The sequence below is a fragment of the Chitinophaga sp. 22308 genome, from assembly GCF_052045305.1.
Taxonomy (GTDB): Bacteria; Bacteroidota; Bacteroidia; order Chitinophagales; family Chitinophagaceae; genus Chitinophaga; species Chitinophaga varians_A.
Genome location: NZ_JBQEOP010000003.1, coordinates 754,202 through 811,872 on the forward strand (window position 1 = coordinate 754,202; position 57,671 = coordinate 811,872).

Genomic DNA, 57,671 nt, shown 5'->3' on the forward strand with positions numbered 1-57,671 from the left:
TAGCTGTCATATGCCGGCTCGAATATGATCACTTCATCTCCCGGATGAATGTAGGTGGCAATAGCCGTATAAATGGCATAGGTGCCGCCTGGGGTGATGGTGATGTCGGTGTCCGGGTTGATGGTTTGCTGGTACAGCGATCTGATTTTGGCAGCGATAGCCGTGCGGAGCTGCAAGAGGCCGGGCATGGGCGCGTATTGATTGTGCCCCTGTTGCATGGCCTGGTTGACCATTTCCTTTAGTTCATCGCTGCAATCGTAGTCGGGGAAGCCTTGTGACAGGTTGATGGCTTTGTGTTCCGCTGCCAGGGCTGACATAACGGAAAAAATGGTGGTTCCTGTGTGTGGTAATTTGGACATACATAAATCAATTACGAATTACAAATTACGAATTACGAATTAGGAAGTCCCTCTTCCTTTGTATTAATTCGTAATTCGTAATTTGTAATTCGTAATTGACTAGAGATATTTTTCGCCTTTGTTGCGCTTGATTTCCGCCACATATTCCTTGATCTGCTGCTCATTGTCTTTCCGGCAAATCAGGAGCACGTCGTTCGTATCAATCACGATAAATTCATCGAGGCCCTGCAGCAGTACCAGTTTCTCATTTGGCACTTTCACCATGCACTTGGTAGCGTCTATTACTACCACGTTTTTTCCCTGTACAGCGTTGCCCAGGTAGTCTTTTTCCAGGTTTTCGTAAGCGGAGGCCCAGGTGCCCAGGTCGCTCCAGCCGAAGTTGGAAGGGATTACATACACGTTATCAGCTTTCTCCATGATACCATAGTCGATGGAGATATTGGTACATTGCGGATATACTTTTTCGATAGCTTCCTTTTCTTCCGGTGTGTTCAGGGCTGATGTGCTTTGTTCAAACAGCTCATCTATTTCGGGGAGGTATTCCCGGAAAGCAGCGAGGATGGTTTTCACATTCCATACGAAAATGCCGGCATTCCAGAGGAAGTCGCCGCTTTGCAGGAAGGTTTTGGCCAGTTCCAGGTTGGGCTTTTCGGTAAATGTTTTGACTTTATAAACGTTGTCAGCCACCTGTTGCGGTTCATACTGGATGTAGCCGTACCCGGTATCAGGGCGGGTGGGTTTGATGCCAAGCGTTAACAGGGCGCTGTGTTTCTGTACAAACAGCAGGGCGTTCAGGCAGGCAGAGGTAAATGCCGGTCCGTCCATGATCAGGTGATCAGCCGGAGCACAGATGATATTGGCCAGCGGGTCCTGTTTATGTATTTTATGGGAGATATAGGCAACGCAGGGGGCCGTGTTTTTGCGGGAAGGTTCGCTGACAATATTTGCTTCCGCCACTTCCGGCAGTTGTTCCGCCACTTTGCCGGTATACTGATGATGCGTCACCACGAAGATGTTTTCCTTTGGAATGAAGGTCGCAAACCGTTCATATGTCCATTGGAGCAATGTTTTTCCCGTGTTCAGGATGTCCAGGAACTGCTTGGGATTATCTGTCCGGCTATGGGGCCAAAAACGGCTGCCAATGCCTCCGGCCATGATGGCCACATAAAAATGGCTGTTCAGTTGTGTCATTATATAATTCCTTCTCTGATTAAATCATGTAAGTGAATCACGCCGCAGTACCGGTCACCGTCCATGGCCAGCAATTGTGTGATATCGTGCTGGCGCATCATCTCCAATGCGTTGATCGCCAATTCGCTTTGCTGGATATTTTTCGGGTTGACCGACATGATATCTTTGGCTGTTACGCCGGCGGTAGCAACATTTTTTTCCAGCATGCGCCGCAGGTCACCATCGGTGATAATTCCCTGAAGAGCACCTTTTTCGTCCAGAACGGCGGTGACACCCAGCATTTTGGAGGATATCTCCACGATTACCTCCCTTAATGTGCTGGTTAACAATACGCTGGGGGCCTGATGTAATTTGCAGAGGTCTGCCACCTTCAGGTATAATTTTTTGCCTAATGCACCACCGGGATGGAACTTGGCAAAATCAGCAGCCGTAAATCCGTGCCATTCGATAAGGCAAACGGCCAGGGCATCCCCCATGGCCAGTTGGGCAGTCGTGCTGGTAGTGGGTGCAAGGTTATTGGGACAGGCTTCCTGGCTCACCGTAGTATTGAGCACATAGTCCGCTTCCTGTGCCAGAAATGAGCTGGTATTCCCCACCATGGCGACTAAAGTGTTGCCAAAATTCTTCACCAGGGGCACCAGCACCTTCACTTCAGCGGAGGTACCGCTTTTGGAGATACACATCACGATATCTTCCGGTGTTATCATGCCCAGGTCACCATGGATGGCGTCTGCCGCGTGCATAAACAGCGCCGGGGTGCCTGTGGAGTTTAAGGTGGCCACTATTTTCTGGGCGATAATGGCGCTTTTACCGATGCCAGTTACCACCAGTCGCCCTTTGCATTGGGCGACCAATTCCACCACTTTCTCAAAATCTGCATCTATAAAGTGCTGCAAATCATTAATAGCCGCTGCTTCCAAAGCAATTGTGCGTTTGGCTACTGTTCCAATGTTAATGGTTCCATTCCTTTTCATGACGAATTACAAATTTATCATTTTTTAGTCAGCAGCAGAGCGATCACGGAATTTATATTGATACTACGCGCTTTTTTAAGTAACTTCGTGTCCCCTAAAAAACATATAGAACTATTTCATCATTTGTTGATTCTTTAGAGTTTGAGTTTACCATTCTTTTTAAATTTTGAATGCAATGGCTGTTGTAAAGGTAAGTTTGATGGATGCATTACGCGAACATTTCGGGTTCGATTCCTTTAAAGGAAATCAGGAAATCATTATAAATAGCATCCTATCTGGAAAAGATACCTTCGTTATCATGCCAACAGGCGGAGGAAAATCCCTGTGTTATCAATTACCGGCGCTCATGAGCCCGGGTTGTGCACTGATCGTATCTCCCCTCATAGCACTGATGAAAAACCAGGTTGACCTGGTCCGGGGTTATAGTAGTAAAGACAATGTGGCACACTTTCTGAACTCCACGCTCTCCAAGGCGCAGATCAAAAAAGTACGCACAGACCTGCAAACCGGTAAAACAAAGCTGCTGTATGTAGCGCCGGAAACACTGACAAAACAGGAAAACCTGGATTTCTTCCGGGAACTGGAAATCTCGTTCATTGCTGTAGATGAGGCACACTGTATCTCCGAATGGGGCCACGACTTCCGTCCGGAGTACCGCCGGCTGAAAGAGATGATCGACCAGATCAACGATAAACTGCCGATCATCGCACTTACCGCCACCGCTACGCCTAAAGTACAAAGCGACATCGTTAAGAACCTGGGATTAAACAATCCCAATATCTATATCTCTTCTTTCAACCGTTCCAACCTGTACTACGAAATCAGGCCAAAACGCAAGAAAGACCTGACTATCAAGGATATCGTCAAATATATCCATCAGCACAAAGGCAAAAGCGGTATTATCTACACGCTCAACCGGAAAACCACCGAGGAGCTGGCCGATATGCTGTCTGCCAACAATATCAAGGCCGTAGCTTATCATGCAGGCCTGGACCCTACCACCCGTGCACAACGTCAGGATATGTTCCTGCACGAAGACGTAGAGGTAATTGTGGCCACCATTGCCTTCGGTATGGGCATCGACAAACCGGACGTGCGGTTCGTGATCCACTACAACATTCCCAAAAGCCTTGAAAACTATTACCAGGAAACCGGCCGTGCCGGTCGTGACGGACTGGAAGGCAACTGTATCTGTTACTATTCCCACAAGGACGTACAGAAATTGGAACACCTGATGCGCGACAAGCCCCTCAGTGAAAGGGAAATGGGCGCTCAGCTGATTAATGAAACCGTAGCTTACGCCGAAAGCGCCGTATGCCGCCGTAAAGTTATCCTGCACTATTTCGGGGAAAAATATGAAACAGAAGATTGTGGCCAGTGCGACAACTGCCGCAATCCGAAAGAAAAAATAGAAGTCAAAAACAGGGTGGTGATCGTTCTCAAAGCCATCAAAGCCCTGGAAGAACGTTTTGGCAGCGAATACGTAGTAAATGTGATCACCGGCAAAACCAGCCCGCAGATATCTACCTATCGCCATGACCAACTGGACATCTTCGGAGAAGGCAAAGAATTTGATGCACACTTCTGGAATTCCCTTATCCGGCAAATGATGCTGGAAGGCCTTATCGAGAAAGACATCGAAGAATACGGCCTGCTGAAGGTAACGGACAAAGGCAAAAAGTTCCTCAAAAAGCCGTACTCCATCATGGTGGCCCTCAATCACCAGTTTGACGAAGACGGCGTGGAAGAGGAAGAAGAAGCCAATGCAGAAGCCAACGCCTCTGCCGACCCGGCGCTGTTTGAAATGCTGAAGGAACTGCGTAAGAAAGTAGCCAAAGAAAAAAACCTGCCTCCTTTCGTGATCTTCCTGGAAACATCCCTCGAAGACATGGCCACCCAATATCCCACTACCGTACAGGAACTGGAAAAAATACAGGGTGTCAGCAAAGGCAAAGCAGTGCGCTACGGTAAACAGTTTATCGACGTTATCGCCAAATACGTGGATGAAAACAACATCACCAAGCCAGATGACTTTGTGATGAAGAGCGTTGTCAACAAAAGCGGTATGAAGGTGTTCATCATTCAGAACATCGACAAAAAAATCCCGTTGGAAACCATCGCCAAAAACAAGGAGCTCACTATCTCCCAGCTGCTGGACGAAATGGAGACCATTGTTGCCAGCGGCACCAAACTCAACCTTGATTATTGCATTGATGAAGAACTGGACGACTACGCTCAGGATGAAATCATGGAATACTTCAAGGGTTGTGAAACATCCAGCCTGGCGCTGGCCCGGGAAGAACTGATCGAAAACGATTACACACTGGAACAACTTAAACTGGTCCGCATCAAGTTCCTGGTGGAATACGGCAACTAGTGAAGACAGCAGTCATGTGATACCAGTGAACAAACAGTCATAGAATGAATATCGAGAAAATACAGGAAACCATTTCCGCCAACAGGGGAAAAGTTATTTCCCATCCCTTATACGCTTCCCTCGAAACCCTCGACGATATCCGCCTTTTCATGGAATACCACGTGTATGCCGTGTGGGATTTTATGTCGTTGCTGAAAGGCCTGCAGCAGCAGCTTACCTGCGTCAACGTGCCCTGGGTGCCCGTAGGTAATGCCGCTACCCGCTACCTTATCAATGAAATCGTTACCGGCGAAGAAAGCGACATTGACATGGACGGTAACCGCTGCAGCCATTTTGAGCTCTATGAAAGAGCTATGGAACAGGCAGGCGCTGACACAAGCAAAATAAAGGCCCTTATTGCCGCAATCACTGCCGGCACGCCCATACACACCATCCTGGCGGCATCTTCGCTTCCTGAGGCTGTAAAAGGGTTTCTTGGCTTCACTTTCGATGTGATCGCTACCGGTAAGGCACATGTAATGGCAGCCGTCTTTACCTTTGGCCGTGAAGACCTCATCCCTGATATGTTTCATGCCCTGGTAAAAGACCTCGACCGTAAATTCCCCGGAAAACTCGGCACCTTCATCTATTACCTCGAAAGACATATCGAAGTAGATGGCGATCATCATAGTCAACTGGCCATGCAGATGGTACAGGAACTTTGTGGCAACGATTCCCAAAAATGGGAAGAAGCCGCTGAATACGCCGCCCAGTCACTGTTCTGGCGTACTCAATTATGGAGCGGCATCGTTCAGCAAAAAGTTTTTTAGAAATTTCTGAAGAAAAATTTTGCAATTATAAATTTTGTCTTACTTTTGCAATCCCCTCACGAGAGGGACACACAAAAAAAGACATGGTGCGGTAGCTCAGTCGGTAGAGCAAAGGACTGAAAATCCTTGTGTCGGCGGTTCGATCCCGCCCCACACCACAGAAACGGAATAATCGGTATTGCACTGGTTGTTCCGTTTTGCTTTTAAAGCCGTGTGTTAACATCTTTGATTTTAACACCAATCAAAAGTTTCTTTCTACAAGGCAAGTACCGGCAGCATGCCACCGGCCTTAGTAATTCCATGTAATATTCCTTTTCACCAGTTTAATGGGATTTCCCACATACACCCCCTTTTCCTCTTCTAACTCACGGGAGAGAACAGAATTAGCTCCTATAACACAATTATCAGGAATATTCGCCCCTTTTAAAATCACGGACCGACACCCGATCCAAACCTTATCTCCAATAACAATAGGCATCGGTGAATTAAGGACTTTTCCTGACTCGTCCTCTATTAAATGGAAATCAGTATCCATCACCAGAATATCCCACGACAACAGGTTATTATTTCCAAACGCAACGTTTGTCGTGACAACAATAGATGTCTCTGCAGAAATTACAAAGTTATCTCCCAGGGAAAGGATACCTCCTTTCCTTACAGAAATCTTTGAGCCATGGCCAATTACGGCTTTTCCCTTAAAAACAACCTCTCCGCTTACTTCCCAGATGCTTCTTGATTTTTTATGATCAAAAATCCCAACTCCCTCATACCCAATTTGCACCATAGCTGTCCTGACAGGACATTCAAACGATGTTTTACCATTAGTAACCTTTAGGTAGACCCTTCGGGAAATTAGAAAGGGAAGTCTGATTGCCTGAGAGAAAGGGAGATATTTGAAATTAAAATAAAGGGTTTTCAGGTTCAGCCGACGAAAAAAAGTAATGTATCTTTTCATTAACGACATTCACGCTAAATTTATTAGTGAGATGATTGCTAAATTCCTACGAGCTGCGCAGAAATACGTGAGCCTTTCGAGATAAAATATGAGAAGCAATATTTTCTAAACCTTATCCTGTAATGCTCTCCTCTCGACATAACAAATACTCACCCTTTGCGGTTCATTTTTAACGCACTATTTTTAAAAATTTCCCTGTTAAAGTTTTAACTCTCTCTCAGTAAGGCGTACTGCGCTCCCGGTCGATATTATACATGATGTTTTACGGCTGCCCCTCCGGCAGCTTTTGCACCACATCAAATGAGTGCAGTATATCATACCCGAAAAATCCTCTGCTGTAATCAATCACCACATATTCAGCCTGTATCACCTGTGGATAACGGGCGAAATCAAATACCAGCTCCTTGTCCACCCCCTGATGATGAATAATCACAGAAGGCTTTTCCATGGCTGTAATACGGCCGGTACTGTCTATCGCCAGATGCTTTCGTTTTACCGGCAGCACCAGTCCCTCATCCACGCTGCTGGCCCCGTAATAGTTGATCAGCAGAAACAGGAACGATACCATGCCGCCATAGGCCAACAGACTGTTGGACAAGGCATAAAAAAAGCCTCTGATGCCATATATCCGGTTATAGTGTTTTCGGACCACCACAAAGGCGATTAGTCCGGTTACCAATACAATCCCTATCGGGACCATCAGGGGTATAAAAGTATGGCGGTAAAGGAGATAGGCAAACACCATCAGTATAATCCCCGTTACTAACAGGAATATATATACGTTTTGGTAGAAGCTCTTGCCGGAAAAACGCTTTGTCATGCGAAATGATATTTCATGATGGATAGGAACCTGTAATTTACAACTCCCGGCGATTAAATGTTGCTCTCACTGCAAACCTGTTACAGTAGCGGTTTTTGGGGCTTTTATTGCGCATATCCAGTACGCAGCCCCCTCCTACCTTTGAATTGTTATCCCAAACGTCATTTTTTAACTCATTTATCTCTTTAGTTATGAATGAAGCCAACTTCTGGCAGCTGATAGAAACTGCCTGGTCCGTTTCTCCTGAACTCAATGCGGCCCGCCGGCTTGCTTTAAGGACCAACGATCCCTTTCTTCTCGAATCCCTTAGCTACGAACTGACCGATGTAATCGGCGAAAACCTTCGCCAGGTATTGCAAACACTGGACAAAGCATCGTTGGCATCGTTCCTGCTCACTATGGAGCAAAAACTTTATCATATTGACAGACAGGAAGTTCAACAATACACCGACGGCTCAGACGACGGTTTTCTCTACTGCCGCTGTTTTATCGTAGGCATGGGTGAAGCCTATTACAACGGCATCGACAGTAATCCTGCACTGGCCACCATGGACGTGGAAGCAGACAGTATCGGCTTTATCGGCTATGAGGTGTATCTCGAAAAGTTCAATGAGTCCTTTCCGCGTAACAGCATCTACTGTATAGAAAGTGGTTCCAACAGAAAAGGCTGGTAGCAGTCATTCCTCATATATGATCCGGATCATGTTGTTCCGCTTCATATCTGTGCTCAGGTCTACCCGGCGGCTCATCTTATCAAACAATATACGCAGCGATGCGGTATTGGGCGGAATTCGCCCCAGATTGTCTGCCATAAACTGCAATCTGTTTTCGCCGGGCTGCAGCGTGATTTTCAGCTCCTGGATCTGTTTCTTTACCGGGAAACCGCTTACGATCCATTTCTCATTGAGACGAAGGGAAATACTGTCGCCGTCCTCTGTCTGGGCGTCCCACAGCTCCAGCGTGATTTCTTGTTGCTTTACCTTGATAGTGGTCACCCATTGGTCTTTCCGGCTGATGACGGTGCGGGTGAGCGCGGCCGTATCTCCGCCTGGCGGCAACGAAGCCACGGGCGGCGCAGGCGGTGTAACCGTTGCCGGCGACGGCTTTTCCGGCACCGGCCGGCGGTATAACTGCGCCACCAGGAAGGTGGCATAAGCATTAGAACGGTCGCTGAAATCAAAGCTGTATTTTTTTCCATCGATGGCCACCCTCATGTCGCCGGTATTGGGCGGCAGGCGGCCGTAGTTGTCCGCAAAGAAAGCCAGCAGGTTCATGCCGGTATCCAGCCGTAACCGTTGCGATTGCGTCTGCTCGTTGATTTCCTGCGACCGGAGCAGCGTACGGCCGTTATGCACCAGCGTTACCGTGTCTTTATCCAACTGGTCCTCATCCACGATCGTCAGTTGCCCGGTACTATCGTCAACGTCTATACGATCATACAGGCCCAGATAGATGGAATCTCTTTCGGGGTATATTATTCTCTGCGCCTCCGCCCCTGTCCATGGCCGATTATCGATCTTTTTCATTTGAATGGGATTGCTGTACAGCATGTCACGCAGGGTGACTTTGGTGCTGACATAAATCTCATCATCATCATAGAGGCCTTTCATGAAAATGCCGAAGTCCTTTATCCACATACGCTGGATGTCCATTACAGGTGGTTCGTTCCCTTTCCGGGAATAGTTGAACGTACCGTTGAGGTACATCATCCAGATGCCCAGTTTGAACGGGGTTTCCCGGATGGGGTATTTACCCCTTCCGATGCCCAGTTGCTGCTCATTTTTCCTGACCAGCAACAGGTAATACGCCCCGTGGAACTCTCCATAGTCAAGCGATAACAATGCAGGGTACAGCATATGCTGCCTTGGCATGCCTATCTGCAATTGCATGGTCACCGCAGGGATATGCGGCCAGGGTTTGTAATCCACTTTCCAGGTGCCGGCCCACTGGTCATTTGATGTTATCACCGGCATACGGTTACGTGTTACCGTAGTGCCGCTACTGTTAGACACGGCCCCAGAGCGCCCAGCGGGGTTGTTCCTGTTGGGGGAAACACGCTGTGTAGAGGTGCCGGTCCGCCGGCCGGTTTGCGCCGAAGCATACTGTACAGTCAGGCAAAAAAGGAATATAACAAGGCTTCTCATGTATGGCTCATTCGTTAACAACAACTTAGTGCAACATACGCGATCTGTTCTTAATCATCGTCGTTTTTTTTTATTTTCCGGGTGATATTTCCGTGGTTTTCGACACTACTCTTTAAACGACGATTGTATGACCTTGCATAACGATCCCATTTTTGAGTCTGTATACCGGGACACCCTTCCGAAAGTGGCGAGGATGGTACACCGTATGGGGGGTGATCTGGACACCGCCAAAGACATATTTCATGATGCGGTGATCATCTACCTGGAGAAAAAACAACAAAACGTTGTCAACATAGGCTCTGATCAGGCTTATATCCTGGGCATTACCCGGATACTGTGCCTGCGCAGGCTGAAAGATGACCGTCAGTACGTGACTATTCATGCGCACGAAGACGACTACGGCATTCCATCCGACTTTTATGATCCGCCGCCTGTCGCCCAACCGGTCATCAGTTTCCTCAAAAATGCCGGCAAAAGATGCCTGCAGCTGTTACAGGCATTTTATTACGACAAACTGCCCATGGCGGAGATAGCCCGTCACCTGCAGTACAAAACACAGCACGTGGCCACGGTCCAGAAATACAAATGCCTCGAAAAAATCAGAGAACAGGTAAAACAAACACAACATGAGGAAGCAGCTTTGTGAAATCAGGGACATCGAACAATATCTTGAACAACAGCAGGATACCGCTGATCAACGTGTGTTCGAAGCCAGGATGCTTACCTCTCCCGACCTGGCAGAAAAAATGAGCTATCAGCAGAAAATAGTACAGCTCGTCCGCTGGCTCTCCCGCCGGAATAAGCGGCAGCAGCTGGATACACTGTATCATCAACTCATGACGGATGAAACTTACCGTCAGAAAATTACTTCCATCTTCCGATAAAATCACCTTACATATGGCTTTTCTGATTCCTACCGTCATTGACGGCGATGGCCGCAACGCCTTTGACATATACAGCCTGCTGCTCAAAGAGCGCATCATTTTCCTGGGCACCTCCATAGACGACCAGGTGGCCAACCTCATTGTGGCGCAACTGCTTTACCTGGACAGCATGGGGCACCAGCCCATCAGCATGTACATCAACAGTCCCGGTGGCGTTGTTTATTCCGGCCTGGCCATTTACGATACCATGAAAATGCTGAAATCGCCCGTGTCCACCATGTCAATGGGCTTCACCGGCAGCATGGCTACCGTCATCCTCACTGCCGGCGCCAAAGGGCAACGGTATGCCCTTCCACACGCCACTGTGCATATGCATCCTACCGGCGGTGGTGCCAAAGGCTATACAGAAGATGTACGCATAGCGTACCGGGAACAGGAACGCCTGCAAAGCCAGATCTTCTACCTCATCGCACAACATGCCGGCAGGCGCACGGAAGAGATAGAAGCCGCCTTTGAAAACGACCACTTCATGAACGCCGTGGAAGCGCAGTCGTTCGGCCTTATAGACCAGGTGCTGGGCAGCACGGAAGACCTGATTGCACTGGAACATTCACCGTTCCGGGTGGCCCTCATGCAACAGCAGCTCAACGCCGGAAAAGCACTCACCGGTGGCCCCCGGCCAGCACTTCCCTGATCACCGTCACCACCTCCTCCGTTCGCTGCGAAAAGCGCAACGGAGAGCGGGTCACCAGCCGGTCGAAATAATGAATGCGCCCATGCCTGATCTTTGCCCGTAAACGTTCCACCTCTTCTTCCGGCACCATGCGCTTATCTTCCCAGCTCCCGGCCAGCACCAGGTAGTGTACCAGAAAACCGGAAGCTTCCAGGTACTGCACCACACTCCTGGCATCATGCCTGCCTCCTTCCGGAATGAGACTCAGCATCAGCATAAAAGCCGCGGAAGAAAAAGCATGCCGTCGCATGATCTGACTGATATGCGTACAGAAAACATCCGGCAAATAATCGTGATTACTTTTGTTGATCACCACAAACTTTGTACGCGGAAACACCGCCGGCGTAAAAGGGTCTTTTAGCGGAAAAAAATTCTTACGGGCAAAGATCTCCTGTATCACCTTGCGCTTTCCCGAGTTAGGATAACCAACAATAACAAATAGCGGTTGAGGGTTAAAAAACATGTTTCAAAAGAAAGCGTTTTTTCTCATTGAAATGTTAATCAGTTCTAAACGCTCAAAGAAAAATTTTACACCTGTCCGGCCAGCCACGCAATGAAGGACGCGCCAGGCAATAGTAACAGCTGCGCCAGCAAAGTGCCGGCCACACGGGCAATGACCATATACGTGATATACTGCCGGAAGTAGCTCACACTGACCTTCCCCAACACCACATCATCGGTCAGCACCGAAGAATGCGGATCTATAAAAAGCACCATCAATAAAGTAGCTACCCCGTTGATAACGCCCGATAAATTACTGGCGGTGGTCCTGTAGGCCGGATTAATATAAGCAGCATATACACAACAAAGCACACTGATCGTCATGATTGCAGTAGCGACCAGGTTAGCCAAAAATATTCTTTTAGGAAACCCTTTCGTGGGGTCTAATCCGGTAATGCTTTCTTTGGAGGGCATCTTCAGGTTTTCTTTGATAAACTGTCTACCTGAACCGGAAAAGCCAAGGTATAGCAACCGCGGCACAGAACGATGCTCACTAAAATGCTCGACCGCTTTCGATAATACCCGCTGAAAAGACGGGATCAACACCGCGCCAATAACAGAACCAATAGTACACGATAATATAATCAACCGGAAAATACCTTCGTTGCCGGCAGCCTCCTGTTTTAACTGGTCCTCCACCGTCTTAGCCAGCAATGGCGCCTGAAAAGTATTGGCCGTACGGGACACCAGCACCAGAATGTTAAAAAGGGAAAAAGTAATGGCTATCCTCCCGGTCCTAACCCCTACAATCCTCACAGCCAAAGACAGGGTAACGATCAGGTTGATAACGGCTGTCAGTACCAGCACAATGATAATCTGCGGCGTCATAGGCATTCTTTTGAAATCTGTTCCCCAAGCTACGGATTATTCTCTTTGACCCAAACGCCCCTGGTGCATAAAACAATAGCTTTCCGGTAAATTACCATTAGCTTCTTTCCTCAATATTTGTATTTTGTACACTTATTCTCCGCGTTAAACAACAAAACATGAAAAGATTGCTCTGTATAAGCCTCTTGCTGCTTTCCCAGTACACATGGGCACAACGTCAGCAAATCCGGCTTTCTACCCGGAACATCAGCCTGGTTTACAACATCAATGCCCAGGGGCGACTGGTACAGCAGTATTTTGGACGGGCCTTACAACCTGCCAATGCCGACACCGCCGCCAAAAGCGGACAGGAAGCCTATGTCACCGCCGGCATGGAAAGCCTCCTGGACCCCGCTGTACGGATCGTACACAACGATGGTAACCCTTCGCTGGAACTGAAATATGTTTCCTCCCGGTCAGACAAAAAAGACGATAACGTATCCTCAACAGCAATTACGCTCCAGGACCCCGTATACCCGGTAAGCGTTATCCTGCATTTCGAAACTTATTTTCAGGAAGACATTATCAAAGCCTGGACGGAAATCAAACACACCGAAAAACAACCGGTGCAACTGACAGCTTACGCTTCCTCCATGCTGCATTTTAATGCTGCACGTTACTGGCTGACCCAGTTCCATGGCGATTGGGCCAAAGAAGCCACTATGGTCGAAGAAAAACTGACGAAAGGCAGCAAAATACTGGACAGCAAGCTGGGCGTACGCGCCAACATGTACCAGTCGCCCATGTTCCTGGTCTCCCTCAACGGAGCTCCCGATGAAAATACTGGTGAGGTGCTCGCAGGCACCCTGGCCTGGACGGGCAATTTCCGCTTCGGCTTTGAAGTGGACGAAAAAAATGCGCTGCATGTGAGCGCAGGTATCAATCCTTACGCCAGCGAATACACGCTGCAGCCCAATGAAGTATTTACCACCCCTGCTTTCCTCTTCACCTGGTCGGACCATGGCAAAGGCCAAACCAGCCGTAACTTCCAGCATTGGGCAGTGAACTACGGCATCCTCGACGGACACACGCCCCGTTTGACGTTACTGAACAACTGGGAAGCTACCGGCATGCATTTCGACGAATCAAAACTCACCAGCCTGTTTGGCGGCGCTGCCAAACTCGGCGTAGATCTTTTTCTGCTGGATGACGGATGGTTTGCCAATAAGTACCCCCGCGATGCGGACAACGCCGGTTTGGGTGACTGGGACACCAACAAAGACAAACTGCCACACGGTCTCGGCTATCTCGTGAAAGAAGCTGCCAAACAAGACGTCAAATTTGGTATCTGGCTGGAACCTGAAATGGTGAACCCTAAAAGTGAATTGTATACCAAACATCCCGACTGGATAATGCGTCTTCCCAACCGCGCAGAAAACTACTACCGCAATCAAATGGTGTTAGACCTGATCAATCCCGCTGTTCAGGACTTCGTTTTTGATATTGTGGATAAGACGATGACCGACAATCCGGGCATTGCCTATATCAAATGGGACTGTAACCGGATGCTCACCAACACCTACTCTCCTTATCTGAAAGGCAAACAATCACATCTATTTATTGATTATACCCGTAGCCTTTATAAAGTACTGGAAAGAGTGCGCGCTAAATATCCGCATCTGCCTATTATGCTGTGCTCCGGTGGCGGTGGCCGTACAGACTATGGCGCCATGAAATACTTCACTGAATTCTGGCCCAGCGATAATACTGATCCGCTCGACAGGATTTATATTCAATATGGCTACTCCCATTTCTTCCCTTCCAATACCATGGCTGCTCACATTACCAATATGGGAAAACAATCATTGAAGTTCCGTACAGATGTGGCTATGATGGGCAAGCTGGGATATGATATTAAAGTAGACGATTTTACACCGCAGGAATTACAGTTCAGCCACGATGCCGTTGCTACGTATAACCGTTTACGTGATATCGTTTGGTATGGTGACCTTTACCGGCTTGTTTCGCCTTATAACCAGCCTCGCGCGGTGTTTCAATATACCACTGCCGACAAACAAAAAGCTGTGGTGTTTCATTACCTTATGAATACCCGGCGGGTAGATGTTTTCCCGCTGGTGAAGTTACAGGGACTGGACCCGAAAAAGAACTACCGGGTGAGTGAAGTCAATCTGTTTCCCGGAACAAAATCAGCTTTCAGCAACCAGGTATACAACGGAGATTTTCTGATGAACGTAGGGATTACGCTAACTCCCGGAAAAATAAAATCACTCTCCAGCAACGTACTGGAAGTAGTAGCAGAATAACAGCAAAACGGCCGGAAAATTTCCGGCCGTTTTTTATTTAAGTATTATCGGTAAGGTTGATCCTTCTTTTATCGTATAGTCTATACCGTTAGCTTTCACCAACAGTCTTCCCTTATCTTTTCTTTTTACTTCTAGATCGAACACTTTACCAAAGGCATGTATGTTCCGTAAAGCCATATGGTCCCAGCCTTCCGGCAGACGCGGCGTACAGTCGAAACTATTGAAACCTGTTGGCCTCATACCAAACATTCCTTCTGTAAAAATGCGGCAATACAGACCGCTTTCGGCAGACAGGTGCCGCTGATTTCCCTCCGGATAAGCCTCCACGGGATAAGGCACATGTTCACCCAGCAAACGGCGGCGGGAGTAATATTCCAGTTTGTCCATCGCTTTGGCTGTTTCACCGGCAGCAAATACGCCGCGCAATGCATACAGCGTGGAGCGGTCCCAGAAAGTACGGTCGCCCGATTGGGACGCCAGTCCATCTTCCGTCCACAGCCTGGGGGAAAACAGGGCCGCAATGGTCCCTTCTTTCCTGTCGAACAGGCCCGTCGTCAGCGGCGTGGCGATCCATGCCCTCAGTACTTTATTTTCCTCATAGTAACGGTAGGTATCAAAACCTTCTACTGTGGCGCCAAAGAACCGGTCAATATTTTTCCTGAGCGCGTCCGCCCTTTGCGCATAGTCACGGGCCGGAACATGTAATTGTTTCGCCAGCAATACCGCCGAACGCAGTGCATCGTAATACAACGCGCTGGTATTAAGATTTGCTTTCCCGGCAGGGAAACGACCCTCCAGCTCATCGCTGTCGGAATGTACTACCCCGTTTTCATTGACTTGCCGGCGCAGGTATTCCAGGCTCCATTCTATAAGGGGCCACAACACCCGGGCAGAATCGGCATTACCGGCGGCAAGAGCGTAACGGCTAGCGCCATAGGCGATCATCGCCATATCACCCCGGTCTTTGGCCCCATGCCAGATACCGTCGCCTTCCGCCACAATGGAGCTGGGAATGGGCTTATAATCCTCATTCATATACTTCGCAAACCAGCGATAGGCATTCATAGCGGAATTAAGTGCTATACTGTCGCCCAGGAAGCCGAAGAAAGGGTTTACATATTCCGCCTGGTCATTGGCCCATATAGCGGCATAATAGCGCAATCCGCCCGGCCCGTGGAGATAGCCTCCTTTGGTGAGATAAATACTCTCTGTTGCCCTGATTTTCGCAAAAGCAAAAGCCGTGTTTAGCAGGGTGTCCGGTGTTTCAAGCCGTAACAGCGACAAAATACCAGACACGCGGGCATTACGGCCTGCCAGCTCCGCGTCAGCGTTGATCTGTGGCTGAGCTTCGTTACCACGGCTGGCGCTGTACCCGATCACAAAACGAACGGAATCGCCGGCACCTACCTCCTGCCTTCCCGCCCCGGCTGTTCGTACTGCAAAATGAAGCGGTCCGTTAGTTGTACGGCTTTCAGCAGGGCTCCGTTCCAGCTGCATAGACTCCATCTCAATAAATACCGGCTGCTGCCCGTGATTGATGAATACCAACTGCTCCAGCGCCAGCGGCAGGATGTCTGACGGGAAAAAGGTCCGCTTGAGTTCTACCTGTCCATCATTTCCCAGTACACTGTTGATGGTGGTAACACCCATATGACGAATGCTGCGTACCTTCTCCGGCAACGCTTTCACCGGACCACCGTTGTAAACGTCCTGTTTCCACAACTTGTTATTGATAAAAAAGCGGGGCAGCATATCGTCTTTGATACTATACATCATTGCTGTCTCCGTCTTGTTGGGCGACAGGCGATATGTGGGAAATACGATAGTGCGGGTAATAGTACTGGCGCCGCTGCTGTCTACTCCGTATTGCAGCCAGAGCGCCACTTTTTTACCGGCCATTTCGATATGGTCCGCATGAGGAAGATTCCCGGAAATGTTCCAGATAATGCTGCCGTCCGGCGCTATCTGCCAGCGGTCTGACGTTTGGGCATAACCGCCGTACGGGCACAATAGTGCCACGGCCAGCAGCCCTTTGAGTATCGTTTTCATGATGTCGTGGATATCTGAAAAACAAATTAAGTAACCGGCGGGGTAATTCATAGCGGAGCATCCATTCCGGACAGTATTCGGTCAACATCGGATAAAATAATATAAATAGCGGTTTTGTATCTTCATGCTATAAACCTGTTTAACTTTTTAACAGGCATGGCGTTTAATATTTAAACCTTTCAAGAGATTGCATTCGCTCATTAGCTATCTTACCGGATCTGACTGGCACCTGTATGTTAAAATAAGCAGCACAGTGCTGGTAATATTGTCGTTTATCGGTGTGGTATTTACCATCCTGTTGGAAAACAGGAACCCAGTGAAAGCAATGGCTTATATCCTGCTGCTGGTATTTATTCCCCTCGTTGGCCTCATCGTTTATTACTACCTCGGGCGGGACCTGCGCAAAAAAAGGCGGTTTACGCTGAAAGGCAGCAAGGACGAAGTGTTGTTTGCCAAATACTGGCAATCACAACGATCGGAAATAGAGCATATGCAGCTGGAATTGCGGCATGCTGTGGGCACCAAACAGGAACTGTCGGCCATGTTGCTGAATACACGTCAATCTATTCTCACCAAAAACAACCGGGTAAAACTGCTGATCAACGGAGAAGAAAAATTCCCGGAAGTAATGGCGGCGCTACGGGCAGCAAAACACCATATCCACATTGAATACTACATGGTGGCCGCAGACGATGTGGGCAACGAAGTAACACAGATCCTGGTGGAAAAGCTCAACCAGGGTGTACAGGTGCGTTTCGTTTATGATGACATGGGCAGCGACAGGATCAAAAATATTCCTACCAAACTCAAAGACAACGGCGCCAGCGTATACGCCTTCTCACCCGTGCTGGTAGGCCTGTATAGAAACGCCAACTACCGCAATCACCGGAAAATCATTGTGATAGATGGTACTGTAGGATTTGTGGGAGGTATCAACTTAGACGATCGTTATATCAACAACGGTAAACATGATCTCTTTTGGCGCGATACCCACCTTAAAATTGAAGGCGATGCCGTAAACCTGCTACAGCTGCAGTTTCTGATGAGTTACCGCTATTGCAGCAAAGAAGTATTTCCTTTTGAGGCGCCTTTCTTTGGACGCTCCTCCACGCTTACCGGTACCTGCTTTACCGATATCGTGGCCAGCGGGCCCGATTCTGACTGGCCTATGACCATGAGCTCTATCCTGATGGCTATTAATGTCGCCAAACGACGGATCAGGATCACCAATCCATATTTTGTACCCACTGAAGAACTGCTGACAGCCTTGCAGATAGCCGCTTTGGCAGGGAAAGACGTACAGCTGATGCTGCCTCTGAAAGGGGATTCGTTTATTGTGCAGCACGCGGCGTTATCATATATGAAGCCCCTGCTGGCTGCAGGTGTGAAGGTATTTTTTTACACACGGGGCTTTATTCACGCCAAAACCATGGTAATCGACGACAACCTGGCCTGGGTGAGCTCTGTCAACTTTGACAATCGTAGTTTCTTTCTGAATTGCGAAATCGGTGTATTGGTGTATGACAAAGAAGTGGCCGGCAAACTGGACCGCGCCTTTGACGAGGATCTGCTGTATGCCTTGCCTGTACAGGAAACCCGCTGGAATAAAAGAAATATATTCAAGCGGTTTATGGATTCGGTATGCAGGTTGCTGACGCCTTTACTCTAGCTGCTTAGTATTTATCGTCCTCATCCTCTTCTTCGAGGAATTCACCATTGTCTTCTTCCAGGTCACGATGCCGGTCTCCACCGAGGCTGTACAGGTTGTTTTCTTCATCCTCTTCACCAATGGCTTCTTCATCGTCATCCAGTTCGGACCCTGGCACATCAAGATCGTCGCCGGTTTTGTCCTTGCGCCACGTTTCCTCCTGTTCATCGCTGCGTTTCGGGCTTTTTTGCTTTTCTTCAGGCAGCTCACTGTTATGCCGGAACGAACGTGTCAGATCATCTATGTTCAGGTCCACCTCATTGTCCCGGTTTTCCCTGTTCATAATATCTTCACTGGCAGGATATTGCGGATATCCTGGAAATTCCTGGTCTTCCTCTCCTGCTTTTTTCTTCTTTTTGTCGTCATGTTTGTTTGCCATAAAGAGATTTTTTGGTACGATGACACGCAGAAAATGACGTGCCATCTGCTATACAACAAATGGAAGAAACTGATTGTTTTGAGCTGCTATTACGGACAGGAGCGGATTTTCCGATATCAGGGCTTTTTACCGGTGAAGGTCAGATGAATGGTCATTCCGGCGGAATATAATTTCACCTGTCCATATCCCACCCCATTCAGCGGAATTTTGACATAGGGCTGTACCCCCAGCAGCAGGCCACGGCTGACGGGGCGTTGGTAAAGGATACCGGCATTTATAATGGAGAGGTAATGCTGGTTTTCGTTCTTTATGGTTGTTTCCTTAGATGGTCCGTACTCATACAGGTACTCGTATTTTTCCCTGAGCATAAAATAGTTGGAAAAACCGAGTGTAGCACTGACTTTGTTTCTTTTTACCGACAGGAAAGTGTAATTCATATTGATCGGTATGTCCAACACGTCACAGTCGGCATTTATCTTTTCCAGTGTGCCCCAGGGGGTATTTACATTTCCTGAGCGATAGTCGTTCGGCGTGGCGCCGTATATTTTTTTGCTGTATACCGCTCCTGTGTTAACAAAGAGATTTTTGTTGAAATAATAATGTACCAGTACGCCCGCATTGAAACCGACATTGCCGTATTTAAAAGATGGTGCCACGGTCAGATCGGGACCGAGGACAAGACCGATGTACCAGTTTTTGGTCTTTCTTTTTACTAACGTCTTTGTACTGTCTTTGTAAGCCACTGACACGGTTTTATAATCATCTTTACCGTCAGTGGAATCTATTTTCGTATAGTAATTACCGTTATCAACATTAATTTTCGTATATCCGTTATAGTTACTATCTTTTTTTTCGCCTTCCAGCTCTGATGGCGCTATCGTCAGGGATGTTGGGGAAATGTTTGTATCCTGTGACGGAGGAAGCGAGTGATATTCCCTGAAAGTTGCTGTGGTATTTGTTTTAGTAACACCGGTCGTTTCCGGCATTCCTTTTTTCTGTTGATTGAAAGGGAACTGTGTTATCGCTGGCGCTGGCAGTTGATTTACAGGTGAATGATTATTATCTTCTTTCTTTTCCGGGAGATGACCGGCATTTTTTTCAGACAGTTTTTTTCCGGGAATATTTTTTTCCGGTTGATGATCTGCCTGGGCGATGGGTTGCGTTTGCCCGGGCCTGTCTGTATCCTGCATAAACCACCATACGCCCAATACCAGCAACAACGCAGCAGCAGCGGCCCACCACCAGATAAACACAGGCTTGCGGCCCCTGTCTCCATCCAGCAGCGATTCCATTTTTTCCCAAGCTTGTGGGTCAAACGGATGGTCAGCTTCATTCAGCTTGTTACGGATACTATTTTCAAAATCGTCACTCATTTTTATGCACAGCAAAGTTAACGGTGGTATTGACAGTTGTGCCTTTACCAGCGGCGGTAATAATTTTTTCCTGTAGTATTTTTTTTGCTTTAAAAAGATTGGATTTAGAAGTGCCTTGGGAAATCCCCAATAGCAAAGCAATTTCATGATGCTGATAACCTTCCATAACATAGAGATTAAATACGGTCCGATAGGCGGGCGACAGGGATTGCACATGCATCAGCAGCTCATCATAAGACAGTTTTTCCACTATGTTATCCTCTTTTCCCAACTCATGGTAATGTTCTGCCTGGTCGGTAAACACCAGCTTTTTTTTGCTGCGTAGAAAATCGATAGCGGTGTTAACCATAATTTTACTCAGCCACGCTTTAAAGGGACGGCTGCTGTCAAAGGTGGAAATACGCTGAAAAATTTTGAGAAAACCATCATTCATAATTTCAATCGCTTCTTCCCGGTTGGGAGCATAACGCATACAAATACTCAAAGCGTACCCAAAAAATTTACGGTACAGCAATTCCTGGCTGCCGCGATTTTTATCACAGCAGCCTGATATGATTGTATGAATTTGGTTCAGGTCTTCCACAAATGATCGTTACCTGTTCTTTAGCTAAAAAAACCACACGTTGGTCGTTCCATCATTTTTTTAAGAGAGTGCTCACAAAAAATTACCGGTTGACGTTCTATGCATACGAAGCCGACAGAAAAATGGTTGCCTTAAGCCTAAAAAAACCGGACCTTGTTTTTTTACCCATTTTTAAGCCCATTTTCAGCCCGTCTTCTTTTTTGAATACTTCCTATCAATCCCTAAGCGTTTTGCGAAATTTACCCCGTTTCTGAAGGTCGATTTTTCAGGTTTTCGCTCTAAAATTTCATTTTTAACTAAAAACAGCCCAAAAATGATCCTGGGACATTAGAAGCGTTTTTGAAATTTACTGTCTTTGACAAAAGATATTTTTTGCACAAATTATTTTTTTGCGGTTTTTCCAGTCTGAAGTTTTTTCAATAAAGTCAAAGTTCAATTTTCCGCTTTTCCTTGTTTCAATCTTTCACGAAGAAAAATAGTCATTCTTTTGAAAAAAGAAAGGGAGTATCAGTTGGATACTCCCTTTGATATTTTAATAAATCCCTATGGTGATTATCTTCCCATATAAACCATCAGGATCTGTACATCGCTTGGATTAACGCCGCTAATCCTGCTGGCTTGTCCCAATGTATGTGGACGGATTTTAGTGAATTTCTGTTTTGCTTCCGTGGAGAGAGATACCAGTTTACTGTAATCAAAATTCTCCGGGATGATCAGATCTTCGAGCTGGCTCATTTTTTTCACCAGTTCATTTTCCTTTTCAATGTATACATCGTATTTGATCTGGATTTCTGCCTGTTCCAGTACTTCTCTTCCAAAGCCAGCCAGTGCCTGTTCAATTTTTGGAACGGATGTTTTCATGGAGAAAATATCCAGGTTCGGACGGAGCAATATCTGGTGTGCCCGTTGTTTTTGTGTGAGGGCGGCAGATGATTTTGATTCCAGCAAAGCGCCGATTTCTTCCGGTTCGATAGAAAGTTCTTTCAGAATGTTTTTAACCTGTTCCACCTGCTCCTTTTTCTGTTGCACTTTAGCCATCCTGTCTTCCTTCGCGAGGCCCAGTTTAAAGCTTCTTTCTGTCAGCCGCAGGTCGGCATTGTCCTGGCGGAGCAGGGTCCGGAACTCGGCCCGGGAGGTAAACATACGGTAAGGTTCTTCCGTTCCTTTGTTGATCAGATCGTCAATCAGTACCCCTATATAAGCTTCACTTCTTTTCAGGATAAAAGGATCTTGTTCAGTGGCTTTCAGGTGCGCGTTGATGCCGGCCATCAGTCCCTGGCAGGCCGCTTCCTCGTATCCGGTAGTGCCATTGATCTGACCTGCGAAGAAAAGATTCTGCACCTGTTTGGTTTCCAGAGAAAACTGTAGTTGTGTAGGCGGGAAGAAGTCATATTCAATGGCGTATCCCGGGCGGAACATACGGCAATTTTCAAAGCCGGGCACAAGGCGAAGCGCCTTCATTTGCACATCTTCTGGCAGGGAGGTAGAGAAACCGTTCACATATATTTCCACGGTGTCCCAGCCTTCCGGTTCAACGAACAGCTGGTGTCTTTCCCTTTCCGCGAAGCGGTTGATTTTATCTTCGATGCTCGGGCAATAGCGGGGACCGGTACCCTGGATACGTCCCTGGAACATAGGGGACCTGTCGAATCCGGTGCGCAGCATTTCATGTACCGCATCGCTGGTATAAGTAATCCAGCAACTTCTTTGTTTTGCCGGTTGTATTTTTTCTATATCCAGATAAGAGAAGCCAACGATTTCTTCATCGCCCAGTTGTTCTTCCATTTTGGAATAATCCAGGCTTCTGCCATCGATACGTGGAGGAGTGCCCGTTTTCAACCGATCACTTTCAAAGCCGAGTGATACAAGCTGTTCGGTAATACCGGTCGCTGCTTTTTCGGCAACGCGGCCACCGCCAAACTGCTTATCTCCGATATGGATAACGCCATTAAGGAAAGTACCGTTTGTGAGCACCACCGCCTTGGCTTTGATCTCATGCCCCAGTCCGGTTACCACACCATAGCAGCGACCATCTTTCACGAGCAGGCCTTTTACCATGTCCTGGTAGAAGTCCACATTCGGTGTTTTTTCCAGTGCTTCACGCCATTTTGCAGCAAAAAGCATGCGGTCGCTCTGTGCCCGGGGGCTCCACATGGCCGGTCCTTTAGAGCGGTTCAGCATTCTGAACTGGATCATGGACTGGTCTGTTACAATCCCGGAGTATCCTCCGAGTGCATCTATCTCTCTTACAATCTGTCCTTTGGCAATTCCCCCCATAGCAGGGTTGCAACTCATCTGTGCGATGGTTTGCATGTTCATGGTCACCAGTAAAACTTTGGAGCCCATATTGGCAGCAGCAGCGGCAGCTTCACACCCCGCATGACCAGCGCCTACCACAATGATATCGTATGATGGAAACATAATAAATTTAAGAAAGTGCAAAATTACGGAGAAGAAGGCACATTGCAGAGATAAACTCGAATGTTCCACGTGGAACATTCGAGTGATTACGCTTCACTGACAAACCTCCGGGCACATCCTTTTTTAGGAACTTGTGAGTATAGTTCTCTGGTATCCTGGTATTGAAAGGCATTACTGCCCGAGGCGTTTTAGTTGGAATTCCCCTCTTTATTCAACTGATAGAAGAACTGATCAACTTAATAAAAACACGATACCTGGTAGTTGAGGCCGGAAAAACAATCCGTGAAAAGACAACATTCTGAGACGGTGCTGAAAGCATTGGAAAAGACCAGATTCCTTCAGAACCGTTTTATGGACCTTATGGAAAATTGAATGTACTCCATAAGTACCCGGTTCAAAATAGAACGGGGCAACAAGAAGCTGTGTCTCCAATGTTGCTGAAATTTGGGGATAAAGGAGTGAATGAAAATAACCTAAAGTTCCCTGGCAGAAATAAACATACCATGAATTTTTCTCCCAAAAAGGTTTCAGTAATCCCTGGTGCTCGATGATGGAAATCTGGTATCCGACGGTGGAAATATGGAAAAGTACTCACAAGTAGTTCATGATACCCGGGTAGACAAACCAGAGACGTTTTGAATACGGGCCCCTTTGTTCGTATTCCCCCTTTTCTTTGCAGAAGTCTTTACAAGTACATTATCAAACCAGGAACAGTACGTAGTAACCCGGAAACACCGAGAAGCAGGAAATACAAAGGCCGGCACACTGAACGTCGTGAATCACAATGGTTATTTCTTCCTTAGGCAAGGACACGTGGATTTATTCAAACTAACCGATGGAACAAGCTATCAGAGAACAACTCGGGCCAGGCATAGATAAAAATACAAACCCCTACCCCCGGGAGGAACGAAGAAACATAACCTATCTGTATTTCCGGAGATTGGATCCCCCGCTTCTGAAAAGCCTGCTAAGGAAACCTATTTGAGAGTAAAACCACTAAGTGAATGGCGCCGGATCTGAAAACCTCTAAAAGGGAAAAACAGTCGCCTGCATACTCAAAGCTGAAGACGCGAAACTAAAAAGCTCTAAAAGAAAAAATTGTTCGATAGCAATCCCAACATGGACGATGCCTGATCTGAAAACCTGCAAAAAGGGAAAAGCACCTATCTGCATACTCAGTCCTGAAAATGCTTAAATTAAAAACCTCTAAAATAAAAACCTGTTCGTCAGCAATCCCAAAACGGAAGAAACAGAACTGAAAACATGCGAAACAGAAAAAACACCTGCATGCATACTTAAAACTGAAGTCCCGAAACGGACCTCATCCCCTCCGGAAATACCGATTCAAAAAATACCCGCTATCCGTCAAAGTAACATGTTATTAGAGACTCCTCTCTCCAGGGAGAAAGGGCGATGCTAAAAACAGGAGGCGCGGGTTGTCGAAAACACATTCTTGTTAACGTCTCTGTGAATCCTGAATGAATTCAATTTTAGCTCGCAGGAAACAATCTTTCAAAAACATTTTAAACAGGCAACTCTCCGACCGGAACTATCAAAGGCATTTCTATTAAAAAAGCTCCGATTATTCTTAAAACAAGATACTGCATACTACCCTTCCCACTCCCATCGTCTACTAATTCCTGTAAAAAGGCAAAACCGTGTATGATCAAAGTGTGTTCATAGAATTGTGCTTCTTCAGAGACGAGCAGGCAAAAGTGACCTATACCAGGTTACCTCTCTTTTACGGAAAGCCGGCGTTATAAACCCCTATTCAAATCACCTATTGTATTCTGCAGGAAAATTTACCGCAGGAAAACATGGGTGAAAGCACCTGTCACCGCATCTCAAAGGGAGAAAATTACCGGGTCAAAAGGAGAGATTTACCAGACAAATTTTGTCTGATCGCCTTGCCTCAAAACATACACGGTTTTTCACTTTTGTATTCGTTAACACTTCCCTATGCAACAATCACCCAAAGCGCCATTCCCCCCCTCATTTACGCAAAATAGAACCCCTCGCGACCAACCTGTCACAAACCACCTAAAACGCCTTAAAACAGCCTGAAATGGCCCTTTCTGATGGTATTTCATTCTGCGAAGGATACAGGATTGACCATAGATACCTTTACCCGACTAAACACAGGAGCTCTGGTCAAGGAATGAATACTTTCTCCATTTAGGATATATCCAACTGAGGAAGAATTAATCAGGCTCGTGTAAGATCAACATCGTGTAGTAATCAGGAGAAGGATTCCGGGATACTACCTCCGACAGAAAACAATCCGATTGAGAATTGATATGGCATGTGATTCCAGGTGTCAACTTTCAAAACACATATGCAGCTTTAATATCCCTGAGCCGGATATCCGCATAAAATACCCGTGTTTCCCTGCGCAATCCGGTGGATGCCCTGAAGGCCGGGTAATACCGTCCGCATGCAGGAAAAGGTTACACTTTACAGCCGAAACAGGTAAGCCTGAACATTCAGGCAACTGGTTTTTTGGGTGAAAGCAATAAAACCGCAAAAAGTACTTCATTCTTTCGGATCACCGATCCTTATTCCCCGCCCCCTCGGAGGAGCCGATCATAGTATGGCAAACCAGGGTCATACCTCTTTAATTTCTCATTTTAGATATCCCACAATACCTGTTTGAAAAATAGAAATTCGCCTTCAAAAATGCTTTTCTCTCCGTTTTTATGGAATGGACAAAGTTCAACGGAATGGATATGACCATCTTCAGTAAAATATTTGCACCTCGGATTCATTTTAGAACAGATGTGCCTTGGCGCAGACAAGGATGGCTCATGCCCCCTTTCCCATGATGGCACCAGATGTTTCAACATGATTTGGTGGTACATGCCAGGTACGGTATTTCGGGCTTTTCCAGGTAATGGCTTAAACCAGCAGTACAGGTAACATAGATCTTCAGCAATATGGTAAGAAAATAATCCGGGCACTGCCATCTTAGAAACACCTGGATAGTATCCTCTTTTATGAGGCTCTGATTAATCAGATGTCTCCAGGCGAAAATCGGTTTCAGAACAACCATCAAGGTTAGCCAATATGAGCCCTCATTGGGAGGCAAGTTCAGTCAATCTGAACCTGGTAACCTCTAGCAGCCTGTGCAGCCAATACAAGGCGAGTATCTCTGGACAATAAGTCTTGAGGTAAGGGAGGACGGCCCGTAAACCAGACTCTTGAAATAAGACGAGCGCACTGCAGGGCATGCCACTAACAGGTACATCCTTTAAAATAATTTCTTATTGGTTAAGATTCCTAACCGGGAGAGATGAAAATGATGGAGGGGCGACAATTCCTAAAAAGAAGTTTAATGTTCCACGTGGAACATTGAGCAATGTTTAGAATCAAACAAAATGTTCCACGTGAAACATCTTCATTTTATTCCAGTTTTCCGAAATATTTAACAAGATATTCATCTTCCTTTTCACGCATGAGAGTACTCTCTGTTTTACTTTTATCACGAAATCCACATAAATGTAAAGCACCATGAAAAATCACCCTATGCAGTTCCTGATTCACGGAAACATGAAACTTCTGCGCATTTTCCTTTACCCTGTCAATGCTAATGTAAATTTCGCCTTCTGTTACCGCAGGATCCTCTCCCATTTCAAACGTGACAATGTCGGTATATGTATCGTGCTTTAAAAACTGTTGATTGATCTCCAATAAATAGGCATCTGAACAAAAAACATAGTGCAGGTCCTTTAACCCCTGCCCTTCACCAGCAAACAAATCCTTTAAAAATGTCTTTAACTTTCTTTTCTCTTTCAGGTCCACTTTAACCTCGTGCGCTGTAAACTGAATTGCCATTAATGTATTGAATTAAATAAAGTGATGTAAAAGTAAAGTGAAATTTTGGATTGGGTACCGGATTCTTTTTGCATATTCCCTGCCTGGCGGTACCTTTGCCCTGTCATTCATTGAATACTCCCGTTGCCAAACTTAGTTTAAACAGATTAATACGTAGGTATGAAAAAAGGCATTATGAAATTATCTTCCCTGGCAACAGGCAAAAGCGCAGTAATAATAGAATTTGAAAAAGACGATCTACATATTAAGTTAATGGAGATGGGCTGCGTACCAGGTGAAACCGTTAAAATTGAAAAAATTGCCCCGCTCGGTGATCCTATTTCAATTATGGTGGCAGGATATAACCTGTCTCTTAGAAAAACGGAAGCTGATCATATTTGGGTAGAGGAAATATAATTTTCCTCTACTTTTCCTTCTCCTCTCCTTCCCTATTTTCTACTTCCCCCTCCATTCTTCCCCACCTAAGACAAAAAAATTTTTAAAAAATGAGGTTTGGCGTGCAAAACACCATTGAACAGGTGATTTTTCGTCGAAAAACAAGCCTTATATCCTCATAAAAGCAATTCTTTCCTACAGATTCCATTCCCAGGACAAAAAATTCCTGAAAAAAGCAGATTTTTTTAGCATCCAAGTCACAGAAAAACAAAATCTGGCATGTAAATGTGGTTTTACAATAGATTTTACACCCTCAAAAACAAAAAAAAATTTTGAATCCAGGGCTTTTTCTACAAAATAGGCCCTGAAAAAATAATTTTGGGTAGAAAATATCAGACTTCTCCACATTTTGAGAAAAAAACATAGAAAATAGCCCACATATCCACTTTTCTTATGCAAATTCCGTTTGGATTCAGAAAAATCTAAGCATTTCTCCACATTTTTAACCTAAACCAGCGGAATTTTCTGTTTAGTTTGATTCCTTTTTCCACAAAACCGGTTAATAATCACACATTTTGCTTCGAAAAAACAAAAAAAACGTCCTTTATCCACATTCTGTGTATCATTTTAATGAAAAGAAAAATAAAAACCATCTTTTCCACATTTTGAAACCGCTGTAGATAAAAAACAAAAAAAATTTATTGATTTTCCAGACCCTTTCTGAATAAATTGATTTTTTACTCGAATTTTCATAGGACCAACCCCTGAGAATTGGGTTTTTATCATAATCCTGGTATAACCCCGAAAGAAAATCCTCCATTCAATTCTCAGCCATCTGCCAAGCGCCTCAGAATTATGCTTTCCATCATTCGTCCAGCGCTATACAAAGCATGCGATTCTCAGCGTGTTGCCAAACCGCTGAGAACCGCATGAATTATTTCATATGCCGCGCAATCAGCAAAGAAAAAAATATTCAATTCTCAGCGCACTTCTCAGGCTCCCAGACTGGCGTCTTATGCGGCCTTTCTACTCTGCCTCTCTTTCAAAGAAAAATACGCGATTCTCACGGCGTTGGTTACGCGCTGAGGATCGGCCATATATCTTCTTGTCCACAACAATCAATTCCGGTCACGAATATTCAAATCTCAGCGGCTTGCCTATCGTCTGAGAATGCAATCAATTTTCACTTTCCCAATAATTTTACATCATCATCAATTCATGCGATTCTCAGCGCTTTCCCAAGCCGCTGAGAATCGCGCGGATTTTTTATCCCCGGGGATATCCCAATATTGGTCCCATTCTCAGCTCACAGACAATGCGCTGAGCTTTTCATGAAAACTAAAAACCCGGGGTTACCCTTGATACGAACGAAATATTCGATTCTCAGAGCACTCATAAAAATGGTTAGTACCGGGGTCCATAGCGCCTGTCTGCCCGAAAAAAAAGATTTTCATACGTGGCTATCCGCCGGAATAAGGCGGTTGCTAATGTCTCCTAATGCAGAAAACGCAGACCTGTACAAAAAATGAAGGCGCTGAGAATTGAATGGAATTTCAACAGATGGGAAAACCCCGCATATTGATATTTCATTCAATTCTCAGCGTCTTCAAAAACCAAGTCGTCAACCTTATGATAAAAGAAAATACGGAGACAGGTCACGATGATATTTCGAATAAAGCACTCTCGTGAAACTTATAAGGCTTTGAGAATCTCATAAAAAAAATTTTTACGGGATTACCCAAGGCTGTAAAAAAAAATTAAAACCTCAGCGCCTTCAAAATAAAAATTTTAGTCTGTTATACACATCGGGAAGGAGAACCCGGAAGGCCAGGGGTAGATTAATCGGGGAAACAGTGTGAACAATCAGAAATATTGAATTCTCAAAGCCTTCATAACGTCCTGAGAATTAAATGATTCGAACTAAAAAAGGAAAGCCCCGGGGCTGTGCAAACCTCGGGGCTTTTAGCTCACTGCTATGCATTGCTTAAATAAAAAAACGAATTTGAATTTAACTGAAAATCAAATAGTTAAATTAAAGACCAGCACGTGCACTAATCTCCAGCATGCGTTCTATCGGCTTTTTGGCGGCGATTCTCAGACTTTCTTCCATGGTAATTTCCGGCTGTTCGTATTCCATGCACAGATACAGCTTTTCGAGCGTATTCAATTTCATGTGTGGACAGTCATTACAAGCACATGCATTATTGGGAGGCGCCGGGATAAAAGTTTTACCCGGATTTTCTTTCTGCATCTGGTGGAGAATGCCGGTTTCTGTCACCACGATATATTCCTGCGCATCGTCTTTTTTACTGAAGTTCAGCAAACCGGTAGTGGAACCGATATAGTCAGCCACCGCCAGTACCGCCGGCTCACATTCCGGATGTGCTATAATTTTTGCTTTCGGATGTTGTGTTTTCAGTTTAGTGATTTTTTCCAGCGAAAAAATTTCATGTACCATACAGGCCCCGTTCCACAGTACCATGTCCCGACCGGTTTTTTTGATCAGGTAAGATCCCAGGTTTCGGTCCGGTGCAAAAATGATGGGTTGATCTTTCGGAACACTTTCAATAATTTTTTCTGCATTGGAGGAAGTACAGATAATATCACTGAGTGCTTTGATACCAGCAGAGCAGTTTATGTAGGAAATCACAATGTGGTCAGGATACTTATCTCTGAATTTTTTGAACAGTTCGGGAGGAGCACTGTCAGCCAGGGAACATCCCGCTTTCAGATCGGGCAAAAGTACTTTTTTCTGAGGGCTCAGAATTTTTGCCGTTTCAGCCATAAAGTGCACGCCGGCAAAAACGATGATATCGGCATCGGTTTTGGCAGCCTGTTGGCTGAGGCCCAGACTGTCCCCGATGTAATCAGCGACATCCTGAATATCCGGCTCCTGGTAATAGTGCGCCAGAACGATCGCATTTTTTTCCTTTTTCAGATTTTCGATCGCTGCAAACAAATCCAGGGCAGGGTCAACTGGTATATCCAAAAATCCGTTATGCTGCAAATTTTTTTTCGCGACAGCGATTTCTGTAATCATAGCTATATACTTATTTATTTATTTAAAAAGAAAAGCCCACTACTATTAGGGCTGTGAATATGTGGAAATTAATTTTCCAGCACCTGTACAAATGTAGTTGTTATTCCTTTTTTATACGCTTTCCACATCTAATTAACACCCTCTTTCCGCGTCATTGCTGCATTTTACCTATTTCATCCACATACGTGGATATCGTTGTTGGTGAAAATCTTTTCAGGCATGGGGGTATTGGAAAAATGTTAGAAGAACGCTTTTACTATCCACAATTCACATCCCCATTTTCTGAGGTAAACTTTTAGGAGAAAAACAAAATTAGTTTTACCGCAGTCCGAAGGCACCTTTTCCCACCTTATTTTCAGTTTTACAGGTGGTTTTACACAGCAATTGTGGAAAAAAACCGAGCGGACGACAAAAACCGCCAAAAAGTATGTGTATTGAAAATAGACCTGTTTTATTCACATTTTACTGTGGATTATAGAAAATGGCTTTTTCACATTTGTGCATAAACTGTTGGTGTACCGGTTACGGCTGTTTTACGAAAATAGCTGTTCAGGCGGGCATTTTAAAACACTAAAGCATTGAAAAAAAGCATTTTGAAAAAAGGGGATATCTGTGGAAAACCTGTGAATGATAACCAGTCCACAAAAGTGTTAGAAAGGCCTCAAATCCTTTGCTGGATTGGCTTTGGGCGGAAAAAATACTCTTTTGCAGTTACAGTTTATTTATTCTATTTTTGCTATCCTTAAAAATGTAGACTATATAATATATGTCAGTAATTCAGAAAATCAGGGACAAATATGCCGTCGTGATCGTAGTAGTGATTTGCCTGGCTATTGTTAGTTTCCTGTTGCAGGATGCCTTTTTTGGCAAAAGTTCTCTCGCCCGCCGTTCTACTACTGTGGGTAAAGTAAACGGTGAAGAGCTGGATCTCGGAGAATACCAGCGCCGTATTCAGGATGCTGAAGCAGGCGCACGCCAGCAGATGCCCAATGGTAATATTGACGAACAAACCCGCCAATATATCCGTGAGCAGGTTTGGAACCAGTTTCTGAATGAACAGATTATGCAGGCCCAATATGCTAAACTGGGTGTTGCAGTGACTGAAGCGGAAGTGGTTGACCAGATTAAAGGTAAAAACCCGAACCCGATCGTTGTTCAGCAATTTACCCGCGACGGTCAGTTTGACCGCGTGGCATTGCAGCAGACCATCGCCCAGGCTCCTCAGAACCCGCAGATCCGTGCGGCCCTGGCTCAGCTGGAAACCTACATCGCCAAATCACAGGAACAGCTGAAATATATCACCCTGATCAAACAAGGTGTATATTATCCTAAATGGATGGCCGCCCAACAGCAGGAAGACAACAGCAAAACTGCTACTGTCTCTTATGTAAGCGTGCCTTATGCTTCTATCGCTGACTCCACTATTAAAGTAACTGATGCTGAACTGAACCGGTTCATTCAGGACCATAAACAACTTTTTAAAGTAGAAGAATCCCGCAAAGTGGAATATGTGTCTTTTGATGCTATTCCTTCTGCCCAGGACTCTGCTGCTGCCATCCACCAGATTCTTGCCCTGAAAGCTGAACTGGACACCACTCATGATATCGCCGGTTTTATTAACCGTAACTCCGAGATCAAATATTATGATGGCTATGTTTCTAAAAATGCAGCCCAGGTGCCTCAGAAAGATTCTATCGTAAATCTGCCTGTAGGTGCCGTATTCGGCCCGTATTACGATAATAACCTGATCATGTTTGCTAAAATGGTGGACCGCAAAAACATGCCCGACAGCGTGAAAGTGCGTCACATCCTGATTGCTTCCGGTCCTCAGGGCGGTTTACCGGATTCTATCGCTAAAAAACGTGCTGACAGCATCGAAGTGGCTGTGAAAGGTGGCGCTGACTTCAAGGCGCTGGTTACCCAGTACTCCGATGATCCGGGCAGCAAACAAAATGGCGGTGAATATGACATCACACCTGCTACCCAGTTTGTGCCTGAATTTAAAGATTTCGCTTTCGAAGGTTCCAAAGGTCAGATCAAAGTGGTAAAAACCCAGTTCGGTTACCACGTAATTGAAATCATGGACCAGAAAAACGTTGGCCCGGCTATCAAAGTGGCTTACCTCGGTAAATCTGTTGACGCCAGCAAAGAAACCAACAACAATGCTTACGGCGCGGCCAGCGATTTCGCGGGTAAAAGCCGTACCGCTGCTAATTTCGAAAAGAACGTTCAACAGAGTAAACTGAACAAAAGAATTGCTGACAACCTCCGCCCGATGGATTTCGTCATCCCTGGTATCGGACAGTCCCGCGAACTGGTTCGCTGGGCTTACGAAGCTAAAAAAGGCGATGTGAGCACTGTGTTCACTTTTGACGATAAATACGTGGTGGCTGTACTGACCAGCGTTCGTGCTGAAGGCACTGCTCCGCTGGATGACGTTAGACCTCAGGTAGAAGCAGAAGTGAAAAAACACAAAAAAGCTGAACAGATCATCGCTAAACTGCAAACTCCCGCCAGCCTGGACGCAGCTGCTAAATCTACCAATCAGCCAGTGCTGAAAGCTGAAGGTGTAAGCTTTGCTTCTCCGTTTATCGCTTCTCTCGGCTTTGAGCCTCGTGTAGCCGGTGCTGCCTTTAACAAAAGCTGGGGTACTGCCAAAGTATCTGCTCCAATTGAAGGTAATGCTGCAGTATACGTGATCAAAGCTGACAGCTACGAGCCTGTTGCACAACCTGCGCAGGACCTGGCTACTCAGCAGGCTGCTTACGAACAAGGTATCAAATCCCTGCTCGACCAACAATTGTTTGAAGTACTGAAGAAGAAAAGCGATATCAAAGATACCCGCGGTAAGTTCTTCTAGTAGAAAGCATACATTTTTAACTGACATAAGGAAAAGGGAGGCAGCAATGCCTCCCTTTTTACATGCCCATATCTTCGTAAATTTGTGAGGTTAAAAACAGACAGCTATGGATGAAATCGTTAATAAAGTTGCACAGAGTGGCCTGGAAACCATTGACCTGGAACAATTCTACCCCAAGGGAGAGACTGTCATTTTTGATATGAAAGACTATCTTTTTATGGGAATGATCCTGAAAGAGAAAGATTTTCGTACAGCTATGCAGTCGCACGACTGGGAACAATACCGTGGAAAAAATGTGGGTTTGGTATGTACCGCCGACGCGGTAGTGCCTTTGTGGGCTTATATGCTGGTAATGACCAACCTGGAACCAGTGGCGGCCTATGCTGCCTTCGGCGACGCAGAATTCATATATAAAACGCTGTACCTGAAGAATTTATCTACACTGGATGTAGCTGCTTTTGAAGACAAGCGTATAGTGATCAAAGGTTGTGGCGATCAGCGCGTGGGTGAAGTGGCCTATGCAGAAATAACCCGGCTCCTGCGCCCGGTGGCCAAGAGCATTATGTACGGTGAGCCATGTTCTTCTGTGCCTGTGTATAAGAAAAAGGCCTAAAACCAGCCACGTTTCCGGAAAATCAGGATCATCAGTACCAGGAGCAGTCCCATGCCGCCCAGGGTATAGAAATAACCATTGCGGCTTTCCAGCTCCGGCATATTGTGGAAATTCATACCATAAATACCGGCAATGAGTGTTAATGGCGTTAGCAACGTGGTTACTACTGCCAGTACTTTCATGATCTCATTCATTTTGAGATTGAGTTGGGTGTGGTACATCTCCTGTACGTTGAGGATCATGTCGCGGTAGTTGTCTGCCAGGTCATTGCACTGAATGATGTGGTCGTACACGTCTTTATAGTATTTAGTGACATTATCTTCCAGCAGATCGCTTTCGCTTTTGAGGAAACCATTTACCAGCTCACGAACGGGGGCTATCCCCCTCTTGAAGAGAAATACCTGCCGGCGGAGGAAGTTGATCCGCGCGAGTGTGCGGGTATTGGGTTCATGCTGAACAATATCCTCCATGAGCTCTATTCTTTCCCCCAGTTTATCCAGCACCGTGAAATAGCTGTCTACGATCACGTCCAGCAGCGAATAACAGAGAAAATCCATGGAACCGTTACGAATACGGGAACCGGGGATTTTCAGTTTCTCCCGTACGGGGTCAAACACGTCCCTGGTGGGATCTTCCTGAAAAGAGATCACGAAATTTTTTCCCATCACGATGCTCACCTGCTCCTGGTCTATGGTAGACGCTTCACTATTGAAATACATCATCGGCAGAATGCAGAACAGCCGTCCGCCGATATCGTCCATTTTGGCGCGTTGTCCTATACTGAGCACATCTTCCTCCATCAACGGATGGATCATATAATGTTGACAAATAGCGTGTACATCGTCTTTCCGGATACCATCCACATTGATCCAGGTGAAAGTGGGCTTGTCACGATAGGCAAATACTTCTTCCAGCGACACTGATGTTTCCGTACAGGCGTTACCGCTATAATCGAAGACGGTGATTTTACTGGTTTCAGCCGGTTTGCGCGAAGCCACGCTCGTAGCCGGATTAAAGTTCATGATGCGCTGCCGCTTTACCTTGAAGGGGTTAAGCTCATCTAATACGTCCAGCACACCGGGAATGGGCAGTCTCTTTTTCACTGATTTAAGCATAAATACGATATCTGCAAAAGATCATTTTCCATACCGAATTTAAATCAAAATCCGGTAAGGAAGCCCGAAAGTAAATTCGTCCCTTAAGTCCTATGGGACATATAGGATATTGACAAACAAAAAAGCCGCAAAATTTTGCGGCTTTTTAAAGTATAACGATGATGGTTAAACGGAATATTAAAAACGGGGCAGCGTTATCTCCGGATGTTTGCCGGTGGCGGGCCGTTCAAAAAAGTCACCGTATTTGGCGTTGGCAGGTTTAAAGCCACTGGTCCACAGATAGAACCAGCCGTTTTCGGAGCCTCCGCCGAAGTCCAGCCGGTCTTTGGCTTTTGCTGTAGCATCGTTGGTGAATTTAGCTTTGGTCAGCTCTATCCATTCGCCGGTATCTGTTTTTATCCAGTGATTGCCGTAGTAACCTTTTCTGCCGAGGTGGCCGTTTTCAAAAGAGAAATTTTCGAGAAATGAGTACAGATGCCCCATGTACTTACCGTCTTTCGGTGCGCGGAAGCTGGCTATCAGCTTCCATTCATGGTGTTCCGGCACATAAAAATACGCGGTATAGGTGGTAGTGGTGCCAACAGGAACGCTGTGCATCAAAAAGCGATAGGTTTCGCCGGCTTTCCAGTTGTACTCCCAGTGACTGTGGCCACCGGTACCTTCTCCACCAAAGCCGCTGGCATATACACTGTCACCTTTGGCGAGCAACACTACCTGGTCTTCGTATTTTACATTATCGCGTTTGTCTGGTTCACTACCGGCATCCCATACGGAGAAAATAATTCTTCTTTCCACAGCTGAGTTGACCTGCATACCGAAGTATCCGCGGTGAAAGCCGCAAGACATAAAATAGGTACCGATCTTGTCCTCCCCTGCCGGTACTTTTATCTCACCATAGAACCACTCCACATTTTTTCCTTCAGGAACGGGATAGTTAAGATGTACGGAGGCCGAACGCCGCCATGACTTAGGGTTGAACTGGATATCTTTGGTAGCGGCGCCTTCCAGGCTTATGGCCTTCACATCAGCGTATAGCTTGCCGGATTTTTCCAGTCCCCTGAGCGTGATGGTATAGAAGCCTGTTTGTTTGATATTTGTTTCCAGTGCAGGAATGGCAACCATATCATTGTTGGCAGGAATGCTAACTGTTTTGGATATTCCATTTAGGGTGACCTGTATTTTGCTGCCTGCATCGGAGCGTGCCTGCAGGGAGACTTTTAGTTTGCCGGTGGTGGCGGCGTGAAAATAAAAATTAACTGTATTCTCATTGCCGATCCAGTTGATCACGCCCTTGTTTTCATTGATGTCCACGTTTTTTTCCTCCGGATCTGCATAGGCCGTAAACCCTGGGAGCACCACAGGAGATGATTGCGCTGAAATCCGTTGTGTAGCCAGCAGGCTGAACAGGGCGCAGAAAAGCATATATTTTTTCATTGTTCAGGAATTAGTGTCAACAAATAAAACAGTAGGATTCACCAAATGCAACAGCTGGCATCAAAATATTACACTGGAATGAGATTCCTTTCTTTCTACGGTATGGGAAAAAATATATACAACGGCTATACGACCGCGGGCGCTGGAAGCAGGCTACAGGCAATATGTATAAGCAAGGGAACCTTTTTTGTGCAGTTGAAAGGAGAACAACATCTGGAATTTAGCTGTGCCCGTCAGGCGCAGCGGGCGAAATCATCCGGTTTTATTCACGAAAAAACTATGTTTTATGGGAACTCAATTGCAGGACAAAAAGGTGGCGATACTGGTCGCCAACGGATTTGAGGAAGTGGAGCTGACAGCGCCACTGGAAGCGTTAAAAAACGCAGGAGCAAAAGTGGATATCATTTCTCCCGAAAAAGAAAAAGTGAAGGCCTGGGCAGAAAAAGATTGGGGGAAAGATTATCCGGTAGATAAGAACCTGGCCGAAGCCAATGCGCAGGATTACGATGCGCTGGTACTGCCCGGAGGTGTATTAAACCCTGACCAGTTACGTATCAATCAGCAGGCGGTCACTTTTGTAGGCGGTTTTTTTGAAGACGGAAAGCCTATAGCAGCGATTTGCCATGGTCCATGGACGCTGATAGAAACAGGAGAACTCAACGGTCGCAGGGTCACGTCCTATCCTTCCCTGAAAACAGATCTGGAAAATGCCGGTGCTGTTTGGTCTGACGAAGAAGTGGTTACAGACCACGGATTGGTGACCAGCAGGACACCCAAGGACCTGCCTGCATTTTGTAAAAAGATGGTGGAAGAAATAGCAGAGGGTGAGCATGTTGTGTAACAACAACTGTGTTTGGCGCTTGTGGAAGGAGAAATGCCGTGGTGTTTCTCCTTCCCTATTTTTTAGGCTTTTTGTATTTTATTTCCACGTTTGCGACACCGGTATTAAGCATGCCCAGTTTAGACGCTGCTTTTTTAGAAAGATCGATGATCCTGCCTGGAGCAAACGGGCCTCTGTCATTGATGCGCACTTTCACCGAGCGGCCGTTGGCCATATTGACAACTTTTACGCGGGTACCAAAAGGAAGCGATTTATGGGCTGCCGTCAGGTGTCGCTGCCGGAATGTTTCTCCGCTGGCGGTGCGTTTCCCATCGAAGGAATCGGCGTAATACGAAGCCTTCCCATTTTGGGTAACCTTACGGCTACACGCAGTTATACTGATCATCAGTATTGCACTGGCGAGTAACAGGTATGGATGTAACGATAGTCTCATAAACAAGCCGCAGTTTAGTCGTATAAATATAATGATATTTTCTGATGGGTGTACGGGTCCGTTTATTGAAGCAATGGAGGCTTAAACAAAGTACCAGCGCTGTTGTTTTTTAAAAACACATCCTGAAAAAACAAAAACATATTTATGGGAAAATCAGTTGCCGACCAATTAGTGGAGATGCTGGCGGATGCCGGTATCAAGCGTATTTATGCCGTTACGGGAGATAGTTTAAATCATATTAACGATGCAGTGCGCAGAGATGGCCGTATCCAATGGGTACATGTGCGTCATGAAGAGGTAGGCGCCTATGCAGCAGGCGCGGAAGCGCAGCTCAACGGGCTGGCCTGTTGCGCCGGTAGCAGTGGGCCGGGACATGTACACCTGATTAACGGCTTGTACGATGCGCATCGTTCGGGCGCTCCGGTGATAGCCATTGCTTCCACCTGCGCGACCAATGAATTTGGCAGTGATTATTTCCAGGAAACGAATACGATCAAGTTATTTTCGGATTGCAGTCATTACAACCAAGTCGCTAATACGCCCGCACAGGCCCCGCGTATGCTACAGGCAGCCCTGCAACATGCTGTGCATAAAAAAGGCGTGGCTGTACTGGGACTGCCGGGAGATGTGGCGTCGGCTGATGCGGAAAATATCAGCACGGCGTTAAAAGTATACCGGCCGGCAGCGGTGCTGCGGCCGGCGGAAGAAGAGCTGCAACAGCTGGCGTCATTGCTGCAGTCGGCCGAAAAAGTGGCCATTTACTGCGGGTTGGGCGCTACTGCCGCCCATGATGAAGTAGTGACGTTGGCCTCGCTGCTGAAAGCACCTGTGGGGTATTCTTTCCGGGCGAAAATGGGCATAGAATACGACAACCCTCACGAAGTAGGGATGACCGGGCTGTTGGGACTGGCATCCGCCTATAAAAGTATGCACGAGGCGGATGTTGTACTGCTGTTAGGAACAGATTTTCCGTATACGCCGTTTATGCCGGAAAACGCGAAGATCGTGCAGATAGATAGTCAGCCGGAAAGGCTGGGCCGGCGTGCATCCCTGGAAATGGGCCTCTGTGGGGATATCGCTCCTACCCTGCAGGCGCTGTTGCCGATGATACTCGACAAAAAAGACCGCAAATTCCTGGACACCATGGTGGAATTTCATGAAGAGGTAAAACGGAAACTGAACACTTATGTGGAAGACCGTGGCAAAGAAGAAGCCATCAGTCCGGAGTATGTGGCCACGGTGATCAGCCGGCTGGCAGCAAGGGATGCTATTTTCACCGTAGATACCGGCATGACCAATGTTTGGACGGCGCGGTACATTGAGGCAACAGGAAAACGTACCTTGTTAGGGTCGTTCAACCACGGCTCCATGGCCAATGCCATGCCGCAGTCCATTGGTGCTGCTTTGTGCCAGCCGGGACGCGAAGTGTACGCCCTTTGTGGCGATGGAGGGCTTACCATGTTATTAGGCGATCTGATGACCATCCGGCAATATAATTTACCTGTAAAAGTGATCGTTTTTAACAACCGGGCGTTAGGTATGGTAAAGCTGGAAATGGAAGTTGCCGGTTTACCGGACTGGCAAACGGACATGGTTAATCCTGACTTTGCCGGAGTAGCCACCGCGATGGGCTTTACTGCTTTTACCATTCGCACGCCCGATGAAGTGGAGCCGGTACTTACCAGGGTAAGGGATGCATCAGGCCCTGTGCTGGTCAATATTTTCACGAATCCTGCGTCTCTGGCCATGCCGCCGAAAATAGAATTCGAGCAGATGAAAGGATATGCTTTGTGGATGGGGAAACTGATACTGGGAGGAAGACTGGACGATGTGCTGGATGCAGTAAAATCAAACTACAAACATATCAAAGACGTGTTATAGGTAACAAAACAAAACGGATTGCACATGTGCAATCCGTTTTGCTTTATCAGAAGGGGTATCCTATGGCGATATTGAGAATCAGGTTTTTCTTTCGCCAGTCGGGATCTCCGAAATTAATTTTGTCGAACACCCATCGTTCTTTAGGCGGAAGATAAGGTATGCGGAACGGTGTTGCCAGATCGAACCGCACCACTACGATAGAGGCGTCTATTCGCAGGCCGATACCGCCGCCTACTGCTATCTGCCGGTAGAAGGAATCCAGTTTGAACTGGCTGCCTGGTTTGTCCGGCACCTGTTTCTGCAGCCAGACATTACCAGCATCGATAAATGCGGCGAAGTTGAACACGCTGGCAATGTGTATACGCACTTCCGAGTTAAGTTCCAGTTTGATATCGCCGGCTTCATTGGCCAACAAGGCGGCTGTGTCCTGTGCTTTATTGTAGTACGATCCCGGACCGAGGGTACGTGCCCTGAATGCGCGGATGCTGCTGCTACCACCGGTAAAAAACTGTTTGACGAAGGGCAGCGTCTGAGAGTTGCCATATGGCAAACCATAGCCGATAAAGAGCCGGTTCACCCACTGTTTCCCTCTGCCTATCTGCCAGTAGTGGCGGCCTTCCAGCGTAAAACGTTCGTATTGGGCAAATGGATTTTTCAGAATGTTTTTGGTTCCGGAATCACTCTTTGGAACAATCAGGCCTGCTATGTTGCCGGACACGTCAACGTTGCCGCTGAGGTAGAAGCTATGGATACGGTTGGCCGTCTGGTTATTGAATGTGATGGTATAGTTGCCTCCGAGAATAAATTGTTTTTCGATAGAAGCCCGCTGACTGGGATCGTTTTTTAGGATGCTGTCATATGCCGCCGTGGTTTTGGTCGGCAATACGTACGTGACCGCTATCGGTGCGAAGGCGTGGTTCAGGTAAGCCGTCTTCTGCCAGAGGTATTGTAACTGTAGCGTGTATGCGTTTAAGTTATACAGGCTTGACCGGCTGTACAGCTCGTAGCTGGCGCTCATACGGGTGCGTGGCACATATGGCGTACGGATATTGAGGCGGAAAGGCGTGAGGAAGCGGGGGAATGTTACCGCTACTTCAGCGCCGGCGCTGTAGGAGTTGCCGCCACCGGCGGAATTATTGCCGGTTTGCCATTCCATACCGCCATGGAGGCCTATTTCCAGCGCTGTGGCGGAATGCAGCCAGTTACGGTTTTTGGCGGTGATACGGGCTTCCGAGCCGATAAACCCGTTGGACTTGGAGGTGCCCCGTAATTCTGTCTGCAGCGAGCGCCGTTTGTAAGGTGTCAGGTAAAATTTGGCATCGAGCCATCCGCTGTCGAGGGACACTTTGTTATTCACCATGGCGCGGTAGGTGTTTGCCAGCGTGGTATCGCGGCGATAGGCGCTGTCCGCAACGGTGGTACGCTGTACAAAACGCGGGGCAGCGGTATCCCTTACCGGTGCAGGCGCGTTGGGACTACCACCGGTAATATTGTGCCGGGAGGTATCTCTTACCGGCCTGAAAGTACCTTTCACGAATTTGAATACGCCCAGGTTGATCAGGCGTTGCAGCGTGATATTGTGGGAGCTTAAGCGGTAAAGGCTGTCAGGCCGCAGAAACACGGACCGTTCAAATACGATGGGCTTAAAACGTTTGGAAGAATCCACGATGTACATGCCCCTGTAATATACCGGTACGCCCTGGGTGGACTGTGCTTCGTTATCCAGCGAATAGTCCGGGAAGAGGCTGATATCGTGCATCCGGTAAGGGCGAAGCGCCACCAGCGGCGTATTGTCTTTTATCTTCACGAAAAGGTCCACTGTGCCATTGTTGGTGGTATCTGCCTGCACCAGCAGATAATCCGGCGTAAAGTAGTAATATCCCTGCTCTTTTAATGCGGCGTGTATGCGTTCCCGTTCGGCCCTGATAGAATCGAGGGAGTAAGGTTTGCCTACTATCAGTGAGCTTTCATCATAAGTTTGGGTGACGGTTTTTCCTATCGCGCTGCTGTCTGTGAGGTAGGTCACGCTTTTGATGGTATAGCGGTGATTGGGAACAGCTTCGTAACGGATAGAGGCTTTCTTTTTACCGGAGTTTTTTACGGCAGAAGATATTTCTGCCTGGAAGTAGCCGTTATCCACCAGGTAGCCTTCCAGCACTTTGCCGGTATAGTCGGGTTTGGCTTGGCTTAGCAATACCGGTGGTTCTCCCCATTTTTTCCGGAGCAGGTAATTGAGGCCTTTGCCTTTGGGCTCGTGGCCCATATTGTACAGCCACAGTTTGATGGGCATACCGAGGAATTTCCGGTTGGTATTAGGCCGGATTCTTTTTTTCAGCCCTTCACTGAGTGAGCCATAATCTTTTGGTTGTTTACCTTTCCATGCCACGGTGCTGCCGGTATAGAGGCGGTCGCCTTCGGGCACGGTGCGGGTAGTGCTGCAGGAGCTGATAGCCAGGAAGCCCAGGCATAATATGATACAACAGATGATATAGCTATTTCCCTTCTGCATTACTTGTTTTTGTTTGATTCATTTTGCGTAGCCTGCTTTTGGGCCTTTTTATCGCGCAGTCGTTGTGCTCTGGATTCTCTTTTGGACCGTTGCAGTATCTCTCTGAATTCATCATAGTCCATTACCAACATGAAGGCTACGCCTGTTTCCGTGTATTGGCCCTGGATAACGGTCTGGTTATCGTTACGCTGGTATACCCTGAGACGGTACCTGCCATCACGGCTTAATTTGTATTCGATGGAGATGTCCCCAACAAGGGAGCTGGCGTTTTGTGTGTTGCCGGTGAGCATGATATTGGAGCCAACGGAAACAGTTAAACGGTCATTAAACAGTTTTTTGGAAGCGCCAATATTGAGATTGGTGGTTTCCTGTGCTGATCCGGAGGAATAATCTTCCTTGCTTTGCAGATCGAAGTTGAGGTCCACTCCTTTGATCAGGTTTCCCGCCAGATTGTTCAGCTGTTGGGAAAGTATCTTGCTCACGCTGTTACGGGCTGCCTGTCCTACGGCGTTGCCGCCGGCGTCCAGTGTGGACATGGGATCGTCAGGAATAAAGGTATTCAGCACCAGGAGGCCCATCACCTGTTTGTTCAGCTCAGAAGGCACCTGGTTGATTTGTTTGATGCGGTTATAAGGCATACCGTTGAACGTATTTCTTTCCCTTTCGGGCATGTCCAGCAGGAAGCTGATGTCCGGTTTCTTCAGGTTGCCTTTGATTTTAAGGTACACTTCAAACGGAATACGTTGTCTGTAGGTATTCCGCTGTTCAGCGCTCATGCCGCCCAGCTGGTCCTGAAGGAGGTCGATGGCGGGAGCGTTAACGGTATATTTGGCCGTGATATCGAGGTCGGCGGCCATAGCATCACCATTGAAGGAGATGAAGCTGCCTTTCTGAATATCAAAAGAGCGTTTGATCAGTTGATTGAGCGACATTTCATATTTACCTTCCGATATTTCATAGCGGCCGGTGATGCTCATTTTGCTGCTGGGGTCCAGCGTAGCGTTCAGGTTGGCGGTGCCTTTGGCCTGTACGTAGTCGCCGTTGTCTTTATCGATAACAATCTTTAATACGGATTCCGGTGTGATTTCGACGTTGCCGGAGAAGAAGATGCCTTTGAGCCGCGGGTTGCTGTATTTGAGGCTGTCGCGTTTCGCCAGCAAGGCGCTGTCGATAGGATGATCGCGGTCGATGAATTCCACTACGCCTTCCCTGTCGGCGATGCCGGGTTCATCTTGTGGCAATACAACCGTAACGCTGGATTTGTCCCGGAGCTTCACGTTGGCGTCTACACGGGGAAGATCGAGTGAACCGCGAACGGTGACTTTACTATCTATAAAGGCGGGGCCATAGATCCACTGGTCCTGGTTTTGTTGTTTGCCAAGCGCCATAAAGTTGTCGGCGTTGATGGTCAGATTGAAGCCGTATTTGATAAAGTCTGAGGTATTGATACGGCCGTTCACCACCATCTCATTGTTAAGGCTGTCGGCCACTACAAGGTTATTAATCAGGATGCCTTTGTCATCGATCACGATATCTTCATCAGGCAGGTGGAGGTTGCTGCCGATGAAACTGACCACGCCGCCGGCATTATTGAAGTGCATATTGCCTTTTACGGCCGGCTGGCTGGCCGTACCGGAGATATCGAATTTACCGGTGGCGTTGCCGTACATATGCGTTAAGCTGCCCATTGTAAATGGTTCGAGAGAAGACATTTCCAGATTGGCGAGGTCTATGTGTGCGTTAATGGTGCTGTCATAGGTACCGGCAACAGTAACATCATTATTATCGCCTTTCAGGGTGGCGTCCAGCTTATAGGCGCCGGGCGCGGTATTATCTACTGTAGCGTTGAGTGTACCAAGCGGAGAGGTTTTTACAGAGAGGCTGTCTACCTTCAGTTTGGCATGTACCAGAGGCTGTGTCTTCCAGTTGTGCACCGTGGCGTCTGCGTTCAGCAGGCCATTGGCGAGCAGGGTATCTGTGGCCAGCATGCCGGTGATAGTGGCCAGCTGGAAGTTGCTGACTTTTGCCTGAAGGGCCGGCACACCGGAAGTATCTGCCAGGGTATTGACCTGTATGGACTGGTCACCATGCGACAGTTTGATATTTGCAGTATCGGGAGCACCGTTTTTAATGCGGAAAATATTGTTTTCTGCTACGGTCCACGCTTGTTTATTCAGCAGCAGGTCCGGTTTGAGTACCAGCTGCATCACATTGTCCGGCAGGAAAGTAAAGATACCGCCAAGCCGGTATTTGGGTTTTCTTTTCGGATCATCCATCAACAGTCCAAAGTCAACCACGCCGGTATTGGCCTGTGCTGATAATACCGTATGGAAAAGCGGGAACGTTGGGTGTTTCATGTCTGCGATAGACACATATGTCTGCAGGGTGGTATCTACGATACGGGCATATAAGCGCAGGCTGTCTACCTGTATCGAGTCATAGTTGACTTTAGGCAGGTTGGCTTTTACGAACAACAGGCTGCTGTCGCTGTTGAGACGGCCGGCGATGTCAACCGGCATTTCCATGCGAATGCCGGGGACCAGCGGCTCCAGGTTATGAGGTACCTGCAGGGCGGCGGCAAATTCAAGATATTGTCCGGGAGGGACCACTACAATACGCCCGGAGTCGGCAGGCATCAGCGGTTTCATGATGATCTGGCTGAAGGCGTTGCCGATTTTTGTGTAATCCATACGCCCCTGTGCTGTAACCGGGCCAAACGGGCTTTTCAGCACCAGATATTGCTGGTCTGTATAGTGAGCGGTAAGTGCCAGGGTATCCAGAGGGATGACCTGGTCCTGCATCTGCACCTGCCAGCCGGTGAGCAATGCGGTGCCTTCCAGCCGCTGCGGTTCAAGGCTGCTGAAGTCAGCATCTACATTGCCTTTGAGGGTCATTGGTCCGTTGTGCCAGTGTGTAGCGAACAGGTCGGCCCGTGCAATTTCAATATTGGCTTTCAGGGTTTGCAGCGCGGTATCGCTGAGCGTGCCGTTAATGGCAAAGCGGGTATTCAGGCTGGTATCGGCACTTTCGCCGTTGGCTTCAAATACACCTTTGCGGATGTTGGCGTTCACGCTCACATCGTGGTACGTATAACGGTTATAGGTGGCTTCATTCAGGGTAACTGCCGCCTGGGCTGCCATTTGTTTCAGCGTATATCCCTGACCGGTAGCTGTCAGATGGCCGCTCATCCATCCGTAGGTGGTGTCGTAAAGCATGATGCCCGGATGTACCCGGAAGTATGGGACATTCACGTCGTAGCTGCTGCGGACGCTGTCGGTGATATTGATCAGCTTTGCGTTGACAGTGGCGTTGGCATAGTCACTTTTCAGTTGCAGCTGTGCCAGCATATTTTTCATACCGCCTTTAAACAGACCGGTGATCAGCATATTTTCCGGCAGTCTGGGTGTATCGGGCAGCGTGCCGGCAGGCAGCCATGAGCGCAGCGCCTTGTTGCCGGTCTGGATATAGAGCTCTGGCAGATTGGCATTGAACCGGTCTGCGTCGGTCGCATGTTCTATCTGGCCGTTGGCGGTTTTGATCAGGTTGCCCTGGTGGTCATTTACATACAGCTGCTTGATATTTAACAGGCCAAGGTTGCCTTTTAATATAGCCGACAGCGTTAGTTCCTTGTTCCACAGCGGGGCAAAAGATTTGTTTTTGCGTGCATCCGGTACAAAGGGCAGCCATTCTGCTAGGGCTACCTGCACGGAATCCAGGTTGGCATCAATACCCATCTGGTCCATGTGGTCTGCAATACCAGACCAGGAAGGAACGGTAATGGCTATATGTTTCCGGAAAACGCTCTTGCCGGTTTGCACAAAAAAGTTCCGCAGCTCCAGGCTTTTGGGCGTGAAGGTCACGTCCATATTCGCTTTCCGGAGAGTGAACCCTGACCAGTCGCGGGCGGCAAGGTTTTTTAAACTGGCTTGTATGCTGTCCGGCGTATAACGGATATTGCTGATCGCGGAATTGATATTGGAAAGGAACAGGTGGTTGTAGTTGGGATCGGGGCCGGCAGCTTTGGGAGCCGGACCACCGTTGTCGTACCGCATGGCCAGTTTATCGAGATTGACCTGCGTGGCAAACACCTGCCAGGTATTGGGCGCCGTGTCCGGGGCTGCCGGCGTGGTATCTTTTCCGGGCATCATAGCCAATATGCCGGTGGTATGGTGAATGGAAAGATCGCCTACCTGTATGCGGGTGGAATCCTGGTCCAGGTTACTGTTGCGCAGCGTGAGGTCCCCGATTTTCCAGCCGGTAGTAATGCCGATGCCATCGCTGCTGTAGGTGAAATTACTTTCTTTAATGCGAAGCTGTTTAAGGAGCAGGTGAAGTCCCACGGCGTTGGTGTCCGGCGTTGGTGGCGGCGGAGCGGTACCTTGGTTCGGCGACGGAATATATTGTTGATGGAAAAAGCCTTTCAGACCGGCCAGTTCCACCCCTCTGAATGCATAGATTCCATCATCGGGAATCAGCTCGTCCGGATCGGCATGAAGGGTGTCCCAGGTAGCTACAGCATGCATGCCGCCGGTCTGGTCATCGAAATTGACTTTAACATGCCGGAGGGAAACGTCTTTGATACGGAACTGGATAGTAGTGCCAGTAGCAGGTGCAATGGTGTCGGGTTTCTTACCGGGAGAAACAAAAGCATCTACTGCAAACTGAAAGTTGAAGGCGCTGTCTCCTTTATGCCGGTAAACATTTACCAGCAGGGTATCCCATTCCAGTTTATCGATCTGTAGTTCATTGTTAATAAAGGCCAGCAGGTTATAACGCACTTTCAGGGAACCGGAGTACAGCAGCGCCTGATGGGAGGTATCGGCCACAAATACATTTCTCAGTTCGAGGTATTTCCATCCTCTGGCCCTGAGATAACCAATTTGTACTTTGGTCTTGAGTTTTTTCTGCAGATAGCTTTCGCCTTGCAGCCGCAGATAATTCTGTACGCCGTCCAGCTGTAATAATAACACCGCCATCACGGGCAAAAGAAGCACCGCAACAATGATCCATAAAAGCCACCGCCACCAGGGGCGCCTGTGTTTAATTTCTGTTTCTGCTGGTTCTGTCACTATAATAGGTTGCTAATAGTAATTTACTGAATAAAAACGCATAAGCGTTCCAATGGTTTATTTTCAGGTAAGCCCTGGCTTCCGCCCGCTTGCCCGGCGAAAAGCACAAAATCCATACCCGCAGGCAATGGGGATAAACAGTACTGCAAGGATACATTAAAATACGGGAACGGACATACTGAAAATTGTCCGGAAGGCTGAAAACAGGCGTCCCGGGACAGTACTCATACAGAATATTCAGGAGGAAAATGTGCAGGCGGTGCGGGTAGTTTATTGCCCGCTTTGAGGTGGTTTGTTGCGTTCATTAAAGCGGGAGATATAATAATCGAGCTTATCTCTTTTGGCTTTGTCGTTCCGGAATTCTTCCAGTAGCGCAGGGTCCTGTGGCAGGATATATTTTTTGAGGTTATAAAGCGATAGCTCAAGAATTTCGCCGGTGACGATGTTAATAACTTTCTTGAGCCTGACAGGCGTGTTCATGGCATTGACGGTCATATCGGCGGGATTGTAGGCGCTGCGGGCAGGCTGTACCCCCTGTAGTTCGTAGGTACAATAATAGCCGAAGGCCTGTATCCGGTTAAGCCCGTTGTCTTTAATATAGATATTGGTGCCGTCACAAAATCCCCAATAGTTTTTTACTTTCTGTTCCTGCCCTGCCGCATCGCGAAGCACCAGTTCGTTCCTGCTGGCGAGGAGATAGATCTGCGCGGCGGTGCTCCGGCTTTTGATCACCAGATCGCCGGATTCGGAGGGGGTGTTTTCGCGGAACTCCCGGAAAGACCGGTACAGTCCTTTTTTGAGCCCTCCGGCCTGAAGGGCCTGGCCGGGATTGTCCTGTGCCGTGGTCATCAGGCAAATGCAGATAAGTCCCCAGAGGCAGCACCATTGTTTCATAGGGCACAAATGTATCCGGAATCGGGGCCTTGCCGCAGGGAAATAGCTGAATGGTGGAATTGTTTCTGCTGATCTGTAATTTCTGTCTGTAAAGTTATCAGGAGGAGATAAAAATAAAAGGCCGGGTAAAAACCCGGCCCGGCTGAAGGTTACAACAAAATCTAAACCTGCTTATGAGAAAAGCGTTAATAAATAGCTCCTAGCTTTTAGCCGTTAGCTGTTATCATATTTTTATGAACGTTGCCTTCAGCCTGTTTATGATAGTAACAGGCTAAAAGTGTCCGCTATTATTACAGTGCCATTGCCTGCAGTGAATGGTCTTTGCTTTCCAGCTGGGAGCTGCCCATCAGGAATTCATCTACTTTCCTCGCACACTCGCGACCTTCGCTAATTGCCCACACCACCAGTGACTGGCCACGGCGCATATCGCCGGCAGTAAACACTTTAGGGATGGACGTCAGGTAATCTTTTTCTGTGGCTTTCACATTTCCTCTTTCATCTTTTTCCACTTCAAGCTGTTCCAGCATGCCGGTGTGCTGCGGATGAACGAAGCCCATCGCCAGCAGTGCCAGTTCGCAGGGGATATCTCTTTCAGAGCCTGGTACTTCGGTGAATTTCGCGGGCCTGCCGTCGGCGCTCAGTGTCCACTGGATATCCACGATGCGGAGGGCTTTCAGGTGCCCATTATCGTCGCCGATGAACGCTTTGGTAGCGATTGCCCATTGACGGTCAGCGCCTTCTTCATGGGAAGAAGATGTTTTCAGCACCATGGGATAAGTAGGCCATGGCATGAAATCGGTACGCTCGCCCGGCGGTTTGGGCAGCAGTTCCAGCTGGGTAACGCTTACCGCGCCGTGGCGGTTGCTGGTGCCCACGCAGTCGGAACCGGTATCGCCCCCTCCTATTACTACCACGTTTTTACCGGTGGCCAGGATATCGTGCCCGTCAACAGGAAGGTTGCCTACTCTTTTATTCTGCTGTTTGAGGAAGTCCATGGCGTAGTGTACCCCTTTCAGTTCGCGGCCGGTGATACCGAGGTCGCGTGGAATGGTGGAACCCCCTGCCAGTACGATGGCATTGTATTCCCTTAACAGGTCATTGGTGCTCACGTTAACGCCTACGTTGGCATTGCACTGGAAGGTAACACCTTCTTCTTCCATCAGTTTTACCCTGCGGTCGATGGTCCATTTTTCCAGTTTGAAGTCCGGAATGCCGTAGCGGAGCAGGCCTCCGGGCTTGTCGTCACGCTCAAATACGGTAACGCTGTGGCCGGCGTAATTCAGCTGGGCCGCTGCGGCCAGTCCGGCAGGACCGGAACCGATCACGGCTACTTTTTTGCCGGTACGTACGCGGGGCACCTTCGCCTGAACGAGGCCTTTGTCGAAAGCAATTTCTATGATATGCCGTTCAATTTCCTCGATAGCTACCGGCGGCTGATTGATACCCAGCACACAAGCGCTTTCGCAGGGAGCCGGACAAATACGGCCGGTGAATTCGGGGAAATTATTGGTGGAAGTCAGGATATCATAAGCATCCTGCCAGTCCTGGCGGTATACGGCATGATTAAATTCAGGTATTACGTTACCGAGCGGGCATCCGCTATGGCAGAAGGGTACGCCACAGCTCATACAGCGGGCGGCCTGCTGGTTCAGTTTCTGTTCGGGGAAGCGTTCTACGAACTCGTTGTAGTGGCCAACCCTTTCCCGGGGATCTGTTTTTCCGGGCAGCTCTCGTGTAAATTCCAGGAATCCTGTAGGTTTACCCATAGTCCTAAGTTATTTTCTCATTTTGTTATCAGGTAGTTTTTTGATTTACCAGATTGTTAAATCAATCTCCCGACAACAAAACCTGTTCAATTTTTAACGGTTTATTTTCTGTCCCTGTGCCACGCCTGCTTTCAGTACGGCCTTGTATTCTTTCGGGAATACTTTCACGAAGTGGCGCAGCTGATTTTCCCAGTCTTTCAGGATAAATTTCGCCACGGTGCTGTTCGTGTAGGCGTGATGTTTAGTGATCAGGTCCTGCAGCGTAGCAACATCGTCCTGGTCCAGCGGATCGAGGTCGATCATATCGCGGTTGCAGTGGTTGGCAAAGGAGCCTTTTACGTCGTATACATAGGCGATACCACCGCTCATACCTGCACCAAAGTTGCGGCCGGTTTCACCCAGGATGACGGCGCGGCCACCGGTCATATATTCGCAGCCGTGGTCACCCACGCCTTCCGCCACAACGGTGGCGCCGGAGTTACGTACGCAGAAGCGTTCGCCGGCCTTGCCGCGGATATAGGCTTCACCGGAGGTGGCACCATAGAAGCACACGTTGCCTGCAATGATGTTCTCTTCCGCTTTGAATCCTGCTTCTCCATGAGGATAGAGGATCAGTTTGGAGCCGGAAAGACCTTTACCGAAGTAGTCATTGGCTTCACCTTCCAGTTCAAGGGTAAGCCCTTTGGTGGAGAAGGCGCCGAAGCTTTGACCTGCGGAACCGTTGAATTTGAAGTGGATGGTATCTTCCGGCAGTCCTTCGCTCTTGTAACGTTTGGATATTTCGTTAGAGAGGATAGTGCCGACAGTACGATCGGTATTTTTAACAGGATACTGTTGGTAAACCCTTGTTTTTTTGTCCAGTGCAGGCTGTGCTGCTTTGAGCAGCTGCCAGTCGAGTACTTCAGCGATGCCGTGGTCCTGTTCTTCCTGTTTGTACAGGCCGGTTTCAGGGGCGGCAGGTTCTTTGTACAGGATGGGTGACAGGTCCAGCTTCTGTGTTTTCCAGTGGCTGATGCCTTCGCGCATCTGGAGGTTGTCTACCTGGCCTACCATTTCCTGGATGGTACGGAAGCCAAGGTCGGCCATGATTTCACGGAGTTCTTCCACGAGGAAGGTGAACAGGTTCACTACATGTTGCGGGTCGCCGGTGAAGCGTTTGCGCAGGTCCGGGTCTTGTGTGGCCACACCTACGGGGCAGGTGTTGACATGGCATTTACGCATCATGATACAACCTTCCACGATGAGGGCTGCGGTGGCCACGCCCCATTCTTCCGCACCGAGCAGTGTAGCGATGGCGATGTCGCGGCCTGTTTTCAGCTGGCCGTCGGTTTGCAGTACCACCCTGCTGCGCAGTTTGTTTTTCACCAGTGTCTGGTGGGATTCGGCGAGGCCCAGTTCCCAGGGCAGACCGGCATGTTTGATGGAGCTTATCGGAGAAGCGCCTGTACCACCATCGTGACCGGCAATCAGTACCACATCGGCATGTGCTTTGGCAACACCGGCGGCGATGGTGCCAACGCCTGCTTTAGACACCAGTTTTACGCTGATGCGGGCGGCGCGGTTGGCGTTTTTCAGATCATAAATGAGCTGTGCCAGGTCTTCGATGGAATAAATATCGTGGTGTGGCGGTGGAGAGATAAGACCTACACCCGGGGTGGAGTGTCTTACCTTGGCGATCCAGTCGTCCACTTTATGGCCGGGCAGCTGTCCGCCTTCACCGGGCTTAGCGCCCTGGGCCATTTTAATTTGTAATTCGTCGGCATTGGTCAGGTAGTAGCTGGTAACGCCGAAACGGGCGCTGGCTACCTGTTTGATGGCAGAACGCATAGAGTCGCCGTTAGGCAGTTGCTCGTAGCGGATTTCATCTTCTCCCCCTTCGCCGGTATTGCTTTTGGCACCGATGCGGTTCATGGCAATAGCGAGGGTGGAATGTGCCTCATGAGAGATAGAACCGAAGCTCATAGCACCTGTAGCAAAGCGTTTGAAGATGCTGGATGCTGGTTCCACCTCATCGATAGAGATGGAAGCACGGGTACGTTTAAACGAAAAGAGGCTACGCAGGGTGCAGGCTTTTTCGCTCTGGTCGTTAACGGCTTTGGAGTATTTCTTGAAGATGCTGTAGTCGCCCATACGGGTGGAATACTGCAGCAGGTGGATGGTAGTGGGATTGAAAAGATGGAATTCCCCTTTCCGTTTCCACTGGTACACGCCGCCTTCGGTAAGACGCTGCACCGGTTTTTCCTTACGGCCATAGCCCATCCAGTGTTTTGCCAGTGTTTCACGGGCAATTTCATCCAGGCCAAGGCCCTGAATGCGGGACACGGCGCCGGCGAAGTATTTGTCCACCACTTGCTGGTTGATGCCCAGTATCTCGAATATCTGAGCGCCCTGATAAGATTGCAGGGTGGAGATGCCCATTTTGGAGAATACTTTGAGCAGACCGTCACAAACGGCTTTGATATAGTTTTTCTTCAGTTTGTCCACGTCCAGGCTGGTGTCCAGTTTGTTGGACAGCTTCAGGTCGCGGATAGTGCTGAGGGCCAGGTATGGGTTTACAGCGGTGGCGCCGAAGCCCAGCAGGCAGGCGAAATGATGTACTTCCCAAACATCGCCGGCTTCCACGATCAGCCCTACGGAGCCGCGTTTGCCTTTGCGGATCAGGTGGTGATGTACGGCAGAAGCGGCCAGCAGTGAAGGGATAGCGGCATGTTCGGAGTCGATGGCGCGGTCAGAGAGGATGATCACTTCAAATCCGTCTTCCACGGCATCTACAGCGTAGCGGCAAAGGCGGGCAAGTCCTTTCTCAAGGGAGCCTGGTTTACCATCGGCCTTGAAGTAGGTATGCAGTGTTTTAGCCTGAAACAGGCCGGTGTCGATGCTGCGTATTTTTTCCAGTTCGTGGTTGTTGAGGATGGGATGGCGCAGTGCCAGGCTGTGGCAGTGCAGCGGATCTTCATCCAGCAGGTTGCCGTTGCCGCCCACGAAAGTGGCGAGCGACATCACCAGCCTTTCCCTGATAGGATCGATAGGCGGATTGGTTACCTGCGCAAACAGCTGTTTGAAATAGTTGGCCAGATGCTGCGGCTGGTTGCTGAGTGCTGCCAGCGGCGTATCGGTGCCCATGGAACCAACAGGTTCTTTACCGTCGATGGCCATCGGGGAAATGATATGCTCCAGGTCCTCAGTGCTGTAGCCGAAAGCCCGCTGGTATTTGAAGATCTGGTCATGCTCCAGATGGGTGAAGGTGACCCTTGGCTCAGGTAGTTCTTCCAGACGGATTTTATATTTATTGAGCCACTCGCCATAAGGTTGTTGGGAGCAGATCTGTTGTTTCAGTTCTTCGTCACCAATGATGCGGCCCTGGTCCATGTCTACGATGAACATTTTTCCGGGCTGCAGGCGTCCTTTTTCTTTTACGTTTTTAGGATCGATGGGCAATACACCGGCTTCGGATGCCATGATCACACGATCGTCTTTGGTCACGACAAAGCGGCTGGGACGTAATCCGTTACGGTCCAGGGTGGCGCCGATAATTTTACCGTCGGTGAAGGAGATGGAAGCGGGACCGTCCCACGGTTCCATGAGGGAAGCGTGGTATTCGTAGAACGCTTTTTTCTCTGCCGCCATGTCTTCGTTGCCGTCCCATGCTTCGGGAATCAGCATCATCATTACATGCGGGAGGGACCGGCCGGTCATGGTCAGCAGCTCGATCACATTGTCGAGGCTGGCAGAATCCGACTGTCCTTCTTCTACGATAGGCAGCAGCATGTCCATCTCTTCCGCTGTAAAATACTTGGACATAAAGTCACGCTCACCGGCGCGGAGCCAGTTGAGGTTACCTTTCAGCGTATTGATTTCACCATTATGGGCGATATAACGGTAAGGGTGCGCCAACCGCCAGCTGGGGAAAGTATTGGTTGCAAAACGGGAGTGGATGAGGGCGAAGGCGGATACCATCTTCTCATCGCTCAGGTCAGTATAATAATGACGTACCTGGTAGGTGGTCAGCTGGCCTTTATAAACGATTGTTTTATAAGAAAGGGAAGCAATGTAAAACAGTGCTTTCTCTTTGGGAATAGTATTACGGACAGTTTTGGACACGTAGTTGCGGAGCACGAACAATTTGCGCTCAAAAACTTCGGGGTCGCTGATATGATAGGGACAGGCGATAAATACCTGTTCAATTTCCGGTTCTACAGACAGGGCCGATTCACCGATGCCGTCAGGGCGAACCGGTACTTTACGGTATCCCAGGATCTCGAGGCCCAGTTTCTCAGCGCTGCGTTGCAGGATTTCCCTGCACTCTTCGCGCCAGCGGGGTTCTTTCGGAAAAAAGACCATGCCCACGCCATACTTGCCAAACTCCGGTAAGCTGATGCCTAACCGCAGGCATTCATCATACAAAAACTCATGAGGGACCTGAAACAGGATTCCTGCACCATCGCCCGTGTTTTGCTCACAGCCGCAGGCGCCGCGGTGTTCCATGTTTTCCAGCATGGTGAGGGCATCACGGATAATATGGTGGGATTTACGCCCCTTAATATGGGCCGTAAAACCTGTTCCGCAGGCATCATGTTCGAATTCAGGACGGTATAAACCTTGCGTTTGCTTCACTTCATCCATTTGGTTTAGATTTTTTTCTTTGATACACTCCTCCCTTCTGACTTTCGTCGATGGGTGGTGTACGATATAATTCGGGAACGGTTTAAAGATACTAAAGGAATGCTGTATTTTTTATATAAATTTTTGATAGAAGCGAAAAATTTAGAAAAAAATAAAATTATGTCCCTTATTGTTAGAATTTATAGAAAAATGACTGCAATGGGGCCTGGATTCCGGGCGGCGGGTTGCGGCAGGATTGTCAACCAAGTGGACGGATATATCCGGGAACGTTGAGCTTAATGAGGAATAATGAGCTTAATTAGTCATATTTGAGCTTTAATCTATGGAATTGAGCTTAATTGAATAAATTTGAGCTTAATATATGGTGTTTGAGCTCAATGAATTGATTTTAAGCTGAATTACCAGATAACCTCAAAACACGATTAAAATGCAAACAGATAATAAGGTAACACAACAGATAATATCTGTTTTGAAGAAATTTCGGGAAGGAGCTGCTATTGAAGACATTTTTAAAACGGGAGAGATTGATGTCAGCCTTAGTACACTAAAAAGACGTTTGGCAGATTTGATCAGTCAGGGCATCGTTGAAGCGACAGGAAATACAAGATCAAGAAGATTCAGACTAATTGAATCAGATGAATTTGAAGATTTTCTGCTCAAACCTGGGAGCAGGGCATTGTTAAAAAAGCTGCGCGTCCCCTATCAACAGCGCAATGTAGTCGGTTATAACAGGGCCTTCCTGGAAAACTACCAACCTAACGAAGACAGTTTCCTGACGGCAGAAGAGCGAAATCAGTTGAGCGATTGGGGGCAAACCGGACAGGATGGCCAGCCGGCAGGGACATACGCGCGAAACATTTTAAATCAGCTGCTGATAGATTTATCCTGGAATTCCAGCAGGCTTGAAGGAAACACCTATTCTTTACTGGATACCAAACGCCTGATCAATCAGGGAATAGAAGCTGCGGATAAAAGTACCATAGACGCTCAAATGATCATCAACCATAAGGAAGCAATTAACTTTCTTGTGTATAATCCGGAGGGGATTGGCTTTAATGCATATACAATCAGAAACCTTCACGCCCTGCTTGTGGCGAACTTGCTATCAGATCCGGCGGCAGAAGGGCGCCTGCGTACAATACCGGTGAACATTGCCCAATCCGCATTTATACCAGCATCAGCCCCACAGTTGATCGAGGAAATGTTCCTGATGATGTTGACGAAAGCTTCAGCGATCAGGAACCCATTTGAACAGGCGATCTTTGTGATGATCCACCTTCCTTATCTTCAGCCATTTGATGACGTCAATAAAAGAGTTTCACGCCTGGCAGCAAACATTCCTTTAAATAATAATAATCTGGCCCCGCTTAGCTTTGTGGATGTTCCGAAGGAGTTGTACATTAAGGCACTTCTGGGGGTTTATGAATTTAATGATGTTTCCTTAATGAGTGATGTCTTTATGTACGCTTACAAGCGTTCGGCCAACCGTTATGCGGCGGTGATCAAAGAGATTGGTCAGCCTGACAGATTCAGAATGCAGTATCGGAAAGAGATCGCTGCTGTGATCTCTGAAATCATTAAAGAAGCGCTGGGACCAGAAAAGGCAAAACGTTTGATAGCAACAGCGGTGACAAACATTCCGCCTCGCGATCAGGAAAGGTTCCTCAATTATGTCGAAAATGACCTGCTTTCCGTTCATGATGGAAATTTTGCAAAATACCAGGTAACACCTTCAGAATTCAGTAAATGGAAAGGTGTTTGGACAATAGACGGGAAGACCCTCTGATGAGGTATTACATTGGGCAGTAGCTATCTACAAAAGCGGAAGCATAACGGAGTGTTGGATTGCTGTCATGCCACCGCTATCGACATGGAAACAGGCGCGTTTATTTTTTAATACACGCGCCTGTCCCCTATCTGTCAGGGTTCAAAGATAAAAGTCGTTTTACCGTTTTTGATTTCCATCCGTAGCGGCTCGCTGAGGTGGCTCTCATTTTGAAGCCGGTCCAGCGCGGTGACTACGTATGTATAGGTCTTGCCTTTTATGTAAGTCTGGTCTTTGTATTCCGGGTCAGACGACTGAGGCAGGATAGCCAGAATTTTCGTAGGGTCGGTAGCGTTAATTGGCTCGTTGGCTTCAAAACGGTACAACACATATTGTTTGGTACGGCCGCTGGTATCGTCATCTGTCCAGTGGATCTCCAGTCCACCGGGCCTTTCGAAGGCATCGATGAAGTATGGCGGGTCAGGCGTGGTATTAGGCAGCCATGCCATGACGGGGCGCAGCGCCGGGTATTTGTAGTAGTGGTTGCGCAGCGAGTCTTCGATGCCCAACGGGTTGCCGCGGAAAGATTTGGCGCTGTAGAAGATGCTGCCTTGTATAGTATTAAGTGTTCTGGATTCTTCAATCTGCATAGGCAGTTCCCGTGGATTTTTCCAGGCGGGGTTGCTGCCGAGGCGGTACACGCCATGCCCGATATATATCTGCCGGCCATAGCCATGCTGGCTCCACCAGTTGAGCAGCACTTCATAGTCTGCCAGACGATGGCCGCGTTCCCAATACAACTGTGGTGCGGCGTAATCTATCCAGCCTTTTTTCAGCCATTTTAAAATATCGGCGTACAGGTCGTCATAGTTGGTCATGCCGCCATGTGTGTAAGATCCTTCGGGGTCTCTGCTGCGATCGCGCCACACGCCAAACGGACTGATACCGAATTTCACCCAGGGCTTTTCTGCTTTGATGGCCACACTGAGCATTTCGATGATGGCGTCCACATTGGCCCTGCGCCAGTCGTCTTTCATTATCCCGTTGCCATACAGGCGGTAGGAAACATTGTCTGGAAATTCTTTGCCAGGCACCCGGTAAGGATAAAAATAGTCGTCGAAGTGTACCGCATCGATATCATATCTTTTCACTACGTCCCGCACTACCATGGTCACATAATTCCGTACTTCCGGAATACCCGGGTCGAAGTATTTTTTATTGTCGTAGGAGA

The 57,671-nt window shown here is 47.8% G+C and carries 39 protein-coding genes and 1 tRNA gene (2 of these 40 running past the window's edge); 16 read left to right on the forward strand and 24 right to left on the reverse strand.

The genetic code is table 11. The features are described 5' to 3' along the window. From ACTJJS_RS14900 to ACTJJS_RS14910, 3 genes are all read right to left on the reverse strand, one after another. Positions 1-359, reverse strand: partial view of a methionine aminotransferase gene (locus tag ACTJJS_RS14900; RefSeq protein ID WP_168870891.1) — the 5' portion only. 775 nt of this gene lie to the left of the window's left edge; the window shows 359 of its 1,134 coding nt (coding positions 1-359); the start codon lies at positions 357-359; its stop codon lies off the left edge, out of view. Positions 360-458: 99 nt separating this feature from the next. Then, positions 459-1,550 carry a mannose-1-phosphate guanylyltransferase gene (locus ACTJJS_RS14905; RefSeq protein WP_168870890.1) on the reverse strand — a complete coding sequence of 364 codons (1,092 nt, stop codon included), beginning with the start codon at positions 1,548-1,550 and terminating at the stop codon, positions 459-461. Next, positions 1,550-2,524, reverse strand: coding sequence for a KpsF/GutQ family sugar-phosphate isomerase (locus ACTJJS_RS14910; RefSeq protein WP_343744630.1), 975 nt, complete (start codon positions 2,522-2,524; stop codon positions 1,550-1,552). Before ACTJJS_RS14910 ends, ACTJJS_RS14905 begins: the two co-directional genes overlap by 1 nt. 175 nt (positions 2,525-2,699) lie before the next feature. Here ACTJJS_RS14910 and recQ point away from each other — a divergent pair, with 175 nt between their 5' ends. From recQ to ACTJJS_RS14925, 3 genes are all read left to right on the forward strand, one after another. Next, a complete protein-coding gene (gene recQ, locus ACTJJS_RS14915) occupies positions 2,700-4,901 on the forward strand; it encodes a DNA helicase RecQ (RefSeq protein WP_440664284.1) in 2,202 nt (733 codons plus the stop codon). A 44-nt stretch (positions 4,902-4,945) separates the two neighbouring features. After that, positions 4,946-5,710, forward strand: coding sequence for a DUF3050 domain-containing protein (locus ACTJJS_RS14920; RefSeq protein WP_440664285.1), 765 nt, complete (start codon positions 4,946-4,948; stop codon positions 5,708-5,710). Between the two features lie 85 nt (positions 5,711-5,795). Further along, positions 5,796-5,868 (forward strand) — tRNA-Phe (locus ACTJJS_RS14925). Positions 5,869-5,999: 131 nt separating this feature from the next. Here the strand turns inward: ACTJJS_RS14925 and ACTJJS_RS14930 are convergent. Both ACTJJS_RS14930 and ACTJJS_RS14935 read right to left on the reverse strand, forming a co-directional pair. Next, on the reverse strand, positions 6,000-6,665 hold the full coding sequence (locus ACTJJS_RS14930) for an acyltransferase (RefSeq protein ID WP_440664286.1): 666 nt from the start codon (positions 6,663-6,665) through the stop codon (positions 6,000-6,002). A gap of 262 nt (positions 6,666-6,927) precedes the next feature. After that, positions 6,928-7,485, reverse strand: coding sequence for a hypothetical protein (locus tag ACTJJS_RS14935; protein WP_168870885.1), 558 nt, complete (start codon positions 7,483-7,485; stop codon positions 6,928-6,930). A gap of 191 nt (positions 7,486-7,676) precedes the next feature. Here ACTJJS_RS14935 and ACTJJS_RS14940 point away from each other — a divergent pair, with 191 nt between their 5' ends. Further along, positions 7,677-8,159: a DUF4240 domain-containing protein gene (locus ACTJJS_RS14940; RefSeq protein WP_440664287.1), complete on the forward strand. Its 483-nt coding sequence runs from the start codon at positions 7,677-7,679 to the stop codon at positions 8,157-8,159. 3 nt (positions 8,160-8,162) lie between these two features. On the opposite strand, the gene ACTJJS_RS14945 is transcribed toward ACTJJS_RS14940, so the two are convergent. Beyond that, positions 8,163-9,629 (reverse strand): hypothetical protein, encoded by a 1,467-nt coding sequence (locus tag ACTJJS_RS14945; protein ID WP_440664288.1) that lies wholly within the window; start codon positions 9,627-9,629, stop codon positions 8,163-8,165. Between the two features lie 127 nt (positions 9,630-9,756). Between ACTJJS_RS14945 and ACTJJS_RS14950 the strand changes: the two genes are divergently transcribed. Genes ACTJJS_RS14950 through ACTJJS_RS14960 form a run of 3 tightly spaced genes read left to right on the forward strand, consistent with a single transcriptional unit; the run spans position 9,757 to position 11,207 of the window. Then, a complete protein-coding gene (locus ACTJJS_RS14950) occupies positions 9,757-10,275 on the forward strand; it encodes an RNA polymerase sigma factor (RefSeq protein WP_440664289.1) in 519 nt (172 codons plus the stop codon). Beyond that, positions 10,256-10,513: a hypothetical protein gene (locus ACTJJS_RS14955; RefSeq protein WP_440664290.1), complete on the forward strand. Its 258-nt coding sequence runs from the start codon at positions 10,256-10,258 to the stop codon at positions 10,511-10,513. Before ACTJJS_RS14950 ends, ACTJJS_RS14955 begins: the two co-directional genes overlap by 20 nt. A gap of 13 nt (positions 10,514-10,526) precedes the next feature. Next, positions 10,527-11,207 (forward strand): ClpP family protease, encoded by a 681-nt coding sequence (locus tag ACTJJS_RS14960; RefSeq protein WP_440664291.1) that lies wholly within the window; start codon positions 10,527-10,529, stop codon positions 11,205-11,207. Here ACTJJS_RS14960 and ACTJJS_RS14965 read toward each other — a convergent pair. Beyond that, a complete protein-coding gene (locus ACTJJS_RS14965; RefSeq protein WP_440664292.1) occupies positions 11,176-11,709 on the reverse strand; it encodes a hypothetical protein in 534 nt (177 codons plus the stop codon). The genes ACTJJS_RS14960 and ACTJJS_RS14965 overlap by 32 nt on opposite strands. Before the next feature lie 65 nt (positions 11,710-11,774). After that, entirely contained in the window at positions 11,775-12,575 is an 801-nt protein-coding gene (locus ACTJJS_RS14970; RefSeq protein WP_440664293.1) for a lipid II flippase Amj family protein, read from the reverse strand. Between the two features lie 158 nt (positions 12,576-12,733). On the opposite strand from ACTJJS_RS14970, the gene ACTJJS_RS14975 reads away from it, so the two are divergent. Further along, positions 12,734-14,878 carry an alpha-galactosidase gene (locus ACTJJS_RS14975; RefSeq protein WP_440664294.1) on the forward strand — a complete coding sequence of 715 codons (2,145 nt, stop codon included), beginning with the start codon at positions 12,734-12,736 and terminating at the stop codon, positions 14,876-14,878. A gap of 33 nt (positions 14,879-14,911) precedes the next feature. Here the strand turns inward: ACTJJS_RS14975 and ACTJJS_RS14980 are convergent, their stop codons facing one another. Continuing rightward, the gene (locus tag ACTJJS_RS14980; protein WP_440664295.1) at positions 14,912-16,927 is read right to left on the reverse strand and encodes a hypothetical protein; all 2,016 of its coding nucleotides are present in this window, start codon (positions 16,925-16,927) and stop codon (positions 14,912-14,914) included. Positions 16,928-17,114: 187 nt separating this feature from the next. Here ACTJJS_RS14980 and cls point away from each other — a divergent pair, with 187 nt between their 5' ends. Beyond that, a complete protein-coding gene (gene cls / locus ACTJJS_RS14985; RefSeq protein ID WP_440664296.1) occupies positions 17,115-18,596 on the forward strand; it encodes a cardiolipin synthase in 1,482 nt (493 codons plus the stop codon). Positions 18,597-18,600: 4 nt separating this feature from the next. On the opposite strand, the gene ACTJJS_RS14990 is transcribed toward cls, so the two are convergent. From ACTJJS_RS14990 to ybeY, 5 genes are all read right to left on the reverse strand, one after another. After that, a complete protein-coding gene (locus tag ACTJJS_RS14990) occupies positions 18,601-19,014 on the reverse strand; it encodes a hypothetical protein (protein ID WP_440664297.1) in 414 nt (137 codons plus the stop codon). 116 nt (positions 19,015-19,130) lie between these two features. Continuing rightward, positions 19,131-20,387 carry an outer membrane beta-barrel protein gene (locus ACTJJS_RS14995; protein WP_440664298.1) on the reverse strand — a complete coding sequence of 419 codons (1,257 nt, stop codon included), beginning with the start codon at positions 20,385-20,387 and terminating at the stop codon, positions 19,131-19,133. Beyond that, complete coding sequence (locus ACTJJS_RS15000; RefSeq protein WP_440664299.1) at positions 20,380-20,970, reverse strand: RNA polymerase sigma factor; 591 nt, start codon at positions 20,968-20,970, stop codon at positions 20,380-20,382. Before ACTJJS_RS15000 ends, ACTJJS_RS14995 begins: the two co-directional genes overlap by 8 nt. 552 nt (positions 20,971-21,522) lie before the next feature. After that, a complete protein-coding gene (gene mnmG, locus ACTJJS_RS15005) occupies positions 21,523-23,391 on the reverse strand; it encodes a tRNA uridine-5-carboxymethylaminomethyl(34) synthesis enzyme MnmG (protein WP_440664301.1) in 1,869 nt (622 codons plus the stop codon). 3,399 nt (positions 23,392-26,790) lie between these two features. Next, positions 26,791-27,222: an rRNA maturation RNase YbeY gene (ybeY, locus tag ACTJJS_RS15010; RefSeq protein ID WP_440664302.1), complete on the reverse strand. Its 432-nt coding sequence runs from the start codon at positions 27,220-27,222 to the stop codon at positions 26,791-26,793. Between the two features lie 159 nt (positions 27,223-27,381). Between ybeY and ACTJJS_RS15015 the strand changes: the two genes are divergently transcribed. Beyond that, complete coding sequence (locus ACTJJS_RS15015) at positions 27,382-27,618, forward strand: FeoA family protein (RefSeq protein WP_078669684.1); 237 nt, start codon at positions 27,382-27,384, stop codon at positions 27,616-27,618. Positions 27,619-29,629: 2,011 nt separating this feature from the next. Here ACTJJS_RS15015 and nadA read toward each other — a convergent pair. Further along, complete coding sequence (gene nadA, locus ACTJJS_RS15020; protein ID WP_168870870.1) at positions 29,630-30,637, reverse strand: quinolinate synthase NadA; 1,008 nt, start codon at positions 30,635-30,637, stop codon at positions 29,630-29,632. A 766-nt stretch (positions 30,638-31,403) separates the two neighbouring features. On the opposite strand from nadA, the gene ACTJJS_RS15025 reads away from it, so the two are divergent. Beyond that, the gene (locus ACTJJS_RS15025; RefSeq protein WP_440664303.1) at positions 31,404-33,497 is read left to right on the forward strand and encodes a peptidylprolyl isomerase; all 2,094 of its coding nucleotides are present in this window, start codon (positions 31,404-31,406) and stop codon (positions 33,495-33,497) included. A gap of 106 nt (positions 33,498-33,603) precedes the next feature. Then, positions 33,604-34,110, forward strand: coding sequence for a DUF2480 family protein (locus ACTJJS_RS15030; RefSeq protein WP_168870868.1), 507 nt, complete (start codon positions 33,604-33,606; stop codon positions 34,108-34,110). On the opposite strand, the gene corA is transcribed toward ACTJJS_RS15030, so the two are convergent. Both corA and ACTJJS_RS15040 read right to left on the reverse strand, forming a co-directional pair. Further along, positions 34,107-35,213 (reverse strand): magnesium/cobalt transporter CorA, encoded by a 1,107-nt coding sequence (gene corA, locus ACTJJS_RS15035; RefSeq protein ID WP_317166391.1) that lies wholly within the window; start codon positions 35,211-35,213, stop codon positions 34,107-34,109. The genes ACTJJS_RS15030 and corA overlap by 4 nt on opposite strands. Before the next feature lie 189 nt (positions 35,214-35,402). Next, complete coding sequence (locus ACTJJS_RS15040) at positions 35,403-36,659, reverse strand: DUF3472 domain-containing protein (RefSeq protein WP_440664304.1); 1,257 nt, start codon at positions 36,657-36,659, stop codon at positions 35,403-35,405. 45 nt (positions 36,660-36,704) lie between these two features. Between ACTJJS_RS15040 and ACTJJS_RS15045 the strand changes: the two genes are divergently transcribed. Further along, positions 36,705-37,001 (forward strand): hypothetical protein, encoded by a 297-nt coding sequence (locus tag ACTJJS_RS15045; RefSeq protein WP_440664305.1) that lies wholly within the window; start codon positions 36,705-36,707, stop codon positions 36,999-37,001. Next, positions 36,946-37,500: a type 1 glutamine amidotransferase domain-containing protein gene (locus tag ACTJJS_RS15050; protein WP_168870864.1), complete on the forward strand. Its 555-nt coding sequence runs from the start codon at positions 36,946-36,948 to the stop codon at positions 37,498-37,500. Before ACTJJS_RS15045 ends, ACTJJS_RS15050 begins: the two co-directional genes overlap by 56 nt. A 55-nt stretch (positions 37,501-37,555) precedes the next feature. Here the strand turns inward: ACTJJS_RS15050 and ACTJJS_RS15055 are convergent, their stop codons facing one another. Continuing rightward, positions 37,556-37,933, reverse strand: a complete 378-nt coding sequence (locus ACTJJS_RS15055; protein WP_440664306.1) for a septal ring lytic transglycosylase RlpA family protein — start codon at positions 37,931-37,933, stop codon at positions 37,556-37,558. Between the two features lie 144 nt (positions 37,934-38,077). Between ACTJJS_RS15055 and ACTJJS_RS15060 the strand changes: the two genes are divergently transcribed. Then, on the forward strand, positions 38,078-39,814 hold the full coding sequence (locus ACTJJS_RS15060) for a thiamine pyrophosphate-dependent enzyme (RefSeq protein ID WP_440664307.1): 1,737 nt from the start codon (positions 38,078-38,080) through the stop codon (positions 39,812-39,814). A 46-nt stretch (positions 39,815-39,860) separates the two neighbouring features. Here the strand turns inward: ACTJJS_RS15060 and tamL are convergent, their stop codons facing one another. The 5 genes from tamL to gltB all read right to left on the reverse strand — a co-directional run bounded on the left by tamL (position 39,861) and on the right by gltB (position 54,675). Continuing rightward, entirely contained in the window at positions 39,861-42,323 is a 2,463-nt protein-coding gene (gene tamL / locus ACTJJS_RS15065; protein WP_440664308.1) for a translocation and assembly module lipoprotein TamL, read from the reverse strand. Then, entirely contained in the window at positions 42,323-47,392 is a 5,070-nt protein-coding gene (locus tag ACTJJS_RS15070; RefSeq protein WP_440664310.1) for a translocation/assembly module TamB domain-containing protein, read from the reverse strand. The genes tamL and ACTJJS_RS15070 overlap by 1 nt, the downstream gene beginning before the upstream one ends. A 270-nt stretch (positions 47,393-47,662) precedes the next feature. Further along, positions 47,663-48,286, reverse strand: coding sequence for a hypothetical protein (locus ACTJJS_RS15075; RefSeq protein WP_440664312.1), 624 nt, complete (start codon positions 48,284-48,286; stop codon positions 47,663-47,665). Between the two features lie 290 nt (positions 48,287-48,576). Next, positions 48,577-50,052: a glutamate synthase subunit beta gene (locus ACTJJS_RS15080; RefSeq protein WP_343744617.1), complete on the reverse strand. Its 1,476-nt coding sequence runs from the start codon at positions 50,050-50,052 to the stop codon at positions 48,577-48,579. A gap of 93 nt (positions 50,053-50,145) precedes the next feature. Further along, positions 50,146-54,675: a glutamate synthase large subunit gene (gene gltB, locus ACTJJS_RS15085; protein WP_440664313.1), complete on the reverse strand. Its 4,530-nt coding sequence runs from the start codon at positions 54,673-54,675 to the stop codon at positions 50,146-50,148. 427 nt (positions 54,676-55,102) lie between these two features. Here gltB and ACTJJS_RS15090 point away from each other — a divergent pair, with 427 nt between their 5' ends. Beyond that, on the forward strand, positions 55,103-56,461 hold the full coding sequence (locus ACTJJS_RS15090) for a Fic family protein (protein ID WP_440664314.1): 1,359 nt from the start codon (positions 55,103-55,105) through the stop codon (positions 56,459-56,461). A gap of 134 nt (positions 56,462-56,595) precedes the next feature. Here ACTJJS_RS15090 and ACTJJS_RS15095 read toward each other — a convergent pair whose 3' ends face one another. Further along, positions 56,596-57,671, reverse strand: the 3' portion of a protein-coding gene (locus tag ACTJJS_RS15095; protein WP_440664315.1) for a glycoside hydrolase family 10 protein. Its footprint extends 466 nt past the window's final position; only the last 1,076 of its 1,542 coding nucleotides appear in the window; its start codon lies beyond the right edge, outside the window — the gene reads right to left on this strand; it ends in the stop codon at positions 56,596-56,598.

Bases quoted from the DNA above. Each gene is read 5' to 3' on its own strand.
- recQ (WP_440664284.1), top strand. From the start codon at position 2,700: ATGGCTGTTGTAAAGGTAAGTTTGATGGATGCATTACGCGAACATTTC.
- ACTJJS_RS14960 (WP_440664291.1), top strand. From the start codon at position 10,527: ATGGCTTTTCTGATTCCTACCGTCATTGACGGCGATGGCCGCAACGCC.
- ybeY (WP_440664302.1), bottom strand. From the start codon at position 27,222: ATGGCAATTCAGTTTACAGCGCACGAGGTTAAAGTGGACCTGAAAGAG.
- ACTJJS_RS15015 (WP_078669684.1), top strand. From the start codon at position 27,382: ATGAAAAAAGGCATTATGAAATTATCTTCCCTGGCAACAGGCAAAAGC.
- ACTJJS_RS14975 (WP_440664294.1), top strand. From the start codon at position 12,734: ATGAAAAGATTGCTCTGTATAAGCCTCTTGCTGCTTTCCCAGTACACA.
- ACTJJS_RS15050 (WP_168870864.1), top strand. From the start codon at position 36,946: ATGGGAACTCAATTGCAGGACAAAAAGGTGGCGATACTGGTCGCCAAC.
- ACTJJS_RS14995 (WP_440664298.1), bottom strand. From the start codon at position 20,387: ATGAGTGACGATTTTGAAAATAGTATCCGTAACAAGCTGAATGAAGCT.
- ACTJJS_RS15040 (WP_440664304.1), bottom strand. From the start codon at position 36,659: ATGAAAAAATATATGCTTTTCTGCGCCCTGTTCAGCCTGCTGGCTACA.
- ACTJJS_RS14990 (WP_440664297.1), bottom strand. From the start codon at position 19,014: ATGGCAAACAAACATGACGACAAAAAGAAGAAAAAAGCAGGAGAGGAA.
- ACTJJS_RS14920 (WP_440664285.1), top strand. From the start codon at position 4,946: ATGAATATCGAGAAAATACAGGAAACCATTTCCGCCAACAGGGGAAAA.
- tamL (WP_440664308.1), bottom strand. From the start codon at position 42,323: ATGCAGAAGGGAAATAGCTATATCATCTGTTGTATCATATTATGCCTG.
- ACTJJS_RS14980 (WP_440664295.1), bottom strand. From the start codon at position 16,927: ATGAAAACGATACTCAAAGGGCTGCTGGCCGTGGCACTATTGTGCCCG.
- ACTJJS_RS14965 (WP_440664292.1), bottom strand. From the start codon at position 11,709: ATGTTTTTTAACCCTCAACCGCTATTTGTTATTGTTGGTTATCCTAAC.
- ACTJJS_RS15045 (WP_440664305.1), top strand. From the start codon at position 36,705: ATGCAACAGCTGGCATCAAAATATTACACTGGAATGAGATTCCTTTCT.
- ACTJJS_RS14905 (WP_168870890.1), bottom strand. From the start codon at position 1,550: ATGACACAACTGAACAGCCATTTTTATGTGGCCATCATGGCCGGAGGC.
- mnmG (WP_440664301.1), bottom strand. From the start codon at position 23,391: ATGTTTCCATCATACGATATCATTGTGGTAGGCGCTGGTCATGCGGGG.
- ACTJJS_RS14910 (WP_343744630.1), bottom strand. From the start codon at position 2,524: ATGAAAAGGAATGGAACCATTAACATTGGAACAGTAGCCAAACGCACA.
- ACTJJS_RS15055 (WP_440664306.1), bottom strand. From the start codon at position 37,933: ATGAGACTATCGTTACATCCATACCTGTTACTCGCCAGTGCAATACTG.
- ACTJJS_RS15060 (WP_440664307.1), top strand. From the start codon at position 38,078: ATGGGAAAATCAGTTGCCGACCAATTAGTGGAGATGCTGGCGGATGCC.
- ACTJJS_RS15030 (WP_168870868.1), top strand. From the start codon at position 33,604: ATGGATGAAATCGTTAATAAAGTTGCACAGAGTGGCCTGGAAACCATT.
- ACTJJS_RS14940 (WP_440664287.1), top strand. From the start codon at position 7,677: ATGAATGAAGCCAACTTCTGGCAGCTGATAGAAACTGCCTGGTCCGTT.
- ACTJJS_RS14955 (WP_440664290.1), top strand. From the start codon at position 10,256: ATGAGGAAGCAGCTTTGTGAAATCAGGGACATCGAACAATATCTTGAA.
- ACTJJS_RS15075 (WP_440664312.1), bottom strand. From the start codon at position 48,286: ATGAAACAATGGTGCTGCCTCTGGGGACTTATCTGCATTTGCCTGATG.
- ACTJJS_RS14970 (WP_440664293.1), bottom strand. From the start codon at position 12,575: ATGACGCCGCAGATTATCATTGTGCTGGTACTGACAGCCGTTATCAAC.
- ACTJJS_RS14945 (WP_440664288.1), bottom strand. From the start codon at position 9,629: ATGAGAAGCCTTGTTATATTCCTTTTTTGCCTGACTGTACAGTATGCT.
- ACTJJS_RS15025 (WP_440664303.1), top strand. From the start codon at position 31,404: ATGTCAGTAATTCAGAAAATCAGGGACAAATATGCCGTCGTGATCGTA.
- gltB (WP_440664313.1), bottom strand. From the start codon at position 54,675: ATGGATGAAGTGAAGCAAACGCAAGGTTTATACCGTCCTGAATTCGAA.
- ACTJJS_RS15090 (WP_440664314.1), top strand. From the start codon at position 55,103: ATGCAAACAGATAATAAGGTAACACAACAGATAATATCTGTTTTGAAG.
- ACTJJS_RS14950 (WP_440664289.1), top strand. From the start codon at position 9,757: ATGACCTTGCATAACGATCCCATTTTTGAGTCTGTATACCGGGACACC.
- nadA (WP_168870870.1), bottom strand. From the start codon at position 30,637: ATGATTACAGAAATCGCTGTCGCGAAAAAAAATTTGCAGCATAACGGA.
- ACTJJS_RS15080 (WP_343744617.1), bottom strand. From the start codon at position 50,052: ATGGGTAAACCTACAGGATTCCTGGAATTTACACGAGAGCTGCCCGGA.
- ACTJJS_RS14930 (WP_440664286.1), bottom strand. From the start codon at position 6,665: ATGAAAAGATACATTACTTTTTTTCGTCGGCTGAACCTGAAAACCCTT.
- ACTJJS_RS14935 (WP_168870885.1), bottom strand. From the start codon at position 7,485: ATGACAAAGCGTTTTTCCGGCAAGAGCTTCTACCAAAACGTATATATA.